This window comes from Nonomuraea sp. K271 (assembly GCF_009908215.1).
GTDB lineage: Bacteria > Actinomycetota > Actinomycetes > Streptosporangiales > Streptosporangiaceae > Nonomuraea > Nonomuraea longispora.
In genome coordinates this window covers 1-57,400 of the sequence record NZ_JAAAHR010000012.1, presented here as the reverse complement: position 1 = coordinate 57,400, position 57,400 = coordinate 1, and the positions used below count along the sequence as shown (strand labels likewise).

48 protein-coding genes and 1 pseudogene (1 of these 49 cut by a window edge) are annotated in these 57,400 nt (G+C 70.1%); 22 read left to right on the top strand and 27 right to left on the bottom strand.

What is annotated here, in order from left to right; genetic code table 11:
• Positions 1-268, top strand: the 3' portion of a protein-coding gene (locus tag GUY59_RS06350; protein ID WP_138199531.1) for a MarR family winged helix-turn-helix transcriptional regulator. Its footprint begins 134 nt before the window's first position; only the last 268 of its 402 coding nucleotides appear in the window; the start codon falls outside the window, past its left edge; its stop codon occupies positions 266-268.
• Here GUY59_RS06350 and GUY59_RS06345 read toward each other — a convergent pair.
• From GUY59_RS06345 to GUY59_RS06320, 6 genes are all read right to left on the bottom strand, one after another.
• Positions 255-1,532, bottom strand: a complete 1,278-nt coding sequence (locus tag GUY59_RS06345; protein ID WP_138199532.1) for a thymidine phosphorylase — start codon at positions 1,530-1,532, stop codon at positions 255-257. The two genes, GUY59_RS06350 and GUY59_RS06345, sit on opposite strands and share 14 nt — an antisense overlap.
• Positions 1,532-1,927: a cytidine deaminase gene (locus GUY59_RS06340; RefSeq protein ID WP_132330032.1), complete on the bottom strand. Its 396-nt coding sequence runs from the start codon at positions 1,925-1,927 to the stop codon at positions 1,532-1,534. The genes GUY59_RS06345 and GUY59_RS06340 overlap by 1 nt, the downstream gene beginning before the upstream one ends.
• Entirely contained in the window at positions 1,924-3,201 is a 1,278-nt protein-coding gene (locus GUY59_RS06335; RefSeq protein WP_138199533.1) for an ABC transporter permease, read from the bottom strand. The genes GUY59_RS06340 and GUY59_RS06335 overlap by 4 nt, the downstream gene beginning before the upstream one ends.
• Positions 3,198-4,340, bottom strand: a complete 1,143-nt coding sequence (locus GUY59_RS06330; protein ID WP_132330036.1) for an ABC transporter permease — start codon at positions 4,338-4,340, stop codon at positions 3,198-3,200. Before GUY59_RS06330 ends, GUY59_RS06335 begins: the two co-directional genes overlap by 4 nt.
• On the bottom strand, positions 4,340-5,947 hold the full coding sequence (locus tag GUY59_RS06325) for an ABC transporter ATP-binding protein (protein WP_138199534.1): 1,608 nt from the start codon (positions 5,945-5,947) through the stop codon (positions 4,340-4,342). The genes GUY59_RS06330 and GUY59_RS06325 overlap by 1 nt, the downstream gene beginning before the upstream one ends.
• Positions 5,948-6,071: 124 nt before the next feature.
• Positions 6,072-7,127 (bottom strand): BMP family lipoprotein, encoded by a 1,056-nt coding sequence (locus GUY59_RS06320; protein WP_138199535.1) that lies wholly within the window; start codon positions 7,125-7,127, stop codon positions 6,072-6,074.
• A 309-nt stretch (positions 7,128-7,436) separates the two neighbouring features.
• On the opposite strand from GUY59_RS06320, the gene GUY59_RS06315 reads away from it, so the two are divergent.
• Positions 7,437-9,293 carry a Xaa-Pro dipeptidyl-peptidase gene (locus GUY59_RS06315; protein ID WP_252374839.1) on the top strand — a complete coding sequence of 619 codons (1,857 nt, stop codon included), beginning with the start codon at positions 7,437-7,439 and terminating at the stop codon, positions 9,291-9,293.
• Positions 9,294-9,335: 42 nt separating this feature from the next.
• Here the strand turns inward: GUY59_RS06315 and GUY59_RS06310 are convergent, their stop codons facing one another.
• On the bottom strand, positions 9,336-10,559 hold the full coding sequence (locus GUY59_RS06310) for a M20 family metallopeptidase (protein ID WP_138199537.1): 1,224 nt from the start codon (positions 10,557-10,559) through the stop codon (positions 9,336-9,338).
• Positions 10,560-11,060: 501 nt separating this feature from the next.
• Here GUY59_RS06310 and GUY59_RS06305 point away from each other — a divergent pair.
• A complete protein-coding gene (locus tag GUY59_RS06305) occupies positions 11,061-12,452 on the top strand; it encodes a peptide ligase PGM1-related protein (RefSeq protein ID WP_236666894.1) in 1,392 nt (463 codons plus the stop codon).
• Here the strand turns inward: GUY59_RS06305 and GUY59_RS06300 are convergent.
• Entirely contained in the window at positions 12,424-12,669 is a 246-nt protein-coding gene (locus tag GUY59_RS06300) for an SCO4848 family membrane protein (RefSeq protein WP_132330046.1), read from the bottom strand. The two genes, GUY59_RS06305 and GUY59_RS06300, sit on opposite strands and share 29 nt — an antisense overlap.
• A gap of 92 nt (positions 12,670-12,761) precedes the next feature.
• Between GUY59_RS06300 and GUY59_RS06295 the strand changes: the two genes are divergently transcribed.
• Positions 12,762-13,856, top strand: coding sequence for a D-alanyl-D-alanine carboxypeptidase family protein (locus tag GUY59_RS06295; RefSeq protein WP_252374840.1), 1,095 nt, complete (start codon positions 12,762-12,764; stop codon positions 13,854-13,856).
• Here GUY59_RS06295 and GUY59_RS06290 read toward each other — a convergent pair.
• Complete coding sequence (locus tag GUY59_RS06290; RefSeq protein ID WP_138199539.1) at positions 13,845-14,783, bottom strand: YihY/virulence factor BrkB family protein; 939 nt, start codon at positions 14,781-14,783, stop codon at positions 13,845-13,847. The genes GUY59_RS06295 and GUY59_RS06290 overlap by 12 nt on opposite strands.
• 22 nt (positions 14,784-14,805) lie before the next feature.
• Positions 14,806-16,083, bottom strand: coding sequence for an amidohydrolase family protein (locus GUY59_RS06285; protein ID WP_138199540.1), 1,278 nt, complete (start codon positions 16,081-16,083; stop codon positions 14,806-14,808).
• A 60-nt stretch (positions 16,084-16,143) separates the two neighbouring features.
• Between GUY59_RS06285 and GUY59_RS06280 the strand changes: the two genes are divergently transcribed.
• From GUY59_RS06280 to GUY59_RS06265, 4 genes are all read left to right on the top strand, one after another.
• Positions 16,144-16,650 carry a MarR family winged helix-turn-helix transcriptional regulator gene (locus GUY59_RS06280; RefSeq protein ID WP_132330052.1) on the top strand — a complete coding sequence of 169 codons (507 nt, stop codon included), beginning with the start codon at positions 16,144-16,146 and terminating at the stop codon, positions 16,648-16,650.
• Between the two features lie 116 nt (positions 16,651-16,766).
• Positions 16,767-17,957, top strand: coding sequence for a helix-turn-helix domain-containing protein (locus tag GUY59_RS06275; protein ID WP_138199541.1), 1,191 nt, complete (start codon positions 16,767-16,769; stop codon positions 17,955-17,957).
• Between the two features lie 89 nt (positions 17,958-18,046).
• Positions 18,047-18,241, top strand: coding sequence for a hypothetical protein (locus GUY59_RS06270; RefSeq protein ID WP_132330054.1), 195 nt, complete (start codon positions 18,047-18,049; stop codon positions 18,239-18,241).
• Between the two features lie 151 nt (positions 18,242-18,392).
• On the top strand, positions 18,393-19,652 hold the full coding sequence (locus tag GUY59_RS06265; RefSeq protein ID WP_138199542.1) for an arginine deiminase: 1,260 nt from the start codon (positions 18,393-18,395) through the stop codon (positions 19,650-19,652).
• 36 nt (positions 19,653-19,688) lie between these two features.
• Here the strand turns inward: GUY59_RS06265 and trpS are convergent, their stop codons facing one another.
• Positions 19,689-20,693, bottom strand: coding sequence for a tryptophan--tRNA ligase (gene trpS, locus GUY59_RS06260; RefSeq protein WP_138199543.1), 1,005 nt, complete (start codon positions 20,691-20,693; stop codon positions 19,689-19,691).
• 14 nt (positions 20,694-20,707) lie between these two features.
• Positions 20,708-22,021, bottom strand: a complete 1,314-nt coding sequence (locus tag GUY59_RS06255) for a hemolysin family protein (RefSeq protein ID WP_138199544.1) — start codon at positions 22,019-22,021, stop codon at positions 20,708-20,710.
• An 86-nt stretch (positions 22,022-22,107) separates the two neighbouring features.
• Between GUY59_RS06255 and galE the strand changes: the two genes are divergently transcribed.
• A complete protein-coding gene (gene galE / locus GUY59_RS06250) occupies positions 22,108-23,058 on the top strand; it encodes a UDP-glucose 4-epimerase GalE (protein WP_138199545.1) in 951 nt (316 codons plus the stop codon).
• A 34-nt stretch (positions 23,059-23,092) separates the two neighbouring features.
• Positions 23,093-23,284 carry a hypothetical protein gene (locus GUY59_RS06245; protein WP_132627743.1) on the top strand — a complete coding sequence of 64 codons (192 nt, stop codon included), beginning with the start codon at positions 23,093-23,095 and terminating at the stop codon, positions 23,282-23,284.
• A gap of 89 nt (positions 23,285-23,373) precedes the next feature.
• Here GUY59_RS06245 and GUY59_RS06240 read toward each other — a convergent pair whose 3' ends face one another.
• Together GUY59_RS06240 and GUY59_RS06235 are read right to left on the bottom strand one after the other, a co-directional pair.
• Entirely contained in the window at positions 23,374-24,360 is a 987-nt protein-coding gene (locus GUY59_RS06240) for a malate dehydrogenase (RefSeq protein WP_138199546.1), read from the bottom strand.
• A gap of 58 nt (positions 24,361-24,418) precedes the next feature.
• Positions 24,419-26,539: a serine/threonine-protein kinase gene (locus GUY59_RS06235; protein ID WP_138199547.1), complete on the bottom strand. Its 2,121-nt coding sequence runs from the start codon at positions 26,537-26,539 to the stop codon at positions 24,419-24,421.
• A gap of 156 nt (positions 26,540-26,695) precedes the next feature.
• On the opposite strand from GUY59_RS06235, the gene GUY59_RS06230 reads away from it, so the two are divergent.
• A complete protein-coding gene (locus GUY59_RS06230; protein WP_138199548.1) occupies positions 26,696-27,826 on the top strand; it encodes a saccharopine dehydrogenase family protein in 1,131 nt (376 codons plus the stop codon).
• Positions 27,823-29,055: an MFS transporter gene (locus tag GUY59_RS06225; RefSeq protein WP_138199549.1), complete on the top strand. Its 1,233-nt coding sequence runs from the start codon at positions 27,823-27,825 to the stop codon at positions 29,053-29,055. Before GUY59_RS06230 ends, GUY59_RS06225 begins: the two co-directional genes overlap by 4 nt.
• Here GUY59_RS06225 and GUY59_RS06220 read toward each other — a convergent pair.
• The 4 genes from GUY59_RS06220 to GUY59_RS06205 all read right to left on the bottom strand — a co-directional run bounded on the left by GUY59_RS06220 (position 29,033) and on the right by GUY59_RS06205 (position 33,026).
• Positions 29,033-30,061, bottom strand: coding sequence for a polysaccharide deacetylase family protein (locus GUY59_RS06220; RefSeq protein ID WP_138199550.1), 1,029 nt, complete (start codon positions 30,059-30,061; stop codon positions 29,033-29,035). The two genes, GUY59_RS06225 and GUY59_RS06220, sit on opposite strands and share 23 nt — an antisense overlap.
• Before the next feature lie 197 nt (positions 30,062-30,258).
• Positions 30,259-31,476: an NADP-dependent isocitrate dehydrogenase gene (locus tag GUY59_RS06215; RefSeq protein ID WP_138199551.1), complete on the bottom strand. Its 1,218-nt coding sequence runs from the start codon at positions 31,474-31,476 to the stop codon at positions 30,259-30,261.
• Between the two features lie 53 nt (positions 31,477-31,529).
• A complete protein-coding gene (locus GUY59_RS06210) occupies positions 31,530-31,829 on the bottom strand; it encodes a DUF3017 domain-containing protein (RefSeq protein ID WP_161714428.1) in 300 nt (99 codons plus the stop codon).
• Between the two features lie 75 nt (positions 31,830-31,904).
• Positions 31,905-33,026, bottom strand: a complete 1,122-nt coding sequence (locus GUY59_RS06205; RefSeq protein WP_132330077.1) for a citrate/2-methylcitrate synthase — start codon at positions 33,024-33,026, stop codon at positions 31,905-31,907.
• 239 nt (positions 33,027-33,265) lie between these two features.
• Between GUY59_RS06205 and GUY59_RS06200 the strand changes: the two genes are divergently transcribed.
• Entirely contained in the window at positions 33,266-33,910 is a 645-nt protein-coding gene (locus tag GUY59_RS06200) for an FHA domain-containing protein (protein WP_132330079.1), read from the top strand.
• A gap of 181 nt (positions 33,911-34,091) precedes the next feature.
• Here the strand turns inward: GUY59_RS06200 and GUY59_RS06195 are convergent, their stop codons facing one another.
• Positions 34,092-35,627 (bottom strand): glycoside hydrolase family 10 protein, encoded by a 1,536-nt coding sequence (locus GUY59_RS06195; RefSeq protein WP_138199552.1) that lies wholly within the window; start codon positions 35,625-35,627, stop codon positions 34,092-34,094.
• Between the two features lie 88 nt (positions 35,628-35,715).
• On the opposite strand from GUY59_RS06195, the gene GUY59_RS06190 reads away from it, so the two are divergent.
• The 3 genes from GUY59_RS06190 to GUY59_RS06180 all read left to right on the top strand — a co-directional run bounded on the left by GUY59_RS06190 (position 35,716) and on the right by GUY59_RS06180 (position 39,691).
• Positions 35,716-37,158, top strand: coding sequence for a glycoside hydrolase family 3 protein (locus GUY59_RS06190; RefSeq protein ID WP_138199553.1), 1,443 nt, complete (start codon positions 35,716-35,718; stop codon positions 37,156-37,158).
• Complete coding sequence (locus GUY59_RS06185; protein ID WP_138199554.1) at positions 37,155-38,015, top strand: MurR/RpiR family transcriptional regulator; 861 nt, start codon at positions 37,155-37,157, stop codon at positions 38,013-38,015. Before GUY59_RS06190 ends, GUY59_RS06185 begins: the two co-directional genes overlap by 4 nt.
• Before the next feature lie 74 nt (positions 38,016-38,089).
• Entirely contained in the window at positions 38,090-39,691 is a 1,602-nt protein-coding gene (locus GUY59_RS06180) for a thiamine pyrophosphate-dependent enzyme (RefSeq protein ID WP_138199555.1), read from the top strand.
• A 108-nt stretch (positions 39,692-39,799) separates the two neighbouring features.
• On the opposite strand, the gene GUY59_RS06175 is transcribed toward GUY59_RS06180, so the two are convergent.
• A complete protein-coding gene (locus GUY59_RS06175; protein WP_132335009.1) occupies positions 39,800-40,666 on the bottom strand; it encodes a bifunctional methylenetetrahydrofolate dehydrogenase/methenyltetrahydrofolate cyclohydrolase in 867 nt (288 codons plus the stop codon).
• Between the two features lie 233 nt (positions 40,667-40,899).
• Between GUY59_RS06175 and GUY59_RS06170 the strand changes: the two genes are divergently transcribed.
• From GUY59_RS06170 to GUY59_RS06160, 4 genes and pseudogenes are all read left to right on the top strand, one after another.
• Positions 40,900-45,174 carry an NEW3 domain-containing protein gene (locus GUY59_RS06170; protein ID WP_161714427.1) on the top strand — a complete coding sequence of 1,425 codons (4,275 nt, stop codon included), beginning with the start codon at positions 40,900-40,902 and terminating at the stop codon, positions 45,172-45,174.
• Positions 45,171-45,443, top strand: a pseudogene (locus tag GUY59_RS51265) (DUF7158 domain-containing protein); the annotation flags it as partial. The gene GUY59_RS06170 and the pseudogene GUY59_RS51265, both read left to right, overlap by 4 nt.
• A gap of 446 nt (positions 45,444-45,889) precedes the next feature.
• Positions 45,890-46,225, top strand: a complete 336-nt coding sequence (locus tag GUY59_RS06165) for a hypothetical protein (protein ID WP_138201140.1) — start codon at positions 45,890-45,892, stop codon at positions 46,223-46,225.
• A 309-nt stretch (positions 46,226-46,534) separates the two neighbouring features.
• Positions 46,535-47,437 carry an ROK family protein gene (locus tag GUY59_RS06160; protein ID WP_132335015.1) on the top strand — a complete coding sequence of 301 codons (903 nt, stop codon included), beginning with the start codon at positions 46,535-46,537 and terminating at the stop codon, positions 47,435-47,437.
• Positions 47,438-47,801: 364 nt separating this feature from the next.
• Here the strand turns inward: GUY59_RS06160 and GUY59_RS47335 are convergent, their stop codons facing one another.
• The 3 genes from GUY59_RS47335 to purN all read right to left on the bottom strand — a co-directional run bounded on the left by GUY59_RS47335 (position 47,802) and on the right by purN (position 50,265).
• Positions 47,802-47,978 carry a hypothetical protein gene (locus tag GUY59_RS47335; protein WP_171055393.1) on the bottom strand — a complete coding sequence of 59 codons (177 nt, stop codon included), beginning with the start codon at positions 47,976-47,978 and terminating at the stop codon, positions 47,802-47,804.
• A gap of 119 nt (positions 47,979-48,097) precedes the next feature.
• The gene (gene purH / locus GUY59_RS06155) at positions 48,098-49,639 is read right to left on the bottom strand and encodes a bifunctional phosphoribosylaminoimidazolecarboxamide formyltransferase/IMP cyclohydrolase (protein ID WP_138201141.1); all 1,542 of its coding nucleotides are present in this window, start codon (positions 49,637-49,639) and stop codon (positions 48,098-48,100) included.
• Positions 49,636-50,265, bottom strand: a complete 630-nt coding sequence (gene purN / locus GUY59_RS06150) for a phosphoribosylglycinamide formyltransferase (RefSeq protein WP_212746192.1) — start codon at positions 50,263-50,265, stop codon at positions 49,636-49,638. Before purN ends, purH begins: the two co-directional genes overlap by 4 nt.
• A 76-nt stretch (positions 50,266-50,341) precedes the next feature.
• Between purN and GUY59_RS06145 the strand changes: the two genes are divergently transcribed.
• Positions 50,342-50,761 (top strand): hypothetical protein, encoded by a 420-nt coding sequence (locus GUY59_RS06145; protein ID WP_246064189.1) that lies wholly within the window; start codon positions 50,342-50,344, stop codon positions 50,759-50,761.
• Between the two features lie 44 nt (positions 50,762-50,805).
• Here GUY59_RS06145 and GUY59_RS06140 read toward each other — a convergent pair whose 3' ends face one another.
• The 3 genes from GUY59_RS06140 to sucC form a co-directional block, all read right to left on the bottom strand.
• Positions 50,806-52,443 carry a cell division protein PerM gene (locus GUY59_RS06140; RefSeq protein WP_138201143.1) on the bottom strand — a complete coding sequence of 546 codons (1,638 nt, stop codon included), beginning with the start codon at positions 52,441-52,443 and terminating at the stop codon, positions 50,806-50,808.
• Positions 52,444-52,815: 372 nt separating this feature from the next.
• Positions 52,816-53,691: a succinate--CoA ligase subunit alpha gene (gene sucD, locus GUY59_RS06135; RefSeq protein ID WP_132335022.1), complete on the bottom strand. Its 876-nt coding sequence runs from the start codon at positions 53,689-53,691 to the stop codon at positions 52,816-52,818.
• 3 nt (positions 53,692-53,694) lie between these two features.
• Entirely contained in the window at positions 53,695-54,876 is a 1,182-nt protein-coding gene (sucC, locus tag GUY59_RS06130) for an ADP-forming succinate--CoA ligase subunit beta (protein ID WP_138201166.1), read from the bottom strand.
• A 660-nt stretch (positions 54,877-55,536) separates the two neighbouring features.
• On the opposite strand from sucC, the gene GUY59_RS06125 reads away from it, so the two are divergent.
• Entirely contained in the window at positions 55,537-56,412 is an 876-nt protein-coding gene (locus tag GUY59_RS06125) for a hypothetical protein (protein ID WP_138201144.1), read from the top strand.
• Between the two features lie 142 nt (positions 56,413-56,554).
• Here the strand turns inward: GUY59_RS06125 and GUY59_RS06120 are convergent.
• Positions 56,555-57,400: NAD-dependent epimerase/dehydratase family protein (locus tag GUY59_RS06120; RefSeq protein WP_161714426.1), on the bottom strand; the 846-nt coding region annotated here is incomplete at its 5' end.

Genomic DNA, 57,400 nt, shown 5'->3' with positions numbered 1-57,400 from the left:
CGTCCACCACGACAGGAAGCTGCGCATCCAGGAGCTCTGCGACGAGGTGCACCTGAGCCAGAGCGCCCTGTCACGGGTGGTGGCGCGGCTGGAGAAGGCCGAGCTGGTCTCGCGCGGCGTGTGCGACGCCGACCGGCGGGGCGTCTACGTGTCCATCACCGACGCGGGCCGCACCCGGCACGCCGAGGCCCTGCCCACGCATCGCGCCGTCCTGCTCCAGATCTTCGCCGACGCTCCCGCCCCGGGCGGCACCGTCAGCCGGCGGTGACGCGCTCGATGACCAGCGGGAGCCGTTCGGCGTCGGCGAGGGCCACCGCGTAGCCGCCTTCCAGCGCCTCCAGCGCCCGCTCGAAGCGGTCCGCCTCGTCCGCGTGGAGCGTCAGCAGCGGCTGTCCCTCGCGCACCGTGTCACCCGGCTTGGCGTGCAGCGTGACGCCCGCGCCCGCCGACACGGGGTCCTCCTTGCGCGCCCGCCCGGCGCCGAGCCGCCAGGCGGCCAGCCCGACCGCGTACGCGTCGAGCCGGGTGAGAACGCCCGACGCGGGCGCCTGCACGGTGGCGGTCTCGGCCGCCCTCGGCAACAGGGCGTCGGGGTCACCACCCTGGGCGGCGATCATGCGGCGCCAGGCGTCCATCGCCGAGCCGTCGGCCAGCGCCTTCGCCGGGTCCTTGCCGGACACCCCGGCGGCGGCCAGCATCTCCCGGGCCAGGCGTACGGTCAGCTCGACCACGTCGGCGGGACCGCCTCCGGCCAGGACCTCGACGGCCTCCTCGACCTCCAGGGCGTTGCCCACGGCCAGCCCGAGCGGCCGGTCCATCGCCGTCAGCAGCGCGACCGTGCGCACGCCCGCGTCCGTGCCGAGCGCGACCATGGTCTCGGCCAGTTCCCTCGCCGTCTCGGTGGTCTTCATGAACGCCCCCGAGCCGACCTTCACGTCGAGGACGAGCGAGCCGGTGCCCTCGGCGATCTTCTTCGACATGATCGAGGAGGCGATCAGCGGGATGGACTCCACGGTGCCGGTGACGTCGCGCAGGGCGTACAACTTCTTGTCGGCGGGCGCGAGTCCTGAGCCGGCGGCGCAGACGACCGCCCCGGCGTCGCGCAGGACGTGCAGCATCTCGTCGTTGGAGAGCGAGGCCCGCCAGCCGGGGATCGACTCCAGCTTGTCGAGCGTGCCGCCGGTGTGTCCGAGGCCGCGGCCCGACAGTTGCGGCACGTACGCGCCGCACGCCGCCACGAGCGGCGCCAGCGGCAGGGTGATCTTGTCGCCGACGCCGCCGGTCGAGTGTTTGTCGGCGGTGGGGCGGTCGAGGGCGGACCAGTCCATACGCTCGCCCGAACGGATCATGGCCTGGGTCCAGACGGCGATCTCGCGCCGGTCCATCCCGTTCAGCAGGATCGCCATGGCCAGCGCGGACATCTGCTCGTCGGCCACGCCGCCGTTCGTGTAGGCGTCGATCACCCAGTCGATCTGGGCGGCGGTCAGCTCGCCGCCGTCGCGCTTGGCGCGGATGACCTCGATGGCGTCCATCACGAGCTCCGGCTGAGGTCCTGCGGGCCGAACGCGTACGGCAGGATCTCGCCCATCGGCTTCGGCCCGTCGACGGTCTCGACCAGCAGGTCGTCACCGCCGAACTCGTAGAGGAGCTGGCGGCAGCGCCCGCACGGCATCAGCAGCTCGCCGTGGCCGTCGACGCAGGTGAAGGCCACCAGCCGGCCGCCGCCCGATTGGTGCAGCGCCGACACCAGGCCGCACTCGGCGCACAGGCCGACGCCGTAGGAGGCGTTCTCGACGTTGCAGCCGGTGACCACCCTGCCGTCGTCGACCAGCGCAGCCGCCCCCACGGGGAACTTGGAGTAAGGCGCGTACGCGTTGCGCATGGCCTCGGCGGCCCTGGCCCGCAGGCTCTCCCAGTCGATGCTCAATGTTGTTCCCCCCTGCGGTAGCGCACGCCGTCGGCCTTGGGCATGCGCAGCCGCTGCGAGGCGACCAGCAGCACGATCAGCGTGAGCACGTGCGGCGTGATGAAGACGAACTCGTTCGGCAGCTGGTCGACGGTCAGCCAGAGCCAGAACAGCACGACCATACCCGCGGCGGCGACGGCCATCGTGGTGTACTGCCTGGCGCCTCTTGTCACCATCTCGGCCGGTTCGCCCGACGCCAGCAGGCGGCGGACCCGCTGCCCGAGGTAGATGAGCAGCAGCACGGCGCCGAACAGGAAGAACGAGGTGACCGCACCGGAGCTGCGCAGTTGCAGGCCGTTGGCGTAGCCGAACAGCCCGGCGCCGGTCGCGAGCCCGCCAGGACGCCAGTTGCCGAAGATCATGGCGGCCAGGCCGATGAAGCCGCGGCCCGCCGTCTGGCCCTCGACGTATTTCGTGGAGACGAAGACGAGGAACACGCCGCCGAGCCCGGCGAACGCGCCGGAGATGACGACGGCGACGTACTTGATCAGATAGACGTTCACACCGAGCGACTCGGCCGCCCACGGGTTCTCGCCCGCCGAGCGCAGCCGCAGGCCGAAGGCCGTGCGCCAAAGAATGAAGAACGTCAGCGGCAGCAGGAGGACGGCGAGGACCACCAGCACGTTGACGTTGTGGGTGAGCCCGCGCAGGATGCCCGCGAGGTCCGACAGCAGGAACCAGTGGGTGCTCTCCAGCCGTCCGAGCAGGTCGGGTCCGGCCGACAGCAGTGGCAGGCTGACCTCCGGCGGCAAGGTGACCGCGGGCGAGGTGGTGATGCCCGCCCCCATCTCCGCCGCCTGCGTGCCCTCCTTGTAGAGCACCTCCGACAGGAAGCGGGTGACGCCGGGGCCGAGCAGGTTGATCGCGACGCCGCTGATGATGTGGTCGACGCCGAACGTCACGGTGGCGATCGCGTGCAGCAGGCCGCCGAGCGCGCCGCCGAGCAAGCCCGCGACCAGCGCCGCGACGGCGCCCCACTGGTATCCGGCCCAGCCGGCGAACCAGGTGCCGAGCACCATCATGCCTTCGAGGCCGATGTTGACCACACCGGCCCGCTCGGCCCACAACCCGCCCAGCCCGGCCAGTCCGATCGGCACGGCGAGCAGCAGCGCGGACGCGAACGTGCCGGACGAGGTGATGTCGGCGTAGCCCGTGACGACACGTACCAGCGACAGCAGCAGGAGGAGCACGGCGACGCCGACGAGCGCCACATGGTATTTCCCGACCCTGGTCATGCTCCCACCTCAACCGGAGAGTTCCCGCCGAGTTGCCGGGCGGCCCGGCGTTCTTCGAGTCTGAGCGCGAGGCGGTTGGTCACCTCGTTGGCCACCACGACCAGCAGCACGATCACGCCCTGCATGATCGTGATGACGGACGGCGGCACATCCGCGATCTGCAGCGCACCCTGCGCCCGGTCGAGGAACGCGAACAGCAGCGCCGCGATCGCGATGCCCAGCGGCTTGTTCCTGCCGAGCAGCGCCACCGCGATGCCGAGGAAGCCGAGCCCGGCGGTGAAGTTGGAGTTGAAGGCGCCACGGTCGCCGAGGATCTCGGGCAGGCCGATGAGCCCGGCGATCGCGCCGGACATCACCATCGTCGCGATCACCATCGTCTTGGGGTTGACGCCGGAGGCGAGCGCCGCCGGGCCGTTGAGCCCGCTGGCCTTGACCTCGAAGCCGAACCGGGTGCGTTCGAGCACCACCCAGACCACCAGGCCGAGCACGACCGCCACGAGCAGGAACCCCCACACGCCGCCGCCGCGGGTGGGCGCGAGCATGCCGAACCAGTCGAAGACGAAGTTGAGGTCGGGGAACATGGCCGACTCGGGCAGGTCCGGCGTGGTCGTGGTGAGCTCGCCCGCGGCTCGCTGCCCCGCGAACGGGCCGCGCACGAGGTAGGAGGTCAGGCTGATCGCGATGTAGTTCAGCATGATCGTGGCGATGACCTCGTTCACGCCCCTGGTCACCTTCATCACCGCGGGGATGAGCGCGTAGAGGCCGCCGACGGCCGCGGCGACCAGGATGATCACCGCGATCTGGATCGGCTTGGGCGCCGTGAACGTCGAGCCCACGTAGGCCGCGCAGATGGCCGCCAGGCGATACTGGCCTTCCACTCCGATGTTGAAGAGGTTCATGCGGAAGCCCACCGCCACCGCCAGACCGGCGATGAACAGCGGCACCGCGCGGTTGAGGAAGGCCGCGATGCCGTTCGACTGCGAGCGGGCGCTCGCACCGAAGTCGAAGAAGGCGGCGAACGCGGTGAGCGGGTCGGCTCCCGCGGCGACGATGGCGACACTGCAGATCGCGATCGCGAGGATGATGGCGATGACGGCGCCGGCGACGGTGAACAGCGCCCGGTTGAGCCCGGCGGGCATCACGACTCCTCGGTTCCGGCGATCGCGCCGGTCATGTAGCCGCCCAGCCGCTCGGGCGTGATGTCGGACGGGTCGAGCGCGGCCACGAGGCGGCCGCGGTAGATCACCCGGACACTGTCGGACAGGCCGATCAGCTCGTCAAGGTCGGCGGAGATGAGCAGCACGGCCAGCCCGGCCGCGCGGGCCTCACGCAGGTGGTCCCAGATGGCGGCCTGGGCGCCGACGTCCACGCCCCGGGTGGGGTGGGCGGCGATGAGGAACGCGGGCTCGCCGCTCATCTCGCGGCCCACGATGAGTTTCTGCTGGTTGCCGCCGGACAGTGCCAGGGCCAGCGTGTCGACGCCGGGTGTGCGTACGTCGTAGTCCCGGACGATGCGCCAGGTGTCGGCCTTGGCGGCCCCCCGGTTGATCCAGACGCCGCTGCGCGCGGGCCTCCTGGTCTGGTGGCCGAGCACGCGGTTCTCCCAGAGCGACGCCTCCAGCAGCAGTCCCTGCCGGTGGCGGTCCTCCGGGATGTAGCCGATGCCGGCCTCCCGGCGTCTCAGCGTGGACCAGCCGCTGAGGTCCTGGTCGCCCAGCGTGATGCCGCCGTGCGACAGGCGGATGCCCATGATCGCCTCGATCAGCTCGCTCTGGCCGTTGCCCTCGACGCCGGCCAGGCCGAGGATCTCGCCTTTGTGGATCTCGAACGACACGTCGTCGAGGAGCAGCCGCCTGCCCTCCTCGCGCAGCAGGTCGATGTAGCGCTCGACCGGCATGTCCTTGGGCACGGCACGGTGGCCGTCGGCCTCCATGGTGAGGTGCGACACCTTCAGCATCACCGTGTCGGTGACGGTGGACTCGCGCGTCTCGGGTGTGGGCAGTTCGCTGCCCACCATGAGCTCGGCGAGCTGCCGGGCGGTCACCTCTCTCGGGTCGACGCTCGCGACGGTGGTGCCGCGCCGGATCACGGTGATCTCGTCGGCGATGTCGAGCACCTCGTCGAGCTTGTGGGAGATGAAGATGACCGTCAGGCCCTCGGCCGTGAGCTCGCGCAGGTTCTGGAAGAGCTCGTCGACCTCCTGCGGGACGAGCACGGCCGTCGGCTCGTCGAGGATGAGGATGCGGGCGCCGCGGTAGAGCACCTTGAGGATCTCGACGCGCTGCCGGTCGCCGACGCCGAGGTTCTCCACCAGCTTTCCGGGATCGACGCGCAGGCCGTGGGCGCGGGCCAGCTCGGTGATGCGCTTCCTCGCCGCGGCGACGTCGAGCCTGCCGCCATTGGTCGGCTCGGCGCCGAGGACGATGTTCTCCAGCACGGTGAAGTTGTCGGCCAGCATGAAGTGCTGGTGGACCATGCCGATGCCGGCGTCGATGGCGTCGCTCGGCGAGCGGAAGCTGACGTCCTTGCCGTCGACCTTGATCGTGCCCTCGTCCGGCTTCTGCATGCCGTAGAGGATCTTCATCAGCGTCGACTTGCCGGCGCCGTTCTCCCCGACGATGGCGTGCACGGTGCCCTGCCGGACCGAGATGCGGATGTCGTGGTTGGCGACGACGCCGGGGAAGCGTTTGGTGATGCCCGTGAGCTCGACGGCGGGTCTCGCCGTGGCGAGGGTGTCCGAGCTCATGTGCTCACCGCTCCCAGATCGTTGGTCGGTGCTGGCTCACTTCGCCTCTCCTAGAAGCAGGGCGGCATGACCGAAGGCCCGAAGTTGCGGACTCCGGGCCCTCGGCTGTCGGTCGCGCCCCTGACTACGGCTTGGCCGGGACCGTGATCTTGCCCTCGACGATGTCCTTCTTGGCCGCGTCGAGTTCGTCCTTGATGTCGTCGATCTCGCCGCCCGTGGTGGCCAGGCCGACGCCGTCGACCTTGAGATCGTAGGTGATGTCGGTGCCGCCCTTGGCGCCACCCTGGAAGGCCTTGATGAACTCGAACACGCCGACGTCGACGCGCTTCAGCATCGAGGTCATGATGACCGACTGGAGGTTGCTCTCCTTGACCGTCTGGCGCTGGTCGGAGTCGACGCCGATGGCCTTCTTCTTGGCCGCGGCCGCCGCCTGGAACACGCCGAGGCCGGAGTCGCCGGCGGCGTGGTAGACGATGTCGGCGCCGTCCTGGAACATCTTCTCGGCAGCGACCTTGCCCTTGTCGGGGGCCTTGAAGCCGGAGAAGTCGCCGTCAGGCGTCAGATACTTCACGTCGATCTTGGCGTCCGACTTGACCGACTTCACACCGGCCTCGAAGCCCGCCTGGAACTTTTTGATCAGGTCGTTCTCCACGCCGCCGACGAAGCCGACGTGGCCGCTGTCCGCCTTGGTCGCGGCGGCGACGCCCGCCAGGTAGGAGCCCTGCTCCTCGGCGAACAGCAGGCCCGTCACGTTGGCCGCGTTGGAGGCGGAGTCGACGACCGCGAACTGGAGGTCGGGGTATTCCTCCGCCGTCTTCTTGATGTCCTCGCCGTAGGCGAAGCCGACGCCGATGATGGGGTTGTAGCCGGCGTCGGCCAGCTGGCGCAGCAGGTCGCCGCGGTTGGAGCCGTCGGAGGCCGGGCTCAACTCCTTGATCTCCGCACCGAGCTCCGTCTTGGCCCTTTCGAGGCCCGCGTACGCCGCGTCGTTGAACGACTTGTCGCCGCGTCCGCCGATGTCGAAGGCCAGCCCGACCTTGAGCGTGCCCTCGGCCTCGCCGGCCGGCGCCTCGCTCGCCGTGGTGCCCCCACCAGTGTCTCCGCCGCAGGCGGCCGCTGCCATGAGCATGACGCCGGCCACCGTGCCGACCGCCATCCTGCTGAATCGCTTGCCGAGCAAGGCGACTCCTTCCATTTCCCGCCGTCTTCCTCCGCTGCGAGTTCGTCGCGCGCGTCAAGGAGCGTACGGCACCTGCACGGAAGATAGTTGCTTGACCAGGGCAGACCAAACCAGCACACAGGGTCGCAACCGCTCCGTTATCGACATCAAGCGCGTCCGTGACCTGAAGCGAACGTCAGGCCCGCGATAAGTTTTGCCCAAGTTTGGGTCTCGATCACTCTTGCCCCCGACCAGATCATGGCGGACATTCCCAGCGACGGCGGAATTTTCCTATCGGAGCACCGTATGCATCCTTGCAAGGTCTTGTCCGTGCCCCTGGTCGCGTTACTCGTCGCGACCTTGACCGGCACCCCGCCCGCCACAGCCGACACCCCCGCCATCAAGATCGACGGCAACGCCACCCAGCCGATCTTCTCCAGGGCGGACGCCGTCGCGCAGACGGTGTTCGTCGAGGTCGAGGGGACCGACAGCGACAACGACGGCAGACCGGACCGCGTCGCCGTGGACATCCTGCGGCCCAAGGAGACCGACGAGGGCCTCAAAGTGCCCGTGATCATGGAGGCCAGCCCCTACTACGCCGGCGGCAACGACGTCTCCAACCACCCCGTGGACGTCGACGAGAACGGCGACCCGCTGGCGGGACTGCGCGCCGACGCGGCCAAGACGGTGCCCCAGCCGTTCGACGGCTACTACGACAACTACTTCGTCCCCCGCGGCTACGCCATCGCGCTGGTCGAGAACCTCGGCAGCGGCCGCGCCACCGGCTGCCCCACCTCCGGTGACCGCAACGAGACGGCCGGGCCCAGGGCAGCGATCGACTGGCTGAACGGCCGCGCCAAGGGCTTCGACGCCGACGGCTCGCCCGTCGAGGCCACCTGGTCCACGGGCAAGGTCGGCATGATCGGCGTCTCGTACAACGGGACCCTGCCGAACGCGGTCGCCGCGACCGGGGTCAAGGGACTGGAGACGATCGTCCCGATCGCCGCGATCTCCAGCTGGTACGACTACTACCGCGCCAACGGCGGCGTCCTGGCGCCGGGCGGTTTCCAGGGCGAGGACCTGGACGTGCTCGCCAAGTACGTACTGACCAGGGAGAACGGCCAGGAGGCCTGCGGCGCGCTGATGGACCGGCTCACCGCCGAGCAGGACCGGGTCACCGGCGACTACAGCCCGCTCTGGGACGCCCGCAACTACATGAACGACGTCGGCAAGGTCAGGGCGAGCGTCTTCCTCGTGCACGGGCTCAACGACTGGAACGTCAAGACCAAGCAGTTCGCGCAGTGGTGGTACGCCCTGGCTGAGCGGAACGTGCCGCGCAAGATCTGGTTGCACCAGGGCACCCACATGAGCCCCTTCAACCTGCGCACCGCCGAGTGGCTGCGCCAGTTGCACGGCTGGTTCGACCACTGGCTGCACGGCATCGACTCGGGCATCATGCGCGAACCCCAGGCGGACGTGGAGAGCGCGGCCGGCCAGTGGGGCCGGCACGCCAGGTGGCCGCTGCCCGGGACGTCCACGGTCCCGCTCTGGCTGGGCTCGGGCTCGAAGCTGAGCCTGCTGCCGCGCCCGCTGTCCCGTAAGGAGTCGTTCACCGACCAGAAGACCAGGACGGCCGAGCAACTCGTCGAGGCCACCGGCTCCGATCCGAACCGGCTGGCGTACTCGACGGGCGCGCTCCCCGCCGACGTGCGCATCTCCGGGACACCCACGGTCTCGGTGCGTGCCTCGCTGAAGGACGGCGCGTCGCCGTACCTTACGGCCTTGCTGGTGGACTACGGCACGGACGAGCGCCCGAACGGCTCCCTCGTCTCGACCGGCCAGAGCTACTGCTACGGCGAGAGCGTCCCCGACGACTCGGGCTGCACGACGCTGAGGAGGCTCGGCACCGCCGTGACCCCCTACAAGATCGTCACCCGGGGCTGGCTGGACGTGCGCAACCGGCACCGCCCCGACCGGACCGAGCCGCTGCGGCCCGGCAAGGAGTACGGCTTCACCTGGGACTTCCAGCCGACCGACTACGTGTTCAAGAAGGGGCACCGGCTGGGCCTGGTGATCCTTTCGACCGACGTCGACTACACCCTGCGCTACCCGCCGGGCACGAGGATCACGGTCGCGCCGGGTCGCTCGTCCCTGCGGCTGCCCGTGGTGTGGGGCCGGCTGATGTGACGGCGAAGGCCCGCCGCGCGTGCGGCGGGCCTTCGTACCGGTTCAGGCCAGAGCGGAGGTGATGGAGTCGAGCGGGCCGACCTCCCACAGCGCGGTGAGCGCGGTGGTGGCCATCACCCGCACGCCCATCGAGATCGCCTTCTCGTCGACGTCGAACGTGCCCTGGTGGATGTCGTAGGTGTAGCCGTCGGGCGAGCGTGTGCCGAGGCGGGCGAACGCGCCTGGGATCGACTCGAGGTACCAGGCGAAGTCCTCGCCGCCGAGCGACTGCTGCGTCGGGACGACCGCGCCCGCGCCGAGCGCGCGCTCGGCGGCCTCGCTCAGCATCTCGACGCTCACCTCGTCGTTGACGACGGGCGGCACGCCACGGGTGTAGTCCATCGTGGCCTCGACGCCGTAGGCGCCTGCCACCGACTCCAGCAGCGACTTGATCAGGTCGGGGGCGGCGTGCCAGGCGTTCTCGTCGAGGCAGCGCACCGTGCCCTCGGCGATGCCGTCGTCGGGGATCGCGTTGGCGGCCGAGCCGGCCTCGACCTTGCCCCAGACGAGGCTGAGCGACGAGCGCGGGTCGACCCGGCGCGACAGCGCGGCGGGCAGCTCGGTGAGGATCTTGGCCAGCGCGAAGACGAGGTCGGCGGTCAGGTGGGGGCGGGCGGTGTGGCCGCCGGGGCCCGAGACCCGGATGGACAGCTTGTCGCAGGCGGAGGTGATCGGGCCGTTTCTCAGCCCGACCTGCCCGACGTCGACGCGGGGGTCGCAGTGGAGGCCGAAGATGCGGTCGACGCCGCTGATGCCGCCGTGGGCCATGACCTCGAGTGCGCCGCCCGGCAGCTCCTCTGCGGGCTGGAAGATCAGGCGTACGCGGCCGGGCAGCAGGCCGGCGGCGGCCTGCTGGGCGAGGAAGAGCGAGGTGCCGAGCAGGATCGTGGTGTGCACGTCGTGGCCGCAGGCGTGGCAGGCCCCCGCCACGGTCGAGTGGTAGGAGACGTCCTTCTCGTCCTGCAGCGGCAGCGCGTCGATGTCGGCGCGCAGCGCGATGGTCGGGCCGTCGCCGCTGCCCACGTCGCAGATCAGGCCGGTGCCGCGGGGCAGCACCGAAGGGGCCAGCCCGGCGGCCGTGAGCCGCTCGGCGATGCGTTGTGTCGTGCGATATTCGGCGAAGGCCAGCTCAGGGTGCATGTGCAGGTCGCGGCGGAACGCCACGAGATCCTGCTCGGTCTCCGCCAGGAACGCGTCGAGTTCTCCCCGAAGCTCACGTCCCCACATATGTCACCGTCCCGTCCCAATGCCGCTCTGCCCCGAACGTCTCGGGCCACACGGCTCATGCGCTGTGAAGACTCGTCCATCCCCGCTAGGGGCGCCCGGATCGGGCGGCCGCCCGGCGAAGCAAAAAACACACCCACTGGTGTCGGGTGCGCGAGATCGTCAGCACGGGCTTGCGTTCGTCAGTCGCGAGTGCCGCCGCGGTCCGGGAGCACAGCGGTCGGCCGTGAGCCCGATGGCGATGCTTCGACTTTATCGCCCTCGCGCGGTCTCCCGGCGACAGATACACCAAAAGTTAGCCGACGGCATGCCCGTAACCTGGGGTGGGTCACGGTAGGTGAGGGGTTGCATGATCCCGAAATAGTCACAAGGGATCAGTAGATGGTGACCCGTTGTCGCCAGTTCCAAACGTGGTCAGCGATTCCGAATCCTGTCACCTTCCGTCATGGTCATCACACTTCAACGATGGCTGTCTCTGAGAAGAATGCGTGCTTCACTCGCTATATGATCACTAAGATCCCGTTCGGGGAGAAGTATGCTGGGTTGAGCATCTTCGAGCCGGTCGAGGGGACCCTGGTGGTCGTGCCCTCGCTCTCCCTGCCGCAGGATGAGCTCCGCCGCATCACGGGAGTCAGGTCGTACGAGGAGCGCCTGCTCTTCCTGCTGCTCACGCTGCGGGAGCCCGGGGTCAAAGTGATCTATCTCTCCTCCGCCCCCATCGATCCCGACATCATCGACTATTACTTCAGTTTCCTCCCCGATCCCGACGACGCCGCCAAGCGCCTCACGCTGATCACGCTCGACGACCCCTGGTCTCAGCCGTTGACCAGGAACCTGCTCTCCCGTCCCGACGCGATGGAGCAACTGCGATCGGCGATCGACGGTGACGCGTGGCTGGTGCCGTTCGTCCTGAGCGAGCTGGAGGAGGAGCTCGCGTCGTCACTCAACGTGCCCCTCTACGGTCCCTCCACGTCCCTTTCCTATTACGGCTCCAAGAGCGGGGCCCGCGAGGTGGGACACGAAGCGGGTGTGCCGATGCCGCGCGGCTTCGGCGACCTGCGCACCGAGGCCGAGATCGAGGAGGCGATGGAGGGGGTGCCGGGCGACCGGGTGATCGTCAAGCTGAACGACGGCTACTCCGGGCTCGGCAACGTGATCGTCGACAAGGGCGACAGGTCGCTGACCAGTTTCTCCGCGGCGGGAGAGACCTGGGCCAGCTACACCGCCAAGATCCAGGAGCGCGGGGCGGTGGTCGAGGAGTACATCGAGCACCGGCCGCTCTACTACCCGAGCGCTCTGGCCTGCATCACGCCCGGCGGGGACGCCCGGGTGCTGGCCACGCACGACCAGATCCTCGGCGGCGACAGCGGCCAGGTCTACCAGGGCTGCACGTTCCCGGCGGCGGAGGAGTACCGCGCCGAGGTGGGCGCGTCGGCGGCCCGCATCGCCACCGCCCTGGCCGAGCAGGGTGTGGTGGGCGTGTTCGGGATGGACTTCTTCGCGCTCAAGGCCGACGCCGGCTACGCGGCGCTGCTGTGCGAGATCAACCTGCGGATCGGCGGCACCACGCATCCGTTCGGCGCCGCCATGCTGACGACCGGGGCCGCGTACGATCCGGCCACCGGTCGCCTCATGTCCGCAGATCAGCCGAAGTTCTACACCGCGACCGACAACTGCGCCTCGGTAAGCCTGCGCGGGCGCACTCCCGGCGAGATCGTCAGGACCGCCGAACGGCTCGGCGTCGGGTTCGACCCCGAGCGGCGCACCGGGAACGTCTTCCACCTGCTCGGAGCCGTGCCCGAGCACGGCAAGCTGGGCTTCACCTCGATCGGGAACTCACGGGAAGAGGCCGACGAGCTGCACGCGCTCACCCGGCGTCTTTACTGCGGCCCGTGACGGGAGCGGCGGCGCCCGTCCCGCCGCGCAGGCCGCGTACGCCGATGACCACCAGGATGACGGCGAGCACGATGTTCACCACGACGAGGATGCCGTGCACCACGTAGAAGCCGGTGGGATGGCCGTCGGCCAAGTTAAACCATAGGTTCACCCACTCGAAGATCATAAATCCGCCGAGGATGATGAGGAATCCGGCGATCTTTCGCGACATGCCCATCTCTCTAGTATCGAAGGCGGATCTCCGGGGGATGTGTCCCCGCATGGGCATTCACACGGAGCTACGCTGAGACCGCCATGTGGACCAAAATCGTGCCAATTGCGGCATTCATCACCTCTGTCTCGCTCACCGGCGGGACCTCATACGCCGCACCGACGTCACCCGTCGGCGGCGAGGCGCTCGGCAGCCATGGCCTGGTGTCGCCCGACGGCGTGAAGAAACCTCCCAAGAGCAAGGCTACGTCGTACGTCATCGCGGACGTCACCACGGGAAACGTGCTCGCGGCGAAGGATGCCCACGGCCGCTACCTGCCGGCCAGCACGCTGAAGGCGCTGACCGCGCTCACCCTCATCCCCAAGCTCGACAAGAACCGCGAGATCCGGCCGAGCCGCAACGCCTGCAACCAGGAGGGCAGTGCGGTCGGCCTGTCCGTCAAGGCGAAGTACAAGGTCGACGACCTGTTCAAGGGCCTGATGATGTCATCGGGCAACGACGCGGCCATGGCCCTCGCCGAGACCAACGGCGGCCTGGACAAGACCATGCGCGACATGAACGCCGAGGCCAAGCGCCTCCAGGCGAACGACACGGTGGCGAAGACCCCGAGCGGCCTGGACAAGCCGGGCCAGAGCAGTTCGGCCTACGACCTGGCGCTGATCGCCCGCGCCGGACTGGCCAACCCCGACTTCAAGCGCTACATCAGTACGAAGACCGCGAAGTTCCCCGCGCCCAAGGGCAAGCACTACGAGATCAGCAACCACAACAAGCTGCTCTGGCGCTACAAGGGCATGATCGGCGTCAAGAACGGCTGGACCTCGAAGGCCAGGGCCAGCTTCGTCGGCGCGGCCACCCGCGGCGACCACACGATCGTGGTGAGCATCATGCGGCACGAGGGGTTCTTCTGGGACGAGGTGGCCAAGCTGCTCGACTGGGGCTTCTCTGTGCGCGGGAAGGCGACGCCGGTCGGGAAGCTCGTCGACCCGCTCCCCGAGCAGCAGGCCGCGCCCCAGCCGCAGGCCTCCACGACCGTCACGCCCGCCGCCCAGCCGGCGCTGCTGGACAGGGCCGCCTCGGAGCAGACCAGCTCCACCAGGACCATCGGGGCGATCGTGATCGGCGGCGGGCTGCTGTTCGGCCTGATCTGGCTCGCGTACGGGATGCGCCGCAAGCGCGGCAGGTCACGACTCTGACGACGTGCCCGGCCGGGGCACCGGCGACGGAGCAGGGGGCGGGCTGAACCCCGACGTCGAGGTCCACGCGGAGACGAACAGCACGAGCCGGGCCGAGAAGTTGATCCAGACCAGCAGGCCGACGACGACGGTGAACGCTCCGTAGACGGGGTTGCTCAACGTCTGCCCGAGCAACAGGGTCGCCGCCTGCTTGAGCACCCCGAACCCGATCGCGCCGAGCAGCGCGCCCCTGGCCAGCTGCCGGAACGGCAGCCCTGACTTGACCACCCACCCGAGCAGGATCAGGAACAGCAGCCAGTCGGCGCCCACGCTCGCCGCCACTCCCGCGATCCTGAGCCCGAGCGTCACCAGCACGGGCGAGTCGCCGAACAGGACGTGCAGCACCCTGTCCGTGGCCGTGGTGGCGAACCCGGCCACCAGTACCGAAAGGATCATCGTCACCCCGACGATGACGAGCGAGGCGAGGTCGCGCAGCTTGCCGGCGACGAAGCCGAGCGGCGGCGCGGTCGTCATCGTCATCTCCCGCAACGACTCGCGCAGCGCGTCGAGCGCGCCGAGCCCGGCGTAGAGGAGACCGAGCAGGCCGATGATCCCGGCGGTCTCCCTGGCCTGGGCGATGCCCTCGATGTCGAGCTGGCCGGCCAGGCCGGGGAGCCGTTCGGCGATCGCCTGCTGCAGCGCGTCTCGGGTGGCGTCGCTGGTCGTCACGACGAACCCGAGCACGGCGTACGAGAGCGCGAGGAGCGGGAAGAAGGACAGGAACGCGAAGTAGGTGACCGCGCCGGCCAGCCGGTCGCCCGACTGAAGCCGGTAACGCTGCACCGCCCTGATGAGGTGGTCGATCGAGGGTCTGCGGACCCGCCAGTCGTCCACCTTGCGCCGGCCCCAGGCCTTCACCGGCTCGATCCGCTCCGCCAGACTCGCCATCTCACTCTCATTCCCTGGACGATCAGCCTTTCACGACCGTGCCCGCCGTTTCGATCAGGGACGTGAGAACCGTCGCCAGGTCGTGGTGAAGCAGCTGCCCATCTCGCTTGACCGCACGCCCCGCGACCAGAACCGTGTCGACGCAGGCGGTGTCGGCGTTGAGCACGATCGCGCCGATCGGGTCGTGGGCCGCCGCCATGCCGGGCGTGCCGGTGCGCATCAGCACGAGGTCGGCCTGCTTGCCCGGCCGCAGCGACCCGACGACGTCGCCGAGCCCGATCACCCGCGCGCCCTCGATGGTGGCCATGCGCAGCGCGTCGCGGGTGGTGAAGCCGAGCCCGGCGCCGTCGGGGCGGCCGCGTTCGAGGAGGTGGACGGTGCGCATCTGGGCGAACATGTCGCCGGGCGCGCACACCACGGTGTCGGCACTGAGCCCGGCCGGGACGCCCGCCGCCCTGGCCCGCCCGGTGATCGGGTAGCCGAGCCCCAGGTTCATCTCGTCGACGGGCGAGACCGAGACGCCGCCGCCGGCTGCGGCGATGCGCTCGAACTGCTCGTCGGTGTAGTGCAGCGCGTGCACAAAGGTGGTCGGGGTGTCGAGCAGCCCGTTCGCCTCCAGGAACGCCAGCCCCCGCGTGGCGCTGTCCGGGCCGTGCCCGCCGAGGTGAGCGGTGACCGGCAGGCCGAGCTCCGCCGCGACCCGCCACTCCTCCAGCGCGCGCTTCTCGCCGGCGATTTCCGGCCCGAGCGCGGCGATGACCATCGTGACCAGGCCCGGTGCGGCGAACAGCTCCTCTCGCACCCGGTGGGCCTGGCTGCGCAGGTCGCCGGGCTCACCGCTCTGGCAGTAACCGAACACCGCCCTGATGCCGGAGTCGTGCAGCGCCCGCACGGCCGCGTCGGTGTGGCCGGGCGAGAACTGAGCGTGGTTCCAGTCGAGCAGCGTGGTGATGCCGGAGTCCAGGCACTCCAGCGCGCCGGCCAGGGTGCCCGCGTACATGTCCCGCGGGCGGTAGCGGGGGGCGATCTCGTCCAGGACCCGCCGCAGGTACTCGGGGAACGTGATGTCGGGCGCCACCGCCCTGACGGCCGCCTGCCAGGTGTGGCGATGGGTGTCGACGAACCCCGGAAGCACGATCATGCCGGTCGCGTCGATCACCTCGGTTCCGGGGACGTCGGCCAGGCCGGGGCCGACGTCGGCGATCCTGCCGTGCTCGATCCGCACGTCCGCCCGGCCCAGCACGACGGGCTCGGGCTCGGTGTCGACGACGACGCCGTTCTTGATCAAGATAGATGCCATGTTAAAAGCTTACGAAGAAGCTTTTCAAAAATCAATTTGCTGACGGGTATTCTCGGTGGTGTGAAGCCCGACGAGATCGACGCCATGGCCGTGCGCTGGAAAGAGGCGGGCCTGCCGGCGTCGCTCATCGCCACGCTGGAGCTGGGCAAGCGGATCTCACGGCTCAACCTGCTGTTCGAGCAGGCCGTCAAGGCCGAGCTGGCCGACCTGGGGCTGACCTACGCCGAGTTCGACGTGCTGGCCGCGCTCAACCGGGCCGCCCCGCCACACCGGATGAAGCCGAGCGAGCTGTCCAAGGCGCTGCTCCTCACGTCGGGCGGCATCAGCAACGTGCTCCAGCGGCTGACAGCCGCCGGCTACGTCGAGCGCGAGGCCAACGCGCGCGACGCGCGCAGCCGCTGGGTGCAACTGACGGACGAGGGCCGGCGGATGGCGGCCGCGGCGCTGGAGGCGTCGGCACGGGCCCACACCGAAGCCGCCGACGTGGTCCCGGAAGAGATCATGCGGACGGCCGCCGACGACCTGCGCGAGATCCTCTCCCGGGTGGGCCGCCGCCGCTACCGCTGATTCCGCGCCCCGCCCTCACTCCCGGGCGGCTCTTCTGAGCAGGGCCGAATCCAGGACAGGCGATCTTCGCGCGCCCTAGCCTGTGCGTTCAGGACCGACCCAGGAGGCCCACGCCCATGGCCGAAATCAGCACCGGGCAGATGGTCAGGCTCCAGCGCGAACGAAGGGGCATGAGCACCACCGCGCTGGCGACCCAGTCCGGCTGCACCACCAGGCACATCGAGCTGATCGAACACGGCAAACGCACCCCGTCGCTCCCCCTCCTGCGGGAGATCGCCAAGGTGCTCGGCGTACGTACCACGGTCCTTTTAGGAGAGACGCCGCGCGACTCCCACGAGCCCAGCCGCCCCCAGATCCGCGACATCGAACGTGCCCTGTTCACGTGGCGCACGCTGACCCCCGACCTTGAGCCGCCCGACGCCGAGCAGCTCACCGAGCGCGTGGCGGCCGCCCGCAACGCCTGGTTCACCTCGGCCCGCCGCTACTCGATCCTGATGGCGGCCCTGCCCTCGCTCATCTCCGACGCCGAGAACCTCGCGCTCGAACGCGCCCCGGCCGCCCGCAACGTCGCGACCGACGCGTACCTGCTGGCCAGGGGCGTGCTCAAGCACCTGGGCCGGGTGGACCTCGCCCACCTCGCCGCCGACCGGGCCATGCGATTCGCCGAGGAGTCGGCCGATCCGCTGATGACGGCGTGGGCGTACTGGAGCCTCGGGCAGTCGATGTTGTCCGACGACATGCACCAGATCGCGTACGACATCGCCCGGCGCGGCCTCGACGTGCTGGAGCCCCACGTCGCCGACGGCGACGAGCGCCACAGGAAGGCGCTCGGCGCGCTGCACCTGCTCGCCGCCGTCGGCGCCGCCCGCTCGGGCGACGACGACGAGGCCAGGGAACGGCTGCGCGGCCCCGCCACGCAGCTCGCGGAGCGGGTCCGCGAGGGGTCGGACTGCTACGACCTGGCCTTCTTCGGGCCGACCAACGTCGCCATCCACATGGCCAGCATCGAGAACGACGCCGGCCGCCCCGACGCCGTGCTGCGCATCGCCGACGACATCGACCTGCGCCGCACGCCGTCGATCGAGAGGCGGACCACGCACCTCGGCCACGTGGCCCGCGCCTGCGAGGACCTCGGCGACGACGCGGCCAGCCTGCTCCACCTGCTGCGCCTGGAGCGGGAGAGCCCCGAGGAACTCGATCACAAGCCGCTGCTGCGCGAGATGGTCAGGGCGCTGGCCCGGCGGGCGCGGCCGTCGTGGGCCCCGGAGGTGCGTTTCCTGGCCGAGCGGCACGGGATCCTGATCTGACAGGCGAACTCTGAGTTCGGTGCATGCGAACTGGGAGATCCTTCGCCTCAGTTCGTCACCGAACGAAGTCTCGATGCGACTCTGCGTTCATGACCACAGCGCCGAGTGCCGATCTCGTCATGGAAAAGCTGCTGCAGGAGGCGGTACGCGAGTTCCCCGGCTGGGATTTCGACCGCGACCCCTCTGGCTGGACCGCCATCCGCGGTGAGACCCGGTTCACCCGGCCCAGCCTGGCCGCCCTGCGGGCGCTGCTGCGGGTGCACCGGGTCGTGCGGCGCGGCTGAGCCCGCGCGACCTCCCATGAGAGGGGCAGGAAATCTCCAAGGCACTTCGCGGCGCGGTTGGCCGGTGAACCCGGCGGGGATGTTCGGGAGCCCGGCCCGGCGTTCGCGCGGGGTCCGGCGGGTTCGCTGATCACCGTCCGAGGAGATCACCATGAACGATCAGCGGTTCGGCGTGCGCTCCGAGGTCGGCACGCTGCGCAAGGTCATCGTGCACCGGCCGGAGCTCAGCCTCAGGCGGCTGACCCCGTCCAACAGCGACCAGCTGCTGTTCGACGACATCCTCTGGGTCGAACAGGCACAGCGGGAGCACGACGCGTTCGTGGCCCTGATGCGCGAGCGCGGCATCGAGGTCTATTACCACCAGCAACTGCTGGCCGAGGCCCTGGACTCCGGCTTCGACGCCAAGTGGCACGCCATCGAGGAGACCGTCACCCACCTGACGGTGGGCCCGATCCTCGTCGACACCATCAGGGAGACCCTGGCCGGGTGGAGCGGCGACAGGCTGGCCGCCCACCTGATCGGCGGCCTGACCAAGGAGGAGTTCGGCACGGCCGCGATGGAGCACTCCTCGCTGGTCGCCGCGGCGGGCGAGAGCGGGGAGTTCATCCTGCCGCCGCTGCCCAACTCGCTCTACCAGCGCGACCCCTCCGCCTGGTTGTACGGCGGCGTCGCGCTCAACCCGATGTTCTTCCCCGTCCGGCTGCTGGAGACGATGAACCAGTCGACGATCTACCACCACCACCCGATGTTCGCGGGGCAGGACTTCGGCTTCTGGTATCCGTTCGCGGGCGACGACCAGCGCTTCAACGAGGAGGACTACGGCACGGCCGCGATGGAGGGCGGTGACATGATGCCCGTCGGCAACAGGACGGTCGCCGTCGGCATCAGCCAGCGCACCACGACGCGCACCATCGAGCATCTGGCGCTGTCGTTGTTCGCGGCCGAGGTGGCCGAGCGGGTGATCGCGGTCCACGTGCCGAAAAGCCGGTCGTACATGCACCTGGACACCGTCTTCACCCTGCTCGACGTCGACAAGGCCACGGCGTACCCGCCGTTCCTCGAAGCGGCGACCACCTACTCGCTGCGGCCCGGCGACAAGCCGGGCACCCTCGACGTGCGCCGCGACACCGGCTTCGTGAACGCGCTGGAGGAGTCGCTGGGCCTGCGCCGCCTGGACGTCATCCCCACCGGCGGCGACGACCACCAGCGGGCCCGCGAGCAGTGGGACTCGGGCAACAACTTCTTCGCGCTGTCGCCCGGGGTCGTGGTCGGCTACCGCAAGAACCAGTTCACCAACCGCAAGCTGCGCGAGCACGGCGTCGAGGTCATCGAGATCGACGGTTTCGAGCTGGGCAAGGGCCGCGGGGGCGCGCGGTGCATGACCTGCCCGATCCTGCGCGACGACGTCTGAGCGCCCGCCGCGGGCCCTCTGCCGTGCGGCCGCCTCCTACGCCGTGGGCAGGAAGCCGACCCGGTCACGGACCTGGGCCATCGTCTGCCTGGCCACCGCCGACGCCCGCTCGGCGCCGATCGCGAGCATCCGGTCGAGTTCCTTCTCGTCGGCCAGCAGCTTCTCCGTGCGCTCCCTGATCGGGGCGAACGCCTCCACCACGGCCTCGGCCACGTCCTTCTTGAACGTGCCGTAGCCCTGCCCCGCGTAACGGGCCACCAGGTCGTGGATGGGCGTGCCGGTCAGTGCCGACTGGATGCGCAGCAGGTTGCTGATGCCCGGTTTGTTCTCCTCGTCGAACAGCACCTCCGAGCCTGTGTCGGTCACCGCGCGCATGATTTTCTTGCGCAGCGGGCCAGGCTGCTCCAGGACGTCGAGGATGCCGGCCGGGCTGGAGGACGACTTGGACATCTTCGCCGTCGGGTCCTGTAGGTCGGTGATCTTCTCGACCTCCTTCAGGATGTACGGCTCCGGCAGCGTGAACGTCTCGCCGAACCGGTGGTTGAACCGCCCGCCCAGGTCGCGCGTGAGCTCGAGATGCTGCTTCTGGTCGGCACCCACCGGGACCCGGTTGGCCTGGTAGAGCAGGATGTCGGCCGCCTGCAGGATGGGGTAGGTGAACAGGCCGACGCTGGCGGCGCTCTCGCCGAACTTGGCGGACTTGTCCTTGAACTGCGTCATCCTGGCCGCCTCGCCCATCCCGGTGAGGCAGTTGAGTATCCAGGCGAGCTCGCTGTGCTCGCGCACGTGCGACTGCACGAAGATCGTCGACCGCTCGGGATCGAGGCCGGCGGCGAAGAGCTGCGCGGCGGCCACGCGGCTGCGGCGGCGCAGCGCGGCGGGCTCGGTCGGCACGGTGATCGCGTGGAGATCGACCACGCAGTAGAACGCGTCGTGGGTCTCCTGCAAGGTGACCCACTGGCGGACCGCACCCAGGTAGTTGCCCAGGTGGAAGGAGTCCGCTGTGGGCTGGATGCCGGAGAGTACACGAGGTCTGGCCATAGCAGGCAATTGTGTCAGGAATCCTGGTCAGGCGGCGACTCGACCACCGGACGGCGTTTCACCCTCACCCTCGCGATACGGCGCCCGTCGAGCTCGGTGACACTCATCTCGAAGCCCAGCACCTCCACCTTCTCCCCGACGGCGGGCACGTGCCCCAGCATGGCCATGACGAACCCGGCCAGCGTCTCATAAGGGCCGTCCGGCAGCCTGATGCCGGTCTCGGTCGCGAAGTCGTTGAGGTTCGTCAGGCCGTCGATCTCGATCTCACCCGCGGGCAGAACCACGACGTCGTCCTCCAGGTCGTATTCGTCCCTGATGTCGCCGATCAGCTCCTCGACCAGGTCCTCCATCGTGACGATACCCGCCGTGCCGCCGTACTCGTCCACCACGATCGCCAGGTGCTGACCCTCCGCGCGCATCTCGTTGAGCGTGGTCAGCAGCCGCTTGGACGCGGGCACGAACTTGGCCGTCCTGATCGGCACGACCGCGCTGATCGGCTCGCTGCGCCCGGCGAGTTCGGGGTCGAGCAGGTCACGCACGTGTACGAACCCGACGACGTCGTCGTACGACTCGCGGTAGACGGGGAAGCGCGAGTGCGGAAGCGTGGCGGCCAGGCGGGCGGCGGCGTCCAGCGGCGTGTCCGCCTCCATGAACTCGACCTCCGTACGCGGCAGCATCACCTCCCTGAGCTGCCGCTTGCCCGCCGCGAACACCTCCGCGATCAGCTTGCGCTCGTCGGCGGTCAGGTCGGTGTGGCCGACCACCATCTCGCGCAGCTCCTCGGTGGTGACCTCCTCCCTGTCGGCCTTCGGGTTGCCGCCGAGCAGCCGGACCACGCCGTCGGTGGACTTCGACAGCGCCCAGATGATCGGGCGCGACAGGGCGGCGAGCCGGTCGAGGAACGGCGCCACGTACAACGACAGCCCTTCGGCCCGCTGCAGCGCCAGCCGCTTGGGAGCCAGCTCGCCCAGCACGAGCGACACGTACGAGATGAGCAGCGTCACCAGCACGAGCGAGAGCACGGGGGCGACGGCGCCGGGCACCCGCCACGTCTCGAGCACGGGCACGAGCTGGGCGGCCAGCCGGTCGGCGCCGAACGCGGCCGACAACATGGTGGCCACCGTCACGCCGATCTGCACGGCGGACAGGAAGCGGTTGGGATCGCGGGCGAGCTTGGCCACACGTTCGCCCCTGCGGCCCCGCTGTGAGAGCTGGCGTACCTGGCTGTCCCTCAGGGACACCATCGCCATCTCGGCGGCGGCGAAGAAGCCACCGATCAGAATGAAGAGCAGTACCAGGGCGATGTTGGCCGCGACGGTGTCAAACATGGTGGTTGGCAGCGTACTCGGCCACTTTCCCGCGTATGCTGAACGACAAGCCGTACAAAATCAAACATATATGAACAGGAGTGCACATGAGGCTGCTGGTCACAGGTGGTGCCGGATACGTCGGCAGCGTCGTCGCGGCTCAACTCGTCGAGGCGGGCCACGACGTGACCGTACTCGACGACCTGTCGACCGGGCACGAGGACGCCGTGCCGGACGGCGCCCGGTTTGTCCGGGCGGACATCACGCAGGCGCACGACGCGCTCGACGGCGTCGACGCGGTGCTGCATTTCGCGGCCAAGTCGCTGGTCGGAGAGTCGGTGGCCAAGCCCGGCCGCTACTGGGCCAACAACCTCGGCGGCACCCTGGCCCTGCTCGACGCCATGCGCGACAAGGGCGTGGCGAAGATCGTGTTCTCCTCGACCGCGGCGACGTACGGTGAGCCCGAGCGCTCCCCCATCCAGGAGAGCGACCCGACGCGCCCGACCAACCCCTACGGCGCCTCCAAGCTGGCCGTCGACACCGCGCTGACCGCATTCGCGCAGGTGCGCGGCCTCGGCGCGGTGAGCCTGCGCTACTTCAACGTGGCCGGCGCCCACGGCCGCTACCGCGAGCGGCACACCGTCGAGACCCACCTCATCCCCAATGTGCTCAAGGTCGCGACCGGCGAGCGCGACAACGTGAGCGTGTTCGGCACCGACTACCCGACGCCCGACGGCACCTGCGTGCGCGACTACATCCACGTGTCCGACCTGGCCAGGGCGCACCTGCTGGCGCTCGGCGCGATCACCCCGGGCGAGCACAAGATCTACAACCTGGGCAGCGGCACCGGCTTCAGCGTGCAGGAGGTGATCTCGGTCTGCCGCGAGGTCACCGGCCACGAGATCCCCGTCGTCGTCGGCGAGCGCCGGCCCGGCGACCCGGCCGTGCTGGTCGCCTCGTCCGCCAAGATCCAGCGTGAACTCGGCTGGAAGCCCGAGCGGGCGGCGCTGGGCGACATCGTCTCCGACGCCTGGAGAGCGCTTTCGCAAAACACCTGATATGAAAGCACGATATGTGCTGGGATACCGAAACGTGAGGAGCTTTTCACCAAGGGTCACGAAGCTGCTCTACGGTGCCCTCGTCGTGGCGGGCAGCCTGATGGCCGCCGCCGGCGTGTTGTTCGCGACGTCGCAGCCGGCACCCGCCCTGCAGCCCACGCCGGCGATCCTGCCCGTGCCGTCGATCCAGTCCGTGCCCGCCGCGCCGACCGTGGCCTGCCCCTAGGGGCGGGCCCCGCCAGAACGCGCACACGCGCCCCCGTCACGACGAGGGCGCGCGTCACGCGTCGCTTTTCCGCTGATGCGTACGCTCACTCAGATGAGGCCCAGCGACGTCACCGCGTCGCGCTCCTCCTTCAGCTCGCGCACGCTGGCGTCGATGCGCTCGCGGGAGAACGGGTCGATCTCGATCCCTTGGATGATCTCGAACCTGCCGCCGGCCGCGCGCACGGGGAACGACGAGATGAGCCCCTCGGGCACGCCGTAGGAGCCGTCGGACACCACGGCCGCCGACGTCCACTCGCTGCCGTTGACCCAGTCGTAGACGTGGTTGAGCGCGGCGTTGGCGGCCGAGGCCGCCGAGGAGGCGCCGCGCGCCTCGATGATCGCGGCGCCGCGCTTGGCCACCGTCGGGATGAACGTGTCGCGCAGCCAGTCGGGGTCGACCTGCTCGGCCGCGACCTTGCCGCCCACCTCGGCGTGGAACAGGTCGGGGTATTGGGTCGCGGAATGGTTGCCCCAGATCGTCATCTGCTTGATCTCGGTGACCGGCACCTGGAGCTTGGCGGCCAGCTGGGACAGCGCGCGGTTGTGGTCGAGCCTGGTCATCGCCGTGAAGCGGTCGGCAGGCACGTCGGGCGCGTTGCGCTGGGCGATGAGCGCGTTGGTGTTGGCCGGGTTGCCCACGACCAGCACCTTGACGTCGTCGGCCGCGTGGTCGTTGATCGCCTTGCCCTGCGGGCCGAAGATGCCGCCGTTGGCGCCGAGCAGGTCACCGCGTTCCATGCCCGCCTTCCGCGGCATGGCGCCGACCAGCAGGGCGATGTTGACGCCCGCGAAGGCGACGTTGGGGTCATCGGTGATCTCGACGCCGGACAGCAGCGGGAACGCGCAGTCGTCGAGCTCCATCGCGGTGCCCTCGGCCGCCTTCACCGCCGCCGGGATCTCCAGCAGGCTCAGCTTGACCGGGACGTCGGCGCCGAGCAGCTGCCCCGACGCGATGCGGAAGAGCAGCGCGTAGCCGATCTGGCCGGCTGCTCCGGTGACGGTCACCTTGACGGGCGCAGTGGCTGACGACGCCATGGCCTTCCCCTAACTCGCAGGACGATTGGTTGACCTTCGGGATGTTACCCGCACGTCATCAGCAGGTTTCCATCGCGGGTACCTTCAGCTCCATTTCGAAATCGACCCTACCGAACCGGCTGGTCAGAAGCCTCTCGATGACACCCCTGGCGTAGAGGTCGGCGATGACGGCCTTGATCGCCTTGCAGGTCTTCACGTCGCCGTTCCTGATGCCGACGGCGTAACGCTCGTTGTTGAGCTTGGCGCCGAGGATCTTGTAGCGCATGCTCTCGCGTTGCGCGAAACCGGCCAGGACCACGTCCTCCCCCGGCACGGCGGCGACCTTGCCGCTTCTGAGCAGGTCCATGCAGGCGGCGTAGTCGCTGGTCGGCACCGGCTCGACGGTCACCTTGTCCTGCACCTCGCCGAGTGAGCCGCTGGGAGCGCAGACCTTCTTGCCCTTGAGGTCGCCGAGCTCGTCCAGGCCGCTGTCCTGGCGCACCAGCAGGTCGCGGTGCGCCAGGTAGTAGGGGCCCGCGAACTGGGTCTTGCCCTTGTCGACGGAGTAGGCGGCGACGACGAGATCGACCTTGCCCTTCTCCAGCGCCTCGGCCCTGTCACTCCGGCTGACCTGGACGAACTTCGTCTCCTTCGCGCCGAGCTCCGTGGCGAGCTGCCTGGCGACGTCGACGTCGAAGCCCTCGAAACCGTCGCCGTCGCGCAGGCCCACGCCCGGCAGGTCGCCCCGCACGCCGATCACGATCCGCCCGGTGGCGGCGACCTTGTCCACCACGGACGGGCGCGTGGGATCGACCGTCGGGCCGGGCGTACCGCCGAACGGCAGCGCCAGCCAGCCGTTCGCCGCCGCCAGGACCGCGGCGGCCGTGACGACGGCGAGCGTGACGAACGCCGCCGCCAGGAGCCGCGCCCGCCGGCGCCGCTTGCTCTTCTTCGCCGGATACGGCGCCCCGCCGCCCTCAGGGGGCCCCGCCTCGCCCGGAGGGTTCGCAAGCGCCGTCGGCTGCCCCGTGGCGGCCTGAGAGCCCGTTTGCGGCCCCGTCGCGGCCTGAGAGCCGGTTTGCGGCCCCGTGACGCCCTGAAGGCCCGTCGCGGCGTACCCCGGGCCCACGCCTGTCCCTGTCTCCGGACCTGCCTCAGGTTCCGCGCCCGCCGACGTCTCCGTCCCCGTCGCGCCGTGCCCCGTCGTGGACCAGCCCGTGCCGGCCTGACGGCCCGTCCCCTCGGACGTGCCGTGGCGGGACGGCATGGCCAAGGCCCGCCGGCTGGGATGGTCGGTGATCGATCCGGCCGACACGCGGATGAACGGCGTCGTGTCGTCGCCCGCCAGTTGCACGCCCTTGGTGAGCACGGCCGTGGACGCCCCCGCCGTGGACGACTGCCCGAGCAGCCGCAGCAGGATCTGGTCGGCCGAGGGCCGCTCGGCCGGCGACTTGGCCAGCGCCGAGCTCACGACGCTGCGCAGCGGCTCCGCCATCATGGAGACGTCGACCTCGTGGGTGAGGATCCGGTTGAGCACCACCGCGATCGACTTGCCCTCGAACACGCTCTCTCCCGTCGCCGCGAAGGCCATGGTCGCCCCCCAGGAGAAGACGTCGGTGTAGGGGCCTATGTCGTCGCCCGCGATCTGCTCGGGCGCCATGTAGGCGGGCGTGCCGATCGCCCGGCTGGTGATCGTGCCGGTGGAGTCGATGATGCGGGCGATGCCGAAGTCGACCACGCGCGGCCCGTCAGCGGCGATCAGCACGTTGTCGGGCTTGAAGTCGCGGTGGATGATCGAGGCGTGGTGGATCGCGGTCAGGGCGGTGGCGGTGCCGATGGCCAGCCGGTCGAGCGTCGTGCCGGTGAGCGGCCCGTCGCTCTCCACGAGGTCCCTCAGCGCCATGCCCTCGATGTATTCGCTGGCGATGTAGGGAGTGTCACCGTCGAGGTCGGCCTCGATCACCCGGGCCGTGCAGAACGACGCCACCCGCTGCGCGGCCTTCAACTCCCTGGCGAAGCGCGACCTGGCGATGGTGTCGCCGCTGAACTTCACGTGCAGCAGCTTGATGGCCGCGCGCTCCCCCTCGTCGTTGACGCCCAGGTAGACGATGCCCTGACCCCCTTCGCCGACCCGTCCGGACAGCCGGAACGACCCCAGATGGGTGGGATCGCCGGCCACCAGCGGCGAGATTCGCGGCATACGTCATCCCCACGTGTTCTTAACCCCAACGACGCAAACTTTACGACGCCCAGCCACTTCCCAGGGATTTGTTAAGCCTTCGAGACCTTGGGGTTTGCGGACGTGGCCGTGGGCACGGTCGAATGTGCAGCAGACGATCACCAGGAGCCGATGATCATGAACCGTCCTTACGACATCGTACTTTTCGGTGCGAGCGGATTCACCGGCGCCCTCACTGCCGCCTACCTCGCCCGCGCCGCCGGCCCCGATGTGCGGTGGGCCGTGGCCGGGCGCGACCGGGCCAAGCTGGAGCGGCTGGGGCTCGACGCGCCCATCCTGCTCGCCGACGCCACGGACCCGGACTCGCTGGCCGAGCTGGCCCGCAGTACGCGTGTTCTCGTCACCACGGTCGGCCCCTACGTCACGTACGGCGAGCCGCTCGTCGCCGCCTGCGCCGACGCCGGCACCCACTACCTCGACCTCACGGGCGAGCCCGAGTTCGTGGACCGCATGTACGTCCGCCACCACGATCGGGCCGTCACGAGCGGAGCCAAGATCGTGCACGGCTGCGGCTTCGACTCGATCGTCTTCGACCTCGGCACCCTCTACACCGTCTCCCAGCTGCCCAAGGACACACCACTGGCGGTCAGCGCCTTCCTGCGGGCCAACGCGCGTTTCTCCGGCGGCACGCTGGCCAGCGCGATGGACATCGTCGGCCGGGCCAGGCAGGCGGCCGAGGCCGCCGCCCAGCGCCGCGCCGCCGAGGCCGGGCCCGTCGGCCGCAGGGTGAGCGCACGGGCGGGCGGCCTGCGTTACGTGGGCGGCTGGGCGCTCCCGATGCCCACCGTCGACCCGCTCATCGTCGGCCGCTCGGCCCGCCTCCTCGACCGCTACGGCCCCGACTTCACCTACCGCCAGCACATCGCCGTCAAGACTCTCCCCGCCGCGCTGGCGCTCGTGGCGGGCGCGGGGATGTTCGCGGCGCTCGCCCGGCTCCCTGGCATACGCGAGCGGCTTCTGGACCGGGTGCGGCCCGGTGAGGGCCCGTCACCCGAGCAGCGGGCGAAGAGCTGGTTCAAGGTCACGTTGCTGGGCGAGGGCGGCGGCGAGCGGGTCGTCACGGAGGTCGCGGGCGGCGACCCCGGCTACGACGAGACCGCCAAGATGCTCGCCGAGTCGGCGCTCTGCCTGGCCTTCGACGACGTGCCCGGCCTGGCGGGCCAGCTCACGACCGCCTCGGCCATGGGCAGGCCGCTCATCGACCGGCTGCGCGCGGCCGGCATCTCCTTCACCACCCGATCGGGGTGACGCAGCCGGCCCGGACCAGCGTGCGGGGCCATGCGGACTTCCGCCGGTTATGGTCGGGCTCGGCCGTCAGCCAGTTGGGCTCGGCCGTGGGGATGGTGGCGCTGCCCGTCGTGGCGGTCACCGTACTCGAGGCATCCGCGTTCGAGGTCGCCCTGCTGTCGGCGCTGACGGCGGTCACCACCGCGCTCCTGGCTTTCCCGCTGGGGCGGCACGTCGAGTTCCGGCGCAAACGGCCCGTCATGATCGCGGCCGACGTCGCCAGGTGCGCCTGTCTGGCGGGCGTACCGATCGCGGCCTGGCTGGGCGTGCTGACGTTCGCGCAGCTGTGCGTGGTCGCGGTGGTCAACGCGACGTGCCAGATCGCGTTCTCGGCGGCGGCGCAGGCGCACCTCAAGGCGCTCGTCTCGCCCGAGCGGCTCATCGACGCCAACAGCCGGCTCGAGTCGACGCGCTGGCTCAGCATCTCGGTCGGCCCGTCTGCAGCCGGCGCGCTCATCGGCCTGCTCAGCGCGGTCGGCTCCCTGGTCGTGGACGCGGCGTCCTTCCTGGTCAGCGCGCTGGCCATCAGGCGGCTGCGCGCCCCTGAGCCGGACCCGCCCGCGCGCGCCCCGCGCTCGTCGCGCCGGGCGGAGCTTTTCGGCGGATGGGCCTTCGCCCGGGGTCATTCCGCGCTGCGCCCAATGCTGATCAGCTGGGTGGCCTTCGCCGGCGCCAGTTCGATGGGGGCGTCGGTGAGCGCCGTCTTCTACCTCCGCGACCTGCACTTCGAGGCCTGGCAGTACGGCCTGCTCATGGGCGTGCCCTCGCTGGGCGGCTTCATCGGGGCCCGGCTCGCACCGCGCCTCGCGGCCCGGCTGGGCCCTCTGCGGGCCCTGTGGTGGGCGAGCATGCTGCGGGGGCCGTGGTACTTCCTCATTCCCGCGGCGATGCCGGGCCCCGCCGGGCTGCTGATGTGCGGGTTCGGCTTCGGCATGGTGCTGTTGTTCGCCGGCACGGCCAACTCCACGATGACGAGCTACCGCCAGTTGCAGACCCCCGACGACCTGCTGGCGCGGGTGGCGACGTTGTGGTCGTTCGCCACGACGGTCACGCAACCGCTGTTCATCCTGCTCGGTGGCCTCGTGGCGACCTGGGCCGGCACCCGCGCCTCGCTCTTCGCCGCCGCCGCTCTCATGTGCGCGGCGGGGTTGCTGCTGCCACGCGCTCCTAGTAGGGCAGGCTCCACGTGAGGAACGACTTGCGCAGGTACGGAGCCTGATATTTCGGGTACGCGACCGTCCGCGGGTCGCCGTCGGAGGTGTAACGCATGTCCGGGTTGTTCTTGAGCCAGTCGAGCCACGCGTACGAGCAGAACTGCTTGCAGTCGCCCTTCTTCTCCATGACCTTGATCCGCGGGATGCCGGCCGGGTCGTACGACTTGCTGAACGGGGCGGGGGCGGGCGTGTAGCCGGCCAGGAACGCCCCTTGGTGCTTGAAGTGTTTGCCTCGCATGGCCCACTGCTTCTTGCGCGGCTGGTTGCCGTAGGGCAGGGAGATCGTGGTCGGCTTGACCGAGGACAACGTGCCGACCTGCTTGGCGATCGAGCCGATCTGCTCCTCGACCTTGTCGTGCGACAGCCCGCGCAGGTTGAGGTGGTCGCGGGTGTGGTTGCCGATCTCGAACCCGTTGTTCTTCAGCCAGAGCAGCATCTGCGCCTGCTCCTCGGGGGCGCTCTTCCCGAACATGTCGCGCGTCACGTAGAAGGTGGCGACCGGGCGGAAACCCGGGTTCTTGGCGGCCACGTCGAGCAGGATCTCGACAGCCGTGTCCTTCTGGGGCACGCCCATCTGGTTCAGGTTGAGCTGCGAGGGCGAGGAGTCGTCGAAGGTCAGCACCACGGGATGTTTGCCGGCCGGGATGTCGATCTTGCCGGCAACCATCTCGGCGGCCGTGATCGGCACGTACCCCTCCTTGACCAGCCGTTCCAGGTCCGCGCGGAACTGCTGCGGCGTACGGTCGTCCGTCGTGGTCGGCTTGGGGATGACCCGGTGGAACATCAGCACCGGGATCTGCCCGAGCTCGTTCGCCTTCACGGCGGCCGCGGCCTTGGCCTTGGCCTCCTTGCTGACCTTGACCTTGGCGGCGGCGTCGGCCTTGCTGTCCGCCAGCTTGGCGGTGTCGGGCGGCGAGTCACAACCGGACACCATCGCGACGGCGGCGACCAGTCCCAGCCCGCCCAGAATTCCCAGTCGCATCCGAACCCCCCGAGACACGTACGACCGTTACGGTAGGTCGCGGTATGTGCACCTACAGAGAGGCTCCTACCCAGGTGATCAACTACGCCACGCGCACGACGCCGTCAAGAGATGGTCTGGAGAGTGCGGAGAAACGTGAAAGAGGCACACGAAACGGCCCCTACCTGTGATCGCAGGTAGAGACCGTACGTGACGAACTAGGCGGACATCTTCTTCTTGAGGTTCTCGTCCAGCGCCGCCAGGAAATCCTGGGTGGTCAGCCACTGGGCGTCGCCGCCGATCAGGAGCGCGAGGTCCTTGGTCATCTGGCCGCCCTCGACGGTCTCGACGCAGACCCGCTCCAGCTTGTCGGCGAAGTCGGTCACCGCGGGGGTGTTGTCGAGCTTGCCCCGGTGGGCCAGGCCACGCGTCCACGCGAAGATCGAGGCGATCGGGTTGGTGGAGGTGGGCTTGCCCTGCTGGTGCTGGCGGTAGTGGCGGGTCACCGTGCCGTGCGCGGCCTCCGCCTCGACGGTGCGGCCGTCGGGGGTCATCAGCACCGACGTCATCAGGCCGAGCGAGCCGAAGCCCTGCGCCACCGTGTCGGACTGCACGTCGCCGTCGTAGTTCTTCGCCGCCCAGACGTAGCCGCCCTCCCACTTCAGCGCCGCCGCGACCATGTCGTCGATGAGGCGGTGCTCGTAGGTGAGGCCGGCCTTCTCGAAGTCGGCCTTGAACTCCGACTCGTAGACCTCGGCGAAGATGTCCTTGAAACGGCCGTCGTACGCCTTGAGGATCGTGTTCTTCGTCGAGAGGTAGACCGGGTAGTTGCGGGACAGGCCGTAACGCATCGACGCGCGGGCGAAGTCGCGGATCGACTCGTCCAGGTTGTACATCGCCATAGCGATGCCGCTGCCGGGGAAGTCGTAGACGTCGAGCTCGATCGGCTCCGAGCCGTCCTTCGGCGTGAACGTCAGGGTGAGCGTGCCCTCGCCGGGGACCTTCAGATCGGTGGCGCGGTACTGGTCGCCGAAGGCGTGACGGCCGACGACGATCGGCTTGGTCCAGCCGGGGACGAGCCGCGGCACGTTGGACATGATGATCGGCTCGCGGAAGATGACGCCGCCGAGGATGTTGCGGATGGTCCCGTTCGGGGACTTCCACATCTTCTTCAGGCCGAACTCCTCGACCCGCGCCTCGTCCGGGGTGATGGTGGCGCACTTCACGCCGACGCCGTACTTCTTGATGGCGTTGGCGGCGTCGATGGTGACCTGGTCGTCCGTCGCGTCCCGATGCTCGATGCCGAGGTCGTAGTACTTCAGGTCGACATCGAGGTAGGGAAGGATCAACTGGTCCTTGATGAACTGCCAGATGATCCGGGTCATCTCGTCGCCGTCAAGCTCGACGACCGGACCCTCCACCTTGATCTTGGGCATGCGAATGGTTCCCCTTCAATGAATTGATGCGTTGAGGCTATCGGACCGTCAAGTCACCCAGCTAAAAGGGACAGGATCAGCGCCTTGAGCTCGTTGTTGTAGAGCAGCAGCGAGGTCAGGACCAGCACGAAACCGAAGACCGACAGGGTGATGACGTCCGTCCGTTTGCTCCGCACGGACAGTTGCCCGTCGTATCCGGCGAAGCGGAGGGCGGCGGCGACCATGATGACGGCGCCCATGGTGAACCCGCCCCAGCGTGGGTCCACGAGGTAGGTCACGAGCACGCCGACGACCGCACCCACCAGGATCAGCGGGTACGGCCCCCAGCTCTCGCGTTCAGTCCCTTGGCTCAACGCATCCACTCACAATCGTCATGGTCCCATTCGCTCGGCCTCATCGCGGGCGTTCATGGTCGCATTCGCCCCGGCTCATCGCTCGTCGATCGGCTTCCATTTCTGGTCCGTCTCACCGATGTACTCGCTGTCCGGGCGGATGAGCCGGTTGTCGGCGTGCTGCTCGATGACGTGGGCGGTCCAGCCGGACATGCGGCTGATCGAGAAGACCGGCGTGAACAGGTCGGTCGGGATGCCGAGGTAGTGGTAGACGGACGCGGCGTAGAAGTCGACGTTCGGATAGAGGCCCTTCGTCTCGAAGACGACCTCCTCCATCTCCTTGGACATCCGGTAGTAGGTGTCGTCGCCGGACGACTCGGCCAGTTCGGCGCTCATCCTGCGCAGGTGGGTGGCGCGCGGGTCCTCGGTCTTGTAGACGCGGTGGCCGAAGCCCATGATCTTCTCGCCGGCCGCCAGCTTGTCGCGTACGGCCTGGGCCACGCTGCCCGCCGTCAGCGACTCCAGGGTCTTCATGACCTGCTCGTTCGCCCCGCCGTGCAGCGGGCCCTTGAGGGTGCCGATGGCGGCGACGATGGCGGAGTGCATGTCCGACAGCGTCGCGGCGCACACGCGGGCGGCGAACGTGGAGGCGTTCATGGTGTGGTCGGCGTGCAGCACCAGGCACTCGTCGAAGATCTCGACCTCACGGGGGCCGGGAGTGCGGCCGGTCACCTGGAGCAGGAAGTTCGCGGCGATGCCGAGCGAGGGGTCGGGGTCGGGAACGCTCCCACCGCTGCGCGCGGCGTGGAAACGGGCGACCAGGAGGGGTTGCTGCGCGGTCAGCCGGGCCGCCTTGCGCAGGTTGGCGTCCGGGGTGATGGAGTCCTTGTCCGGGTCGTCGGCGCCGGACAGCGAGACCAGCGAGCGCAGCGCCTCCATGGGTTTCTGTTTCTCGGCGATTTCGGCGATGTTCGCCGAGACCAGGGCACCGAGCTCCCTGCCGCTCACCAGTTCGGCGGCGTACGCGTCGAGCTCGGCCCGGTCGGGCAGCTTGCCGCGCTGCAGCAGGTGTGAGGTCTCCTCGAACGTCGCACGGCCGGCCAGGTCGTGGATGTCGTATCCACGGTAGAAGAGCCGGCCGGCCTTTCCGTCGATGTCGCTCAGCGCTGTGGACGCGGCGACGACATCGGCCAGACCTTTCGTGGGCTTGTCCGCCATGGGTGTTTCCTCCGCTTATCTTCCCTCGGAGTCTACCCGTGAGCAGGCAAAACCGGCTTCAAAGGTCCAGACCAATTTCACGCCGGATTCTCCTTTCAGCAAAGGAGATTCCGCATCCCCTCGTTTGGGTAAGCCGGAGCTGTAGTAATAGTTACGGCGGGCTACCTGGGGAGGAACTGCCGTGCCCAGGAGTAGGCGTGCCGTTCATACGCTGCGTCAACCCAGGGGAGGAACCGCCAGTGGAGGGGCCGTTCATACGCATCGAGGACACCGGCGAGGTGGTCCCCTTGCGCCCCGAGATCACAACGGTGGGGAGGGGCCGAGGTGTGGACATCCGGCTCACCGACCCCAGTGTGTCTCGTCTCCATGCCGAGTTCGTCAGACGAGGACCCTACCTGTATGTCGTCGACCTGGGTTTGTCCAGGAACGGCACGCGGGTGAACGGCAGGCCGATCGCCCGGAGGGTCCTTGACGACGGTGACGTCGTCTCCTTCGGCGCTGCCAGGGGTCGCATCGGTGGAGTCCCCCGTGAGGACTTCACCCCTGAGGTCGAGCTGCGCAGGGCGGCCGCGCCCGAGCTGACCAGGCGCGAGGTCGATGTGCTGACCTCGCTCTGCAGGCCGGCGCTGTCGGACGAGGCGTTCGTCGCCCCGGCGACCGCACGCGAGATCGCCGACGACCTGGTCGTGACCGAGGCCGCGGTCAAGCAACATCTGCTGCGGCTCTACCAGAAGTTCAGGATCCCCGAGGGCACCAACCGGCGCACACGGCTGGCCAACGAGGTCGTCGCGCTCGGTCTGGTACGCCCCACCCCCGTGGTGCCGCCACAGAGGTCGTCGGGAGCCGCCGAGCAGCCGTCGGCCGCTGGGCGAAGAGCTTCTTAGGTGTCCGAGAGGTCACCTGTGTAGAACGGTTCGCGACCGGGGCCACGGCGAGGGGTTCCGGCAGCGTCGGAACCAGCACGAGCGGTGGCGTGGGCATGCACTCGGGCCGGGCGTGCCGGTTGATCGCCGGCCGGATGACCGGCCGGCGACACGTACGGGCGAAGCACGCCCGCGAGCCGGCTCAGATCACCCGGAAGCCGTTGCTGGGCTTGCTGGTCCTGTTCGCGCGGTCGACGGCCACCACGTAGTAGTGGTCGCCGCGCTTGCCGTCGGGGTCGGTCCAGCGCACCTGCCGGTCGCCGGGCACGACGGCCACCAGGTGGCGGGCGTCGGCGAAGTCCCTGCCGGAGCGCGACTGCCGGTCGAAGCGGAAGACGGCGAACTGGAACGGCTCGTCCCGTCCCGTCGCCACCGCCCGCACCTCGACCCCGCCGTGGCGGCGCAGCGCGTACGCCAGCACCGGCCGGCGCGGCGGCTCCCCCTTGGCGAGCCTGGGCAGCACGGGCGCGAGCGCGGGCCGCTGGTAGTGCTCGTCGACCGCGGTGGAGATGGAGGCGATCCTGTCGGCCTTGACGTCGTTGGCGTTGTACCAGATGTCGCCGCCGATCTCGGGGTGGTCCCTGTTGAGGGTCAGGTGCCTGGACAGTTCGTCCGGCGCCTGCCACTCCGCCGCCTGCGCGGGGTCCCCGGCCTTGTACGCGGCCTGGCCGATCCACAACTGCGTCCTCGTGCCCGCGGCGACGTCGGACCACCACGGGACGAGCTTGGAGTAGTCGGCCGGCGGCTGCCCGATGTACCAGTAGAGCTGCGGTGCGATGTAGTCGAGCCAGCCCTTCGTGACCCAGCCGCGGGTGTCGGCGTGCAGGTTGTCGTAGGACTGGCCGCCGTTGGTGTCGGACCCGAGCGGGTCGCTGGCCTTGTTGCGCCAGATGCCGGACGGGCTGATGCCCCACGCGATCTCCGGCTTGGACTCCAGCACCCGCTGCTGCATCTCCTGGACCATGAGGTCGACGTTGTTGCGCCGCCAGGCGGCCAGGTCGGGGAAGCCGGCGCCGTGTTCGGCGTACGCGGCGCTGTCGTCGAAGTCCGCGGTGTTGGTCGGGTAGAAGTAGTCGTCGAAGTGGAGGCCGTCGATGTCGTAGCGGGTGACCGCGTCCATCATGGCGTCCTGGCAGAATCTGCGCACTTCCGGCATGCCGGGGTTGTAGTAGAGCTTGCCGCCGAACGGCAGGATCCAGTCGGGGTGCTTGCGCCCGGGGTGGTCGGGGTGCAGCTTGCCCGGGTCGTCCTGCATCGAGACGCGGTAGGGGTTGAACCACGCGTGGAAGGCCAGGCCGCGCTTGTGGGTCTCCTCCACGGCGAACCCGAGCGGGTCGTAGCCGGGGTCCTGCCCCTGCGTCCCGGTCAGATACTGTGACCAGGGCTCGAACGGTGAGGGCCAGAACGCGTCCGCGGTCGGCCTGATCTGCACGAACACCGAGTTGAGCCCGCGCTGCACGGCCACGTCGAGCCAGGCGAGATATTCGGCCTTCTGCTCGTCCGCGGTCAGTCCCGGCTTCGAGGGCCAGTTGATGTTGACCACGGAGGCGATCCACATGCCGCGCATCTGGCGCAGCGGCGGGATGTGCCCGCCCGTCGACGCGTAGGCGGGCAGCGGGACGGCGGAAGCGGCGGCGGCGAGGGCTAAGCCCTTCAGGAGAGTCCTTCTGCTGGGCATGGGGGGTGGGCCTCTCGGAAGTGGTTGTGTCGAGGGCGACAATGACAGAAAATTACCTTCAGATCAACAATCGTGAAGGAAAATGCCGATGAGCGGTGACCTGTACAGACTGGCGATGACGGTGCTGCATCCGGGGTATGAGGGGACCTCTGCTCCCGAGTGGCTGCGCCGGGCGCTGGGCGAGGGTCTCGGCGGCGTGGTGCTGTTCGCCCGCAACGCCATCGACGCCGAGCTCGTACGGCAGTTCCGCGCCGAGAACCCGGACACCGTCGTGGCGATCGACGAGGAGGGCGGCGCGGTCACCAGGCTCGAGGTCGCCGAAGGCAGCTCCTTCCCCGGCAACCGGGCGCTGGGCGTGGTCGACGATGTGGCACTCACCGAGCGGGTGGGCCGGCAGATCGGCAGGATGCTCGCCGAGCTCGACATCACGCTCGACTACGCGCCCTCCGCCGACGTGAACTCCGACCCGGCCAACCCGGTGATCGGCGTACGCTCGTTCGGCCCGACCGCCGACCTGGTCACCCGCCACACCGTCGCCTACGTCAACGGCGTGCAGGGCGCGGGCGTGGCCGCCTGTGCCAAACACTTCCCCGGACACGGCGACACGGTCACCGACTCCCACCTGGCGCTGCCCACCGTGCACGCTTCGCGCGAGCTCTTCTCCGAACGCGACCTGCCGCCCTTCCGCGCCGCGATCGACGCCGGGGTGCGCTCGATCATGTCGGGCCACCTGCTCGTTCCCGCTCTCGATCCGTCGATGCCGGCGACGCTCAGCCGTACCATCCTCACCGAGCTCCTGAGGGGCGAGCTCGGTTTCGGCGGGATGCTCGTCACAGACGCGATCGAAATGCAGGCGGTGGCCGACATGTTCACCCCCGGCGAGATCGCGGTGCGCGCCCTCGACGCGGGCGTGGACGCGATCTGCGTGGGGCTGTCCACCGAGGAGAGCCTGCACGAGATCCGCGACGCGATCGTGGCCGCCGTGCGCGAGGGGACGCTGAAGGAGGAGCGGCTGGCGGAGGCGGCCGGCCGGGTGAGCGCCCTCGCCGGCTGGTACGCCGCCCGCGCCGAACTGCGCGACAAGGCCCGCGGCGACGTCGACGAGGGCGTCGGCCTGGAGGCCGCCAGGGCGGCGCTGACCACCTCCGGCACCCCCGCGCTCGACCGCGCGCCCCTGGTCGTCGAGGTCAACACCCGCTTCAGCAAAGCGGTCGACCCGGCCACTCCGACCGGCGTCACAGCCGCCCTGACCTCCCTGCTGCCCGGCACGGCAAGGGTGCAGATGGAGCCGCAGGGCGAGCTGCCGCCCTTCGACGAACGGCCGGTCGTGCTCGTGGTGCACGACGCCGCCCGGCACCCCTGGGTGCGGGAGACCGTGGCGACGGCCCTCGCGCGCAGGCCCGACGTGATCGTGGTCGACACCGGCATCCCCGCCCCGCCTGACGGCGCCACCCCCGGGTGCACTCATGTGGCGACCCACGGCATCTCCCGCGTGTCCGCCCTCGCGGCGGCGGAATGGCTGCTGCTTTGAGCGCCGAACCCGCGAACCCGGTCGCGGCCGTACGCGCCGTGCTGCCGTCGCTCACCCCCGCCGCGCAGTCCATCGCCCGCATCATCCTCGACGATCCCGGACTGGTCGTGCGCAGCACGATCACCGAGTTCAGCGCGGTGTCCGGCACCAGCGAGGCGACGATCGTGCGCACGGCGCGGGCGCTCGGCTTCGCCGGATACTCGCAGATGCGCTTCGCGCTGGCCGCGGCCGTCGCCAAGGAGCCCGAACGACTGGTCCCCGGCGACCTCGCCCCCGACGACCCGCTGACCGACGTGATCGCCAAGGTCGCGCGCGCCGAGTCGGAGGCGCTGGCCGACACGGCGGCGCAACTCGACCCCGACCAGTTGGGCGAGATCGTGCAGGCCATCTCGACGGCCCGGCGGGTAGACGTGTACGGCGTGGCGGCCTCCGGCCTGGTGGCCGCCGACATGTCGCAGAAGCTGCTGCGCATCGGCCTGTCCAGCCATCCGTTCAGCGACGCCCACCTGGCCCTCACCAGCGCGGCGCTGCTCAAGGACAGCGACGTGGCGGTGGCGATCAGCTGCAGCGGCGAGACGCCCGATGTGCTGGTGCCCGCCAGGACCGCGGCCGAGGCCGGCGCACTGATCGTCGGCATCACCAACAACCCCCGATCGTCGCTGGCCGGGATGGCGCACCACACACTGGTGTCGGCGGGCCGCGAGACGGCCTTCCGGCCAGGCGCCCTGGCCAGCCGGATCAGCCAGTTGCTGATCGTCGACTGCATCTTCGTGGGGCTGGCGCAGCGCACGTATGACAGGGCCGACGCCGCCATCCGCGCCACCAGGGAGGCCACCGACCGCTACCGCGCCCGCTGAATCCCGGGCGACGTGCTCGCCGCCGGGAACGCGGGCACGTCTACAGGGCACATCCAGCGGGCAAGGAGGTAGCGATGAGCACCGTCAGGGACGCCGCGTTCGACGTGCTGAGGAGCCGGGGGCTGACCACGATCTTCTGCAACCCGGGCTCCACCGAGGTGCCCCTGCTCACCGACCTGCCCGACGACCTGCGCTTCGTGCTCGCGCTGCACGAGGCGTCCGTGGTCGGGATGGCGACCGGCTGGGCCATCGGGACCGAAGCCCCTGCCCTGGTCGTCCTGCACACCACCGCGGGCTTGGGCACCGCGGTCGGCGCCATCGCCACCGCCCGGGTCAACCGGGCGCCCCTGGTGATCCTTGTGGGGCAGCAGGACCGCCGGCACGTGGCGCTGGAGCCGTTCCTGACCGGGCGGCTCGAAGGACTGGCAGGCGACTATCCGGTGTGGGCCGACCAGCCGGCGCGGGCGCAGGACGTACCTGGTGCGCTGGCCCGCGCCTGGCACGAGGCGGTCACGGCCCGCGGGCCCGCGCTGGTGATCGTGCCTATGGACGACTGGCGGGCGCCCTTCGACGGCGAGGTCCTCGCGGCGCCCGCCCGGCTGCTGCGGCCGGCCGCAGTCCCGGACGCCGATCTGGCGCCGCTCGTGCAGCTGCTGACCGGCGCGCGGTCCCCGGCGATCGTGGCGGGCGCGGGGGCCGCGTGGGATCCCCTGGTCGCGCTGGCCGAGCGGCTGCGGTGTCCGGTGTTCCAGGAGTCGTTCGGGGCACGGGCCGGCTTCCCGCAGGACCACCCGCAGTACGCCGGCGTCCTGCCCGCCGACAGGGCACGGCTGCGGGAACGGCTGGCTCCACACGACGTGGTGCTCGCGGTGGGCGCGCCGGTGTTCCGCCAGTATGTATACGCGCCCGGCCCGCTGGTCGCCCCTGGCACGTCGGTCGCGCTCGTCACCGACGACCCGGCGGAGGCACATCGCAGCCCGGCCGACCTGGCCTACCTCGCCTCCCCCGCCGCGGTCTGCGCCCGCCTGACCACCCTGCTCCCCACCCCAACCACGTCCGCACCCCGGGCAACCGCGCCGGGCGCTTCTCCATCCGGCCCTGACGATGCTCCGCTGCGCGGGCGGCCGCTACGGGCGGCGCACGTGCTGAGCGCGCTGGCCAGTCGGCTGCCCGCCGACACCGTGCTCGTCGAGGAGACTCCGTCCTCCCGCCCCGACCTGCACCGGCTCGTGCCGGCGCGAACCTCGCTGGGCTTCGTCTCCGCCGCCATGGGCGGCCTCGGCTTCGGCGTGCCCGCCGCCGTGGGACTGCGCATGGCGCTGCCCGACCGCCCGGTGGTCGCGGTCGTCGGCGACGGGGCGGCGTTGTACGGGCTGCACGCCCTGTGGAGCGCCACCCACTACCGGGTGGGAGCGCTGTTCGTCGTGCTCGCCAACGGCCGGTACGCGGTCATGGACCGGCTGGCCGACAACCAGGGGGGCAAGGCGCCGTGGCCGCCGTTCACCGAGGTGGACGTGCGCGGCCTGGCCAGGTCGCTCGGCTGCCCGGCCCGGCGGGTGGATTCGTACGACGAGTTGACGGCGACGCTCGACGAGGTCGTGCCCAATTTGCCGGCCCGCGAGGAGCCCCTGCTGCTCGACGTGACGGTGGCTGTGGATCTCGACTTCCAGCCTTGACGGAGCCCCCGCCGTTGACCCCGGCACGCACTCCCGCGACCGCGCGATGGCAGGTGCCGCCGCCTGTTCCCGCGACCGCGCGATGGCAGGTGCCGCCTGCCGCCCGTGTCAGCCGGCGGAAGCGCCTGTCTGGAGCCGCTCAGCGGCCTCCACCACGTTGGAGAGCAGGAGGGCGCGTGTCATGGGGCCGACCCCGCCCGGGTTGGGGGTGAGGAAGCCCGCGACCTCCTCGACGTCGAGCGCCACGTCCCCGGCGATCTTCCCGTTGACGCGGGAGACGCCCACGTCGAGCACGGCCGCGCCGGGCTTGACGATGTCGCGTGTGATGAGCTCGGGAACGCCTGCCGCCGCCACCACGATGTCGGCCCTGCGCACGTGGCCGGCCAGGTCCTGGGTGCCGGTGTGGCAGAGGGTCACGGTGGCGTTCTCGCTGCGGCGGGTCAGCAGCAGGCCCAGCGAGCGGCCCACGGTGATGCCACGGCCGACCACGGCCACCTCGGCGCCCTTGATCGGCACGCCGTATTCCTGCAGGAGCAGCACGATGCCGTGCGGGGTGCACGGGAGGGGCGCTTCGACCATGTGGACGAGGCGGCCGAGGTTGATCGGGTGGAGGCCGTCGGCGTCCTTCGCCGGATCCATCCGCTCCAGCAGGGCCATCGTGTCGAGGTGCTTGGGCAGGGGCAGCTGGACGATGTAGCCGGTGCACTCCGGGGAGGCGTTGAGCTCGTCGATGGCCGCCTCGACCTCGGCCTGCGTGGCGGTCTCGGGGAGATCGACGCGGATGGAGGAGATGCCCACCTCGGCACAGTCGCGGTGCTTGCCTCCGACGTAGATCTGGCTGCCGGGGTCGTCGCCCACGAGCACGGTGCCGAGGCCGGGCGTGATGCCGCGTTCTTTCAGCGCGGCCACCCTGGTCGTGAGGTCGGCCTTGATCTTGGCGGCGGTGGCCTTGCCATCGAGTTTCACTGCGCTCATGCGGCAATCCTTCCATGCCTCGTCGCGACCGCCGTACAGGGTGTGCGGGGGCTTGCGGCGAAGGCAGAACGGTGATCGCGTACGTGACGGAGAAACGAGTCAGGCGCACTGGTTATCCACAGACCCCAGGCAGTTGGATCAGGATATCCACAGGCAGTCGTTGACATCGTTGTCATTGATCTTTCAAAGGCTTAGTGTTACGGGCGCCAGCAACAAGCTCAGGAGGTCCCCCCTTGCCCACCCGCCTGTTGTCCGCGGAGTCGACCGATCTGTTCGTGGGCTCGCGTGACGAGCCGCATCAAGTGCTGCGCGTCACCGTCGCCGCAGGAGACCAGGAGACGTCGCTCGACCTGCGCGGCGAGGGTGTCCGCCTGGCCGGGCCCGTGAGCGTTCCGGCCACGGCCGGCGTGGTCGAGGCCCCCATGACCGTGTCCGCGTCACCGGGCGCCGCCGTGCCCTGCCGGCTCATCCTGGGCGAGGAGTCCCTGGAGGTCAACGTCACAGCCGAGGAGCCGGGCTGGACCATGCACATGGTCTCCCACTTCCACTACGACCCGGTGTGGTGGAACACGCAGGCCGCCTACACCAGCCCGTGGGAGCTGCTCTCCGCCGACTCCACGACCAGGCCACTGTACGAGCGCAACGCGTTCGCGCTGGTCGAGGCGCACATCGAGCTGGCGCTGCGCGATCCCGACTACCGTTTCGTGCTGGCCGAGGTCGACTATCTCAAGCCGTTCTTCGACACCCACCCCGAGCGGCGGGCCGACCTGCGGGCCCTCATGGCGGAGGGCCGCGTCGAGCTGATCGGCGGCACCTACAACGAGCCCAACACCAATCTGACCGGCGCGGAGACCACGATCCGCAACCTCGTCTACGGCATCGGCTACCAGCGCGACATCCTGGGCGGCGATCCGCGCACCGCCTGGCAGCTCGACGTGTTCGGGCACGACCCGCAGTTCCCCGGCCACCTCGCGGCGGCCGGGCTGACCGGCAGCGCGTGGGCACGCGGGCCGTTCCACCAGTGGGGCCCGATCAGCAAGAACTTCAAGCAGGCCAAGAACGACGCGGCGCTGATGCAGTTCCCCAGCGAGTTCGAGTGGATCTCGCCGTCGGGGCAGGGCGTGCTGACCCACTACATGCCCGCCCACTATTCCGCCGGCTGGTGGATGGACTCCTCGCCCTCGCTCGACGATGCCTGCCAGGCGGTCTACGACCTCTACCGCTCGCTCAAGCCCGTCGCCGCGACGAAGAACATCCTGCTCCCTGTCGGCACCGACTACACGCCGCCCAACAAGTGGGTCACCGACATCCACCGCACGTGGGCCTCCCGCTACGTGTGGCCCAGGTTCGTCTGCGCCACACCACGCGACTTCCTCGACGCCGTCCGCGCGGACCTGCCGGCGTTCAGCCCTCAGACGCGCGACATGAACCCTATTTACACCGGCAAAGACGTCTCCTACATCGACACCAAGCAGGCGCAGCGGGCCGCCGAGGTGGCGGCGCTCGACGCCGAGCGCCTGTCGGCGTTCGCCGCGCTGCTCGGGCTCGGCCGCTACCCGCACACCGCGCTCGACAAGGCCTGGCGGCAACTGGCCTACGGCGCGCACCACGACGCGATCACCGGCTCCGAGTCCGACCAGGTCTACATCGACCTGCTGACCGGCTGGCGCGAGGCCCACGACCTGGCCGCGGCCGCCCGCGACAGCGCGCTCGACGCTCTCACCGGCCAGATCACGCTCGACGGCCACAGCGTGGTGGTGACCAACACCCTGCCCTTCGCCCGCGACGGCCTGGTCCGCGTGCGCGTCCCCGCCGGTCACACCGTGGCCGAGCTCTCCGGGGCCGAGCTCTCCGGGGCCGGTCCTTCCGGGACTGAGCTCTCCGGAGCCGAGCTCCCCGCCGTAGCCGAGGGCGACACGCTGACCTTCCTGGCTCGCGACGTGCCCTCGCTGGGCTGGCGCTCCTATCGCGTGGTGCCGGGCTCCCCCGGCTCCTGGCAGGATCAGGCCGCTGCGGCCCGCGCCGCCGACCAGGGGACCCGGCCGGCGTCGGCCGCCTCCGATCAGAGGCCGACCGCCACTGACGCGCCCGTCACCATCGAGAACGACCGGTGGCGCGTCACGGCCGATCCGGCACGTGGCGGGGTGCTGACCTCCATCCTCGACCTCGCCTCGGGCCGCGAACTGCTCACCGGCCCCGGCAACGAGCTGCGCCTCTACCACGAATATCCGCAACACCCCGACATGGGCGAGGGCCCCTGGCATCTCGTCCCCACCGGCCAGGCCGAAGGCTCCGCCGAGACGCGGGCGCTGTCGGCGAGCGCGCAGACGAGCCCGATCGGCCGCCGCCTGACGGTCACGGGCCAGGTCGGCGAGATCGCCTACGAGCAGATTGTCACCCTGCCGGCCGGCTCCGACCGCATAGACTTCACCACCCGCGTGCTCGACCACACCGGCGCCGACCGCCTGCTCCGCGTGCGGTTCCCCGCCCGCGTCGACGGGGCGCTGCCGGTGTCCGACGTGGCCGGCGCCGTGGTGGGGCGCGGGTTCGCGCTGCCCGACGTCGACACCGCCGAGCACCCGTGGACCCTCGACAACCCGGCCAACACCTGGTTCGGCCTGTCCACCACGGCGAAGGTCGACCTCGGCGAGGCGGGCGCGCGGGCGCTGGGCGTGGCCGAGGTCGTGGTGCCCGCCCTCGACGACGCGCCCAAGGCCCGCGAGCTGGTGGTGGCCCTGGCCCGCGTGGGCGTGACCGCCACCACGTCCTCCGCGCCCGGCACCCGCTACGGCTGGCTCGACGTCGATTCCAACCTGCCCGACGTACGCATCGTCATCGGCGGCCCCGACGACAACCCGCTGGCCGCCGAGCTGCTCTCCCGCGCCGACCCGGCCTACCTCGACGCGCTCAAGTCAGGCGTGTCCCGGGTGTGGGTGCCCGCCGAGCGCCCGCTGACGGAGGTCTGGCAACCGAGCGCCGACCTGCGCGACGTCCGCGCCCTGCCCGCCCTGATCGTCACCGGCCCCCTTTCCGACCTCGTGGCCGACCTCACCGACGCCACGATCGAGGCGGTCTGCCCGCTGGGCGCCGAGCACCTCGACGACCGTACGGTCGCGCTGCTCACCTACGGCCTGCCCGGTTTCGCCGTCGACCCGTCGGGCGCCCTGCACCTGTCCTTGATGCGCTCGTGCACGGGCTGGCCGTCGGGCATCTGGCTTGATCCGCCCCACCGCACGACACCCGACGGCTCGGGTTTCCAGCTCCAGCACTGGACACACGAGTTCTCCTACTCCCTGATGGCCGGCGAGGGCGACTGGCGGGCCCTGCGGCTGCCCGCCGCGGCGCAGGAGCACATCACCCCGCTGCTCCCCCGCACGATCGACACCGCCCAGCAGGGCGACCTACCGCAGGTGCACTCCCTGCTGACCCTCACGCCGGCCCGTGACGTGCTGCTGAGCACCCTCAAGGCCACCGGCAACCCGCACGCCCACGGCCGCGCTGACCAGCCTGACGACGGTGTGACCATCCGCCTGGTCGAGTCGACCGGGCTGGGCTCCCAGGCCACGCTCGCCTCCCCCGTACTCCCTCTCGACCGGCTCACCCAGGCCGACCTGCTCGAACGTCCCGGCGCGCCGGCCACCACCCTCACGCTGACCGGCGCGGAGATCGCCACCTACCTCGCCCCCGCAACCCTGCCCGCCGCCGAAGCGCCCGCGTTCGGCCAGGAAACCGAGCTGGCGCAGCCCGTCTACAGCCGCTACTGGCTGCACAACAAGGGTCCCGCGCCGCTGGGCTACCTGCCGATCTCCGTCGCCATCGACCCCGGTCTCGTCACCTCGCCGCAGGAGCCCTTCCAGGTGGAGGTCGTCATCTCCTCCCACCTGACCGACGAGCCCCATGAGGGCGTGACCGAGATCCGCGTGCCCGACGGCTGGGCGGCCACCCCGGCCCAGCGCCCCTTCCGCCTCGCTCCGGGCGGCCACCTTCGTTTCCCGGTGACGGTGACGCCTCCGCCCCAGCCGGGCTCCGGCCTCCACTTCGTCGCGGCCCGCACCACCGCGGGCGGCCAGGTCATCGAAGACGTCACCACGGTCGCCTTCGGTGACACTCCTGAGCTGCCCGTGGCGGGCACCCCCGCCGAGCCGCGCAGAGCCAACCGCGGCACCACGTCGGCCACCGCCCGCCCCACGGGCCTGTCGGTCACCCCCGCCACCGAATCGCTGACGCTCCGTCCCGGCGACCGCGCCTCGCTCACGCTCAGGCTCGCCAACACGACGTCGGACGAGATCCGCGGCGAGGCCCAACTCGCCTCTCCCTGGGGCACGTGGGCCATGCTCCCTGAGGTCACCCAGGGCTTCACGGTGACCGCGGGCGAGACGGCGGAGGTGTCGTTCCCGGTGGAGGTCCCCGCGGACGCCACCGACGGCCACGCCTGGGCCCTGGCCAAGGTCATGTGGTTCGGCCGCTGCCAGTACGCTCCCGCCGTCCGCCTGGAGGTGACCCGATGACCCACCGCCTCCGGCCCTCCATGACCTCCGCGGCGGGCGGGAAGACGACTGGCCGGCGAACGGGTCAGAGGCCAGATCCACAGACCACTCGGACGGCGGGCCCCTCGCCGGCAGCGCCGACCGGCTCGACCACCGGCCCGGAGACGAAGCACTTCGCTCACCAGGAGGTGATCGGCTGGGTCGATGGCCGCCCGATCTCCCGCAAGCTGCTCGACGACCGCCTCACCGCCCTGCGGGAGGGCCCGCTCAGCGCCGCGCTTCCGGTGCCTGGCACCTCCGAGGACCGCCAGCTCGCCAGGTGGCTGACGCAGGTCATCCTCACCGAGGCGCTGTGTGAGAGCACGGCCACGGGCCTCGGCCTGAGCCCGCAGGAGAGACCGCCACTGGATCGGCTGGCCGCCGTCGAACTCGGCTCCATCAACGCCGCCGCCTACAACGGCAGCCCGTGGGTGCGCGCCGTGTTCGACCATGTCACCCTCGGGGTCGTGACCCCGTCGGAATGGCGGCGGAAGCCGTCTCCCGCCCCCGCTTCCCCGTCACGGCACCTCGTACGCCATCGGCTGTTCACCGATCGCGAGCAGGCGTGCGACGCCGCACCCGCCGATCTCGAACCCCTCGGGCCGATCACGCTCGACTCACTGCCGACCGTGATCGCCGAGGCGATCCAGTCCCATCCGTACGACACACTCGTCGGCCCGGTCGAGGACGGCCTCGGGTGGCACGTCGCCATCGCCACCCCGGTCACGGCCCCGCACATACCCCGCCGCTCGGGCTCGGCTCCAATTCCGGGCTCACGTTCGGCGCCTCCCTTCCGCAGCTCGACATCAGCACCCCGGCCGACCACGCCGCCCCCGGCTTCAGAGGCTGCGTCCACCACGTCCTCAAGCCCGACCACGCCGCCAAGCTCCACTCCGACACCACCCCTGGCCACGCCTCCAAGTCCCGCACCAACACCACCCCCAGCCGAGTCCCCGAGCCTGGCCCCGTCGCCTCGGCCCGGAGCTTCGACGGCCGGGTCTTCGGAACCGACCGCGAGCACCCTCGCGGGTAGGACCGCCGGCGGGCCGGACCCTGCCTCCGACCTGGCGCCCGATGCGACCTCAATCTCACCCTCGGAAACGTCCGCAACCATGACCCCCGGAGCGGCTGCGGGGCGGTTTATGGGAGGATCCGCCCTGGAGGAGCAACAATCGCATCGGATGTCCCATGCATCGCACCAAGATCCATACCTCTTGGGGGCGGCGCAGCGGCAGGCGTTCGCGCGGTGGCTCGACGACCTACGTGCCAAGAAGGTGAAGCTCGTTCCCGGCTTTGAGCATCCTGGCGACCCCCGCCAGCCCGACAACCATCACAAACATTGATGACCTGCGTACTCGCCATCGACATCGGAGGGACCAAGCTCGCCGCCGCGCTGGTGGACGAGACCGGTTCGATCCTGCGGTCCGCCACCCGGCCCACACCGCGTGCGGACGTCATGAACGCGCTGGCGGCTCTCGTCACGGAGGTGACCACGGGTGGCCCGCCGCCCGTGGCCGCCGGCATCGGTTGCGCGGGCCCCATCGACCTCGCCACCGGAACCGTGAGCCCGGTCAACATGCCGAGCTGGCGGGAGTTCCCGCTGCGCGACGAAGTACGCAGGCTGACCGGTCTGCCCACCATGCTGGCGGGCGACGCGCAGTGCTTCGCCCTCGGGGAGCACTGGCTGGGCGCGGGCCAGGGCAGCGACACGCTGCTCGGCATCGTGGTCTCCACAGGCATCGGCGGCGGCCTGGTGATCAACGGCTCGCCTCTGCTCGGCCCGACGGGTAACGCCGGGCATGTGGGCCACATGTCCGTGGATCCGAACGGTGAGCGTTGCGAGTGCGGCGGCCTGGGGTGTGTGGAGCGCTACTCCAGCGGGCCCAACCTGGTTCGCTGGGCCGTCGGTCACGGCTGGAAAGGCGAGCCGGCCGACGCCCGTACTTTGGCCGAGGACGCGGCGGCGGGCGACGCGGTCGCGCTGGCGGCGTTCGAGCGCGGGTCCAGGGCGCTGGCGGGGATGATCGCCTCGGTGACGGCCGCGACCGAAACCACGAGGGTGGTGGTCGGTGGTGGCGTGTCGATGGCGGGCAAGGTGCTGTTCGAGCCCTTGGCGCGGGCGCTCGACGACGTCGCGGGCCTCGCCTTCGTCAGGGCCGTCCGGGTCGTGCCCTCCGTGCTGGGGGTCCGGGCCTCTCTGGCGGGGGCGGCCAAGCTCGCGCTGGATCATTCACCATCGTCATAGTGCGACGGGCGGCAACTCCGCCGCCCGTCCCGCACGGTCCGCCGTTCCGTACCGCTCTCGTCGCGATGTGTCCGTCCGGCGTGCCCGTGTGGCAGCACGAGCCGGCCGCCGCGCGGCCGTCACTTCCCTCCCGTGTGGGTCACTTCCCGTGTGGCCGTCACTTCCCGTGTGGCGGTCCGGACGACCGTGACTCCCGGCGGCAACCGCCGTGTGAGTCTCACCGGCGCACGCCCTTCGCTGAAGCGGGTACGCCGTAACGCGCGCTCGACCGTGGTGCGTGGTCTGGCGGAATGTCGCGGCGCAGGGCGGCTCCCGTGCCGGAGGACTCAGGGTGGGGGTTCTGCGAAAGGGTGCCGGGGTCGGGTTACTCGGGCTCGGTCAGCCGGGCCTCGCGGCGTTCGATGATACGGCGGGTGAACGGGATGATCTCAACGACGCGGATGCCCAGATAGGCACCGATGAAGGCGAGCACCAGAAGGACGAAGGGGCTGGTGGCGAGGCCGTTCACGGTGACGAGGGCCTGAAGGGTCGCGTCAAGCAAGGCAGACTCCGGGGAACGAGCGAACTGGGGAAGGCATCAGGTTAACCGGAAGCACGGGATGCTCGCCGCAAAACGGCCAAAGGGCGACATGATCGGTCATGTCGCCCTTTGGAGGATGATCAGTGGAAGAAGTGGCGCGTGCCGGTGAAGTAGAGGGTGATGCCCGCCTTCTCGGCCGCGTCGATGACCTCCTGGTCACGGATGGAGCCGCCGGGTTCGACGATCGCACGTACGCCCGCCTCGATCAGCACCTGCGGGCCGTCGGGGAACGGGAAGAACGCGTCGGACGCCGCCACAGAACCGGCGGCGCGCTCACCCGCCCTGGTGACCGCCAGCCGGCAGGAATCGACCCGGTTGACCTGGCCCATGCCGACGCCCACGGTCGCACCGTCGGCGGCGAGCAGGACGGCGTTCGACTTGACCGAGCGGCAGGCCCGCCAGGCGAACTCCAGGCCGGCCAGTTGCTCGGGCGTGGCCGGCGTACCGGTCTTGAGCTCCCACTGGGCGGCCGAGTCGCCGGGCGCGTCCACCTTGTCGACCGACTGCACCAGCAGGCCGCCGTCGATCTCGCGCAGTTCGGTACGCCGTGACGGGCCCTGCTCGCACACCAGGAGGCGCAGGCTCTTCTTGGCGCGCAGCGTCTCCAGCGCCTCGGCGGCGTAGGAGGGGGCGATGACCACCTCGGTGAAGACTTCGGCGATCTGGCCGGCCAGTTCGGCCGTGACCTCGCGGTTGACGGCGATCACCCCGCCGTAGGCGGACACGGGGTCGCACGCGTGCGCCTTGCGGTGTGCCTCGGCCACGTCGGAGCCGACCGCGATGCCGCACGGGTTCTGGTGCTTGATGATGGCCACGCAGGGCTCGGAGAAGTCCCACGCGGCCCGCCAGGCGGCGTCGGAGTCGAGGTAGTTGTTGTAGGACATCTCCTTGCCGTGCAACTGCTCGGCGTTGGCGAGACCGCCCGTGCCGCCCGTGTAGAGCGCGGCGCCCTGGTGCGGGTTCTCGCCGTAGCGCAGGGTGGCCTTGCGCTGGTAGGTGCCGCCGGTGAACGACGGGAAATCACCCTCCTCGCCGTACGTGCCGGCGAACCAGTTGGCCACGGCCACGTCGTACGACGCCGTGTGGGCGTACGCGATGCCGGCCAGGCGCCGGCGCTCGGCCAGCGTGAAGCCGCCCTCGGCCACGGCGGTGAGCACGTCGCCGTAGGAGCCGGGGTCGACCACGACGGCGCAGGTGTTGTGGTTCTTGGCGGCGCCGCGGATCATGGCGGGCCCGCCGATGTCGATCTGCTCGACGCACTCCTCCGCCGACGCCCCCGAGGCCACCGTCTCCTGGAACGGATAGAGATTGACCACCACGAGCTGGAACGGATCGATCTCCAGCTCCGCCAACTGGGTCACGTGGTGCGGCTTGGTGACGTCGGCCAGCAGCCCGGCGTGCACGCGCGGGTGCAGCGTCTTGACCCGTCCGTCGAGGCACTCGGGGAACCCGGTCAGCTGCTCCACCTTCGTCACCGGGATCCCGAAGGACGAGATCGCGGCGGCCGTGCCGCCGGTCGAGACGATCTCCACACCGGCGTCGTCGAGGGCTCTCGCCAGCTCATCGAGCCCGGACTTGTCGTAAACAGCGATCAACGCGCGCCGGATGGCGATGCGAGTCACGTGGATTCCCCTCCTGTGTGGTTGCCGATGCGGACGCTGCGTCCGCTGACCGTCCAGCCCTCGCGAGCCATCCGGCCGACGATCTCGACGAGCAGGCGGCGCTCGACGGTCTTGATGCGCTCGTGCAGCACGGCCTCGTCGTCGTCAGGGAGCACGGGCACGGCCTCCTGGGCGACGATCGGCCCGGTGTCGACGCCCTCGTCGGCCAGCATGACCGTGCAGCCGGTCACTTTGACCCCGTGGGCGAGCGCGTCGCGCACGCCGTGCGCGCCGGGGAACGACGGCAGGAGCGCGGGATGGGTGTTGAGCAGAGGCGCCGCCTGGAGGGTGGGCTTGCCGAGAATCTTCATGAAACCCGCCGCCACGACCAGGTCAGGCGCGTACACGGAGATCCTGGCCGCGACGGCCACATCCCATTCCGCCCGCGTAGCGTAATCGCCCACTTTTTCCACAAAAGTCGGGATTCCTGCCTTCGAGGCCCTGACCAGCCCCTCTATCCCCTCCCTGTCGGCGCCGACCGCCACCACGCGAGCACCGTAGGACGGGTCGGCAGAAGCGTCCAGCAGGGCCTGTAGGTTGGTTCCAGAGCCGGAGACAAGGACGACGAGCCGCCCAACCTTAGACACGCACACTCTCCCAGGTGGTAACAGGGTGGGGCTGTCAGAGTATCTGTTCCTCGCCCGGCGACGCAGAGGAGGTCAGGTGTCGACACCGGTGAAGGCGCCGGCAGGCCAGCAGCCCGCTGAATCGGCGGGCCGCCGAGCGATCTGGTTGTCCATCGCAGCGCTGGCCATGACGTTCATGTTGCCGCTCGCAGGCCTGGTCATGGCGCTGTTCGCGCTCATGGCCGGCATCAAGGCGCTGCCACTGCTCAAGGGCGAAGGCAAACCCACCGGTGTCGTCGTGGGTGGCATCACCGTCTCTGCGATCGCGCTGGCGCTGTCCACGATGGCCTCCGGGATGCAGCTCTACCTCATGGACGAATACTCCGCCTACCAGGAGTGCATGAAGGGCGCGGGGACGGTGTCGTCCCAGGGTGAGTGTTTCACGCAGTTCAGGGAAGCGGCGCAGCGCAAGCTCCCGGCCGACGTGCTCGAACTGCTCGGCGCCATGCAGCCGTAAGCCTCGCGCGAACAACCGTGCGGCGATCAGCCCCGCGTAGGCGGTCAGTCGCGGTCCCACGCGTAGGGGTCGACGTAGATGACGTGGCCGCCCCGGTCGTCCGACTCGTCCACGATGTCCTTGCGCGGCGGGCGTGCGCCCCCCGGCTTCGGCTCCGGCGCGCGTGAGCGCGACTGGGCCAGCGTCTCGGCCGCCGCCGACGCGTGCTCGTCCTGCCAGTCGTCCCTGATGACGGGGATCTCCTGGGTGTCGGCCTCCGTCGCGTCCATCCAGTGGCCGGGCAACGGGCGCGGATCCGACTCGGCCAGCCCCACCTTGCTGGCCGCCTTGGCCAGCGCCGCCCCGGCCCTGCGCACGGGCGCGGCCGCCTTGTCCAGCGGCGTACGGGCACGTTTGTTGATCAGCAGCAGGTTCGTCACGCCGGCGGAGATGCCCGCGGCCACGCCCACCTCGAGCGCCACCGACAGCGCCACCTCCCAGGGGGAGGGACCGACCGTGGCCAGCCTGCCCCCGCCGATCGGCCCGCCGGACAGCGCCGCCAGCACGCCGGCCACGACACCCGTCGAGACCCCGCTGAGGAACCCCCACAGCGGCGCCGCCTCGTAGGACGGCGACGGCGAGATCCTGGCCACCATCACGCCCGCCACCGCCCCGGCCGCGAACGGCAGCGCGACCACCACCATCATCCACGCCGGCACGGTTCCGCTGTCCGGCAGCGCCCCCAGCAACGGCAGGCTCGGCACGGTGCCGAGCTGCACCCCGGTGGGCGCGACCAGGGTGTCGGCGCCGATCGCGAACCCCGGCCCCGCGACGTAGGACAGGGCCCAGACGACGGCGTTGAGCGCGTAGAGGAGCTGCAGCAGCACCAGCAGCACCCCGCCCACGAACCCGGGCGAGAGCACGCTGGACAGCTCCTTGATCTGCCCGAAGTTCAGCACGATGGCGACGAGCAGGAGCGCGAGCCCGGCAACGAGCAGCACCGCCGTGGCGACGGCCGTACCGACGGTCAGCGCGCGCACCCGCTCGGGCAGCAGCCGCAACATCACCCGCCATGGACCGATCATCCGGGCCGTGGCCAGCGAACCCGCCAGGAACGCCAGCACGAAGTGGCTGAGCAGCGTCTCACCCAGGAAGGGCTGCGTGATCTCGTTACGCGCGACGAGCGCGATCAGCCCGGCGAGCAGCGCGTAAGGGGCCGCCAGCGACACCCCCGCCTGCACCACCAGCACCAGCTGGGCCCGCCGCCGGGCGCTCGCCTGCGCCTTGGGGCTGTTCTTCGGCAGCCGGGCGGGCAGGCGCAGCCGCAGGTCGGCGTCACGGGCCATCCACCGCGCCGCGCGGTAGAGCAGCACGGCGGGCAGCAGCATCAACCCCAGCGGCAGCAGGCCGACCCGCCCGCCGGGGATCGCGAACCCGGCGTGGTGCGCGGCCAGCCAGAGCTGCGCCGCCGTGCGGAACACACCTGGCAACCCCGCCCCGAGCGTCCCGCGCGGGGCCGCGATCCAGCCGACCAGGGTGAGCGTGGTGAGCGCCGCCAGCCCGACGCCGAGCGTGGCGGCGGCCGCCAGCATCCCCGACACGGGCAGCGGCCGCCTGGTCTCGTCATCGTCGCTCGAGACCCCTGGCAGTCGGCCGAGCACCGACCGGGGGGCGGCACGTAGCTGGTCGAGAATCGCCGTCACAGTAGGCGATTTTCTCAAGCTTTCCCGACCAGCGCTTGGTTGACGCGCCGCCGGCCCCTACTTTGTGCCCGCCGCGCGCCACCCTCTCCCACTTTGCGACCGCGATCGCGCGATCTCCCGCCACACGGCACTGCTCCAGTCAATCCCGTACGGCACCGCCACCCTCACCCACTCGCCGACCGTGCCCGGGGTCCGTCCAGGGAGACGCCTCTGAACCGGTCAGTGGCGCGCCGCCGTTACGGCGCCCCGCCGGCCGTGTTCCGTGGCCGAGGTGTGACCCCGTGACCTGGTACCGGAATCGTGCACGCGTACGGCAGAACAACGCGAAGCCCCGCACGGGATCCCGTGCGGGGCTGTCAGGGGAGGCGGCGCTCAGCGGGCCTGCATGATCTCGCGCATCAGGCGGGCCGTCTCGGAGGGGGTCTTGCCGACGCGAACGCCGACCTTCTCCAGGGCCTCCTTCTTCGCCTGGGCGGTGCCGGCCGAGCCGGACACGATGGCGCCCGCGTGGCCCATCGTCTTGCCCTCTGGCGCGGTGAACCCGGCTACGTAGGCCACGACCGGCTTGCTGACGTGCTGCTCGATGTAGGCGGCGGCCCGTTCCTCGGCGTCGCCGCCGATCTCGCCGATCATCACGATCGCGTCGGTGGCGGGGTCTTCCTGGAACGCCTGGAGCGCGTCGATGTGGGTGGTGCCGATGACCGGGTCGCCGCCGATGCCCACGGCGGTGGAGAAGCCGAAGTCGCGCAGTTCGTACATCAGCTGGTAGGTCAGCGTGCCGGACTTCGAGACCAGGCCGATGCGGCCGGCGGTGGTGATGTCGGCGGGGATGATGCCGGCGTTGGAGGCGCCGGGAGAGGCGATGCCCGGGCAGTTGGGGCCGATGATGCGGGTCTTGTTGCCCTTGGCCACCGCGTAGGCCCAGAACTCGGTCGAGTCGTGCACCGGCACGCCCTCGGTGATCACGACGCAGAGCGGCATCTCGGCGTCGATGGCCTCCTTGACCGCGTTCTTGGTGAACGCCGGGGGCACGAACACGACGGACACGTCGGCGCCGGTCTGCTCCATCGCCTCCTTGACCGTGCCGAACACGGGCAGGCCCTCGTGCGTGGTGCCCGCCTTGCGGGCGTTGACGCCGCCTACGACGCGGGCGCCTGAGGCGAGCATGCGGCGGGTGTGCTTGGTGCCCTCGCCGCCCGTCATGCCCTGAACGATGATCTTGCTGTTGTCAGTCAACCAGATGGCCATGGGTCACACACCTGCCGCAGCGAGCTCGGCGGCCCGCTTGGCCGCGTCGTCCATCGTGTCTACCAGCTCGACCCGCGGGAGCGCGGCATCGGCGAGAATCTGCCGCCCGAGCTGGGCGTTGTTGCCGTCGAGGCGGACCACCAGCGGGTGGGACACGGCCTCGCCACGGCTTTCCAGCAGCTTGAACGCCGAGACGATGCCGTTGGCGACGGCGTCGCAGGCGGTGATGCCGCCGAAGACGTTCACGAAGATCGACTTGACGCTGGGGTCGGAGAGAATGATCTCAAGGCCCGCGGCCATGACCTCGGCCGAGGCGCCGCCGCCGATGTCGAGGAAGTTGGCGGGCGACGGCTTGCCGGGGAACTGCTCGCCCGCGTAGGCCACCACGTCGAGCGTGGACATGACCAGGCCGGCACCGTTGCCGATGATGCCGACGTCGCCGTCGAGCTTGACGTAGTTGAGGTCCTTCTGCTTGGCCTTGGCCTCGAGCGGGTCCTCGGCCGCCTTGTCGGCGAGCGCCTCGTGGTCGGGCTGGCGGAACACGGCGTTGTCGTCGAGGGTCACCTTGCCGTCGAGGGCCTTCACCTGGCCGTCGGCCGACAGGATCATCGGGTTGACCTCGACGAGCGTGGTGTCCTCGTCGACGAAGCAGCACCACAGCTTCTCGATGAGCTCGGCGGCGCCGTCGAGCGCCTTGTCCGGCAGGCCGCCGGCCGTCGCGATCTCGCGGGCCTTGGCGCGGTCGATGCCGGTCAGTGCCGATACCGGCACCTTGGCGACCTTCTCCGGCGCGGTGTGGGCGACCTCTTCGATGTCCATGCCGCCGGCGGCGGAGCAGATCGCGAGGAAGGTGCGGTTGGCGCGGTCGAGCAGGAAGGAGAAGTAATATTCCTCCGCGATCGCGCTGGCCTCCTCCACGAGCACTTTGTGGACCGTGTGGCCCTTGATGTCCATGCCGAGGATGGCGGTGGCCTTCTCGACGGCGTCGGCGGTGTCGGCCGCCACTTTCACGCCGCCGGCCTTGCCACGGCCACCGGTCTTGACCTGAGCCTTGACGACAACGCGGCCTGTCAGCTCCTCGGCCGCCGACCGCACCTCCTCCACGGTGTGGGCGACGATGCCGCGTGGCACCGGGATGCCGTAGTCAGCGAAGAGTTCCTTCGCCTGATGTTCGAACAGGTCCACGAGGGGTCCGTCCTCTTCCCATGTGTCGCTCACCCTCCTCACTCGCTCCGTGGAGTGCCTTTTGCGCCGGCCCTCCACTCCGCTCGCTACGTCGGGTTCGCTCCTTGCTTATCCGACTGAATGTTCGACGCTTGTCCGACTGATGTTCGGCGGCCCGTGCACCTGCACTTACGGTCGCGTCCGAGGTGCCGTTCGTTGGCATCGTGCCTTGCCCTCTCACGGCGAGCTCCGGCGCTCAGGGTGCGTGCCGGGCGTTTCCGCCAGTGAAGCCTAGCCCGAAGCTTGACCTGACCAGGTCATCGGGTGGGGGTTCTCGCGCTATGTGACGGTGATCTCACTTCTCCACGACGGCACCTGCACGAATTTTGCACCGATTCGATGGCATACGCCCTAGTTCTCGATATACGGTCGTGATCTTCGATTGGCAGGATCTCCTTCTCTTCCTTTTGGAACCATAGGGACCTCGTATGAATGGATTTGTCGCGGGCCTGACGGTGACCACGGCCACGCCTCCGGGGGCATGCGGGGTCCTTGAGGAAGACCTGAACCACGCGCTGAACTCGTTCGGCGGCATTCCGTAATGTCCGGCTCCGCCGAGCCGCTTCACAAGGCGAACTTGCGCCTTGACCTCAACAACACGACTTGACGAAGGAAATCCGCATGAAGCGAATCCTTACCGGCGTGGCGTTAGTCACGACCGCCGCACTGGCGACCGCCACCCCGGCGATGGCCGCCCCCAAGGACCCCGTGGTGGCCGTCAAGAAGCGGATGGCCCCCGGCAAGGGTGTGAGCTTCACCGAGCGCACGACGATCAGCCAGGGCGCCCGGCGCGAGGTGTTCCTCCGGCGCAGCGGCACCCTGCAGTTCGGCAAGTCGGGCATCGCCGCCTCCGACATCACCGGCAAGCTCAACATCACGTCCAAGGACCTGGCCGATGCGCCGGACGACGAGTTCGGCGAGTCCCTCAAGGCAATCGCCAAGCCTGAGCGCACGATCAAGATCGGCACCACGTCCTACCTCTCCGGCAACATGTGGGCGACCTTGCTGCCCGAGGGCAAGACCTGGTTCAAGGCGGCCAAGGGTCTGGCCGGCGGCGCCACCGCCACGTTCGGCCAGTTCGTCAACCTCGGCGAACACTCCACGCTCAAGGCCCTGCTCAAGGGCGCCAAGGCCACCAGCCACGGCTACACGGGCACGATCAAGCTGGGCGCACTGTGGAAGGCCTCGCCCTGGCTGCGCGCCGGATCGTCGCTCGGCTCGCCGAGCGCCAAGGCGATGAAGAGCCCGATCAAGTGGAGGCTCACCGTGAACGCGGCCGGCCTGCCGACGCGCCTTGTGACGACGTTCACGACCTCGGTGCACGGCCTCGGCGACAAGGGCAGCGTGAGCGTGGACACGAGATACACCGGCTGGGGCAAGGCCGTGTCGATCAAGGCGCCGCCGGCGAAGGACGTCGCGACCTCGTTCGAGGACAGCGGGGACGACATCCCCAGCCTGACCGAGATCCCCCTCGGCGCGTACGCCGTCACCGGCTGACCTGCCGGCCGTGCGCGCCTCTCCCGCCTGAGGACGGGAGAGGCGCGCACCGGACGGGACGGGCACGACCGGACGGGAGAGGCGCGTACCAGCGCGTACCGGACGGGACGGGCGCGGCGGCGCGGGAGAGGGGCGGCCGGGCTCAGCCCAGTCTGGACTTCCGGAGTGCCGCCCATTCGAGCGAGTGCCTGATGCCCTCATCGAGGGAGTAGCGGGTCTGCCAGTCCAGCAGGCGTCGGGCCCGGTCGCTGCGCGTGTAGGCGCCGGGCACGTCGCCGGGGCGGGCGGGGGCCTCGACGACCTCGATGGGACGGTCAACGACCCGGTTGAACGCCTCGGCCAGCTCGCGGACCGTGGTGCCCGCGCCGGTGCCCAGGTTGATCACGTCGGTGTCCAGCGCGTCGAACCTGCGCAGGGCGGCCACGTGCGCGGTCGCCAGATCCCATACGTGCACGTAGTCGCGGATTCCGGTGCCGTCTCTCGTGGGGTAGGCGGTGCCGGTGATCTGGAAGGGCACGCCGTCCTCGTACGCCTCGATCATCTTGCCCAGGGCGTGGCTGGGACGGCGCACCTGCAGGCCGGTACGCATCCGCGGGTCGGCGCCGATGGGGTTGAAGTAGCGCAGGGACAGGATCCTGATCGGACGGCTGGCCGCGATGTCGGCGAACATGGCCTCGCACACGGCCTTGGTCTGCGCGTACGGGCTCTGAGGGGCGAGCGGCGAGTCCTCGTCGACGGTGTGGTCCGCGCCCGCCTGGTAGATCGACGCGGAGGAGCTGAAAATCATCCGCTCGCAGCCGTTGCGGAGCAGGTGGTCGACGAGTTCGAGGCTCTTGGCGACGTTCGCGCGATAGTAGCCGATGGGGTCGGCCACGCTGTCCGGCACCACGATGAGCGCCGCGCAGTGAACGACAGCCTCAATATCCGGATTTTCGGCGAATATCTTGTCTATCAGTGGGCCATCCCCGATATCTCCCTCATAGAAGAC

Excerpts from the sequence above, each read along its gene's own strand:
- GUY59_RS06160 (WP_132335015.1), top strand. The coding sequence starts at position 46,535 with ATGACCTGCGTACTCGCCATCGACATCGGAGGGACCAAGCTCGCCGCC.
- GUY59_RS06290 (WP_138199539.1), bottom strand. The coding sequence starts at position 14,783 with ATGGCGAGTCTGGCGGAGCGGATCGAGCCGGTGAAGGCCTGGGGCCGG.
- GUY59_RS06255 (WP_138199544.1), bottom strand. The coding sequence starts at position 22,021 with ATGTTTGACACCGTCGCGGCCAACATCGCCCTGGTACTGCTCTTCATT.
- GUY59_RS06240 (WP_138199546.1), bottom strand. The coding sequence starts at position 24,360 with ATGGCGTCGTCAGCCACTGCGCCCGTCAAGGTGACCGTCACCGGAGCA.
- GUY59_RS06175 (WP_132335009.1), bottom strand. The coding sequence starts at position 40,666 with ATGAGCGCAGTGAAACTCGATGGCAAGGCCACCGCCGCCAAGATCAAG.
- GUY59_RS06235 (WP_138199547.1), bottom strand. The coding sequence starts at position 26,539 with ATGCCGCGAATCTCGCCGCTGGTGGCCGGCGATCCCACCCATCTGGGG.
- GUY59_RS06220 (WP_138199550.1), bottom strand. The coding sequence starts at position 30,061 with ATGCGACTGGGAATTCTGGGCGGGCTGGGACTGGTCGCCGCCGTCGCG.
- GUY59_RS06125 (WP_138201144.1), top strand. The coding sequence starts at position 55,537 with ATGAAGCGAATCCTTACCGGCGTGGCGTTAGTCACGACCGCCGCACTG.
- GUY59_RS06285 (WP_138199540.1), bottom strand. The coding sequence starts at position 16,083 with ATGGCATCTATCTTGATCAAGAACGGCGTCGTCGTCGACACCGAGCCC.
- GUY59_RS06215 (WP_138199551.1), bottom strand. The coding sequence starts at position 31,476 with ATGCCCAAGATCAAGGTGGAGGGTCCGGTCGTCGAGCTTGACGGCGAC.
- GUY59_RS06305 (WP_236666894.1), top strand. The coding sequence starts at position 11,061 with ATGATCACTAAGATCCCGTTCGGGGAGAAGTATGCTGGGTTGAGCATC.
- GUY59_RS06205 (WP_132330077.1), bottom strand. The coding sequence starts at position 33,026 with ATGGCGGACAAGCCCACGAAAGGTCTGGCCGATGTCGTCGCCGCGTCC.
- galE (WP_138199545.1), top strand. The coding sequence starts at position 22,108 with ATGAGGCTGCTGGTCACAGGTGGTGCCGGATACGTCGGCAGCGTCGTC.
- GUY59_RS06300 (WP_132330046.1), bottom strand. The coding sequence starts at position 12,669 with ATGGGCATGTCGCGAAAGATCGCCGGATTCCTCATCATCCTCGGCGGA.
- GUY59_RS06180 (WP_138199555.1), top strand. The coding sequence starts at position 38,090 with ATGAGCACCGTCAGGGACGCCGCGTTCGACGTGCTGAGGAGCCGGGGG.
- GUY59_RS06330 (WP_132330036.1), bottom strand. The coding sequence starts at position 4,340 with ATGCCCGCCGGGCTCAACCGGGCGCTGTTCACCGTCGCCGGCGCCGTC.
- GUY59_RS06195 (WP_138199552.1), bottom strand. The coding sequence starts at position 35,627 with ATGCCCAGCAGAAGGACTCTCCTGAAGGGCTTAGCCCTCGCCGCCGCC.
- GUY59_RS06325 (WP_138199534.1), bottom strand. The coding sequence starts at position 5,947 with ATGAGCTCGGACACCCTCGCCACGGCGAGACCCGCCGTCGAGCTCACG.
- GUY59_RS06310 (WP_138199537.1), bottom strand. The coding sequence starts at position 10,559 with ATGTGGGGACGTGAGCTTCGGGGAGAACTCGACGCGTTCCTGGCGGAG.
- GUY59_RS06335 (WP_138199533.1), bottom strand. The coding sequence starts at position 3,201 with ATGACCAGGGTCGGGAAATACCATGTGGCGCTCGTCGGCGTCGCCGTG.
- GUY59_RS06345 (WP_138199532.1), bottom strand. The coding sequence starts at position 1,532 with ATGGACGCCATCGAGGTCATCCGCGCCAAGCGCGACGGCGGCGAGCTG.
- GUY59_RS06265 (WP_138199542.1), top strand. The coding sequence starts at position 18,393 with ATGAACGATCAGCGGTTCGGCGTGCGCTCCGAGGTCGGCACGCTGCGC.
- GUY59_RS06270 (WP_132330054.1), top strand. The coding sequence starts at position 18,047 with ATGACCACAGCGCCGAGTGCCGATCTCGTCATGGAAAAGCTGCTGCAG.
- GUY59_RS06230 (WP_138199548.1), top strand. The coding sequence starts at position 26,696 with ATGAACCGTCCTTACGACATCGTACTTTTCGGTGCGAGCGGATTCACC.
- sucD (WP_132335022.1), bottom strand. The coding sequence starts at position 53,691 with ATGGCCATCTGGTTGACTGACAACAGCAAGATCATCGTTCAGGGCATG.
- GUY59_RS06275 (WP_138199541.1), top strand. The coding sequence starts at position 16,767 with ATGGCCGAAATCAGCACCGGGCAGATGGTCAGGCTCCAGCGCGAACGA.
- trpS (WP_138199543.1), bottom strand. The coding sequence starts at position 20,693 with ATGGCCAGACCTCGTGTACTCTCCGGCATCCAGCCCACAGCGGACTCC.
- GUY59_RS06190 (WP_138199553.1), top strand. The coding sequence starts at position 35,716 with ATGAGCGGTGACCTGTACAGACTGGCGATGACGGTGCTGCATCCGGGG.